Genomic DNA, 56255 nt, shown 5'->3' with positions numbered 1-56255 from the left:
GCACGCAAAGCACTGATCATCGGCTCTATCTGCCTGAGCTACGCCGCCGCTGCTGCTGGCGTTTTCGCTATCGTGCGAGTTGCCCTGTAAATCGGGCCCTATAAGACTGGACATTTCCCATGGCTGAATACGAATACGAAACCCACGAATATGATGTTGTTGTGGTTGGGGCTGGCGGCGCTGGTTTACGCGCCACGCTCGGCATGGCCGAACAGGGCCTGCGCACAGCTTGTATTTCCAAAGTTTTCCCGACACGCTCGCACACTGTGGCGGCACAAGGCGGTATCGCGGCATCCCTGTCCAATATGGGGCCGGACCACTGGCAGTGGCACATGTATGACACCGTTAAAGGGTCTGACTGGTTGGGCGATACGGATGCGATGGAATACCTCGCTCGTGAAGCTCCCAAAGCGGTCTACGAACTTGAACACTATGGCGTGCCGTTCTCCCGTACGGAAGAAGGTAAGATCTACCAGCGTCCGTTCGGTGGTCACACTACAGAATTCGGCGAGGGCCCTGCGGTTCAGCGGACTTGCGCCGCGGCTGACCGGACAGGTCACGCAATCCTTCACACGCTTTATGGTCAGTCTCTGAAACAGCAGGCTGAGTTCTACATTGAATACTTTGCGATCGATCTGATCATGTCCGACGATGGCGTTTGCACGGGCGTTGTCTGCTGGAAGCTCGACGATGGCACGATGCATGTCTTTAATGCCAAGATGGTTGTTTTGGCGACTGGTGGCTATGGCCGTGCATACTTCTCTGCCACATCCGCGCACACCTGCACAGGTGATGGTGGTGGCATGGTGGCCCGTGCGGGGCTGCCGTTGCAGGATATGGAATTCGTTCAGTTCCACCCAACAGGTATCTACGGCTCCGGCTGTCTGATCACCGAGGGTGCACGGGGTGAGGGCGGTTACCTGACCAACTCCGAAGGCGAACGTTTCATGGAACGCTATGCGCCAAACTACAAAGACCTCGCGCCGCGTGACTACGTGTCTCGTTGTATGACGATGGAGATCCGCGAAGGTCGCGGTGTTGGCTCCAACGGCGACCACATCCACCTGAACCTCAACCACCTCCCGAAAGAAGCTTTGGCCGAACGTCTGCCAGGTATTTCTGAATCTGCGAAAATCTTTGCAGGTGTGGACGTGAACAAAGAACCGATCCCAGTATTGCCAACTGTGCACTACAACATGGGCGGTATTCCAACGAACTACTTCGGGGAAGTGCTGAACCCGACCGCAAAAGACCCCAACGCCGTTGTGCCGGGCCTGATGGCCGTTGGCGAAGCTGGCTGCGCGTCCGTTCACGGTGCGAACCGACTTGGGTCTAACAGCCTCATCGACCTTGTGGTCTTTGGTCGTGCTGCTGCGATCCGCGCTGGCGAAGTTGTGGACCGTTCTTCTGCGATCCCATCCACGAACACTGCATCAGTCGACAAAGCGTTTGATCGCTTTGATGGTCTGCGCAACGCGGACGGTGGTACAACAACCGCGGATCTTCGCCTTGAAATGCAAAAGGCGATGCAAGAAGACGCAGCTGTGTTCCGCACGGACAAAACCCTGAAAGAGGGCGTCGAGAAAATGACAGCAATCGCGGGCAAAATGGGCGACCTCAAAGTTACCGACCGTTCGCTCGTTTGGAACTCGGACCTGATGGAAACGCTGGAACTCGACAACTTGATGCCAAACGCACTGGCCACAATCGTCGGTGCCGAAGCGCGTAAAGAATCCCGTGGTGCCCACGCACACGAAGATTACGCCACTCGGGACGACGAGAACTGGCGCGTTCACACCATCAGCCGGATTGAGGGTGCAAAGGTCGAACTGTCTCACCGTCCTGTCATCACAGAACCGCTGAGCACGGAAAAAGAGGGCGGCATCAGCCTCAAGAAGATCGCGCCGAAGGAACGGACGTTCTAATGCGCTTGGCTGGTTTCCTCGCAATCTTGACTGTAATGGGGTGCGGCACGGCAAGTGCCGCCGACCGCAGCGCTGCGCGTGGGAAACTGGCCGTCTATTTGGGCGTGTCGACCTCCGAGCGGACCGATCCGTCCGCCGTAGATTGCATTCTGGATCGCATGGCGGATGATCAGGTTCAGGCCTTTCTCGCCGCGCAAACCGGGGCCGAGCAGTCTGATATTTTGGGCGGCATCCAAGACCTGAACGGGATGGCAACCTGCATGCAGGAGGCTTCATTGTGATCCGCATTGTTTCACTCGTGTCTATGCTGATCCCGTTGACCGCCTGTGCGGCAGTTCCAATAACGCCTGAACGGGCGGCGGAAATTTGCGAAGAGAAAGCAAGAGCCGCGCAAGGGCCGACGGGATCTGCTAGCGTTGGTGCTAATAGCGAAACAGGGGCCTATAGCGGTTTGGAAATTAGCTTGTCGTCAGATTTCTTGGCGGGGCGCGATCCCAACGACGTCTACGCCGAATGCATCTATGATCGAACGGGCGCTGCCCCGATCCGACCCCTCGTATTGCGTTAACTTAAGTAAGGAGAGACTTATGAAACCGATTATTGCTCTTGTTGCCGCCGCATCTCTAACTGCCTGTGCTGTGGTTGAAACCGCCGCCGTTGATACGGGCCGCGCTGCTGCTAAGGCTGCAGTCACACCGATTGTCGCGGATACTGTTCCGGGCCCGGCTGGTGTAGCGATCACAGATTGCATCATCGATAACGCATCCGGGCAAGAACTGCTTACGCTGGCTGCGGGCGGGACATCCGCCGAAAACGTTGCGCTGGTCGGTGAAATTCTTGCTCGCACTGAAACAGTGGCCTGCGCGACTTCTGCACTCACTTAATTTCTGGCCCATACCTGATAGGAGCCTTCCAAAATGGTTCAACTGACCCTGCCCAAGAATTCCCGCATGACGACGGGCAAAACATGGCCCAAGCCTGAAGGCGCCAGCAACCTGCGCAAGGTGCAGATTTACCGCTGGAATCCTGACGACGGTAAGAATCCGAGCCTGGACACTTATTTCGTGGACATGGATACCTGCGGGCCAATGGTTCTGGATGTCCTGATCAAGATTAAGAACGAGATTGATCCAACTCTTACCTTCCGCCGGTCCTGCCGCGAGGGTATCTGCGGCTCCTGCGCGATGAACATCGATGGGATCAACACGTTGGCTTGTATCTACGGCATGGATGAAATTGCGGGCGATATCAAAATCTATCCTCTGCCGCACATGCCAGTCGTCAAAGATTTGATCCCTGATCTGACACACTTCTACGCGCAACATGCGTCTGTCATGCCGTGGCTGGAAACCAAGACGAACCGTCCCGCCAAGGAATGGAAGCAGTCCATTGAAGATCGTAAGAAACTCGATGGCCTTTATGAATGCGTGATGTGTGCGTCCTGTTCTACATCCTGCCCATCCTATTGGTGGAACGGCGATCGCTACCTCGGGCCTGCAGCGCTGCTGCATGCCTACCGTTGGATCATCGACAGCCGTGATGAGGCGACGGGCGAGCGTTTGGACGACCTTGAAGACCCGTTCAAACTCTACCGCTGCCACACGATCATGAACTGCGCAAAGACGTGTCCAAAGGGGCTAAACCCAGCGGCTGCAATTGCGCACATCAAGAAAATGATGGTCGAACGTACGGTCTAGTTTCCGAGAGGCTGTTACAGTCTTATTAACTATATGAAAAATTTACGGTGCTCTCGTAAGAGAGCGCCGTTTTTCTTTGGTCTCTTGAGCTATGAGGATGCCGACAATGGAGGGAGCTAGCTCAGTCTCTAAATACTGTCGAAGATGGTTGTCTGGGGTCAGATTTGACTGAGCCCTACTAATATGATATTTTTTACCTATTATTAATACTTTTTCTACCGACGAGACGTTTTTTTGTCTCAATTTTTCCACCTGATGAGACGCTTTTTGTCTCAGTTTTTCTAAATGTATTGGAGAGTAAAATGACTAAATATACGGTGCTTGCTGCTGCGCTAGTTGCCATGTCCGCTACGGTCGGTTCAGCTGCTACAATTGACACAATTGATGCTTCTAATGGCGGTGCGGGTACATACTTCGTTCCAACCTTGGGGCAGGAGACTACTGGCCCATACTATCGGAGCGCTTCTCAAGACTGGGGTTGGTCCCACAACGCGATCGCTTCCGGTTTTACGTCGGCTGTTTTGAACATCAGCGCCTATGATGTTGACGAAACACCGTGCGGATTGACGACCTGTGAGGTCGACAACATCAGCGCTTATGATGCCGATTCGAATACCTGGATGCTGCTTGGCTCACTGACAGGTGATAATAACGCGTTCTCATTCACTGAGTTTGACATCTATAACTTCAGCGGCGGTGTATTGATTGATGACATCGAAGCCGGTCTTCAGTTGAGCATGGATATCGACGCCTTGAACGCTGGTTGGCTGGTTAGCCTTGGCAAGTCTGTGATTTCAACAGACGGCGCTGGGCCAGGTAATCCGAACCCTGGCGTTGTACCGCTTCCGGCCGGTGGTGTTCTTCTGCTGAGTGGGTTGGCTGGAATGGCTGCATTGCGTCGTCGTCGTAAAAGCTAAGGCACACACTTAGATTTGATATTGGGGGCTGCACAGAAATGTGCGGCCCCTTTAGCTTCTGGTTTGAGGAATGTTCGCACCTAGTCGGAGCACCCTTAACAAACGTGACCTAAGCGCCAATTCATTTTTGGGCTTCAGGTGTTGTCTGCGAACGCAGCGCCCAAGGCGATCTCGACCATGTCTGCGAAACTGCTTTCACGTTGGTCGGATGGCAGCGCCTCTCCGGTTAGTAGATGGTCCGATACGGTCATGACACCAAGCGCTCGACGCCCATAGCGCGCAGCAAGGGTGTAAAGTTCTGCAGCCTCCATCTCGACACCGAGAATACCATGACGCTGCATTTCTTTGTTCAGGTCAGGGCGCTCGTCGTAGAATGTGTCGCTAGAATAGATTCCACCAACGTGCACGTCGACATCGATCTTTTCAGCCGCGTGATAGGCTTTGTGCAGCAGGCCGAAATCAGCGCTCGGTGCAAAATTCAGCTCGCGAAAAATCGTGCTGGATGGTGTAGATACAGTCGTTGCCGTTTGTGCAAGGATCACATCGCGGACTTTCACGTGCTCTTGCATACCCCCACATGAGCCAATGCGAATAAGCGTCGAAACGTCAAAATCTCGAATAAGTTCGTTTGCATAGATCGACATGGATGGCATTCCCATCCCGGACCCTTGGATCGTCACTCGATTGCCGTTCCACTCGCCCGTGAAACCGAACATACCGCGCACTTCATGCACCAGTTTGGCCCCCGTCAGGAACGTTTCGGCCGCCCATTTTGCGCGATATGGATCGCCGGGCATCAGCACGACGTCAGCGATATCGTCTTTTTCAGCTCCGATATGGATGGTCATAACGTCGGTCCTTTTGTTGTGATCGGTAGATGCTAGGCCGTGTCGCGAAGGGGTTCAAGCCGGAACCACAGGTCAGGGATTCCAGACTCGCACAGTCGTGAACGATGTTCAATATTTGACGGAGGAACCAAGAAAGGACCTAACATGTTTTACAAAACTCTCGGTATTTTTGCCCTCGTCGGTGGATTGGCGGCCTGCGATGTCGTGACCCACCCAGTTGCCGTCGTCGGCCCCAGCAACACCGTTTATCGTGGCACTGCCACAGCCACATTATTTGAAGGCGGCTGGTTTCAAGTCACCAATGGTGGCAACACATGTCGCGGCCAGTACCTGCCGGGCACGTCCAATTCGACGGTGACCTTCCCAGTTTCCTGCACCAATGGGCTAACCGGTATCGGTACAGCAACGTATCACACAGCCGTCCAAGGTGGCGGTGAAATTGTGATGCAAGACGGCACGCGCTGGCAGTTCATCTTCGGGCGCAGCGCATTAAATATCTAAGAACTTGGCGGCGGCGATATGTCTGGAACATCGGAGATGTCAGCCATGGAAGTTGAGGGCCTCGAAAGGATCCATGATGCCTCGACTTTCTCTGATCGCCGCTGCCGTGTTGCCAATGTAAGCCAATGCCCAGAGCGCCGAATTCGGCGGTTTCCTTCGCGCGATAGCAGGTGGTGAATTGGCGATCACCGCACCCGCACGGGATGATTAAAGTAGCAGTCTTTTGGATGATCCAGTCGAGTTGGAACTCGTTCTCGCGTCCTAGCACTCCCATGGTGGCAAGCGTCAGACAACAGGAGTGAACTCCCGAGCGGGACTGGCGATGAGGAAGACGTTGTCGATGGTTGGATGGACGCCACTGGTATTTTGACTCCAGAGACATGATCACGCGGCAAGTCTGTGGGATCGGATGTATTCTAACCGATCCCTATTTTGTCGCAGCTGAAACTCGGTTCATTTCGTTCAAATTAGATCGCCATGCTGGCTGGGTCAGCGCCGCCGGCAACAGCAGACTTAAACCATTCGGGCTGGCGTCCTTTACCAGTCCAAGTTTGGGACGCATCAGTAGGGTTCGCGTATTTAGGAGCCGATTTGGTTTTCGGGCCGGACTTACGTGCAGCTTTGCCGCCCAACACTTCTTCCAAGGTAAGATTATTGGCAGCAGCCAGTTTTTCCATTTCTGCTCGAACTTTTTTAACATCCTGCTTATGCAGGTTCTCAAGAGCGATGTTCACGTCGCGGCCTAGATTTTCGAGATCTTTTCGTGTCATTGATTCAAGATCGAATTTCATATGTTTGTCCCCTTATTATGCCATCGGCAGTAAGAAACGCGCAGGCGTTAAAAAAGGACGCATGCGCCCAAATTAGACAAAAAGATATGAAATTTCTCGCGATTTGCGGAAATTTGCCGATTTGGCGTTCCAATTGGTTTACGCTGGTTGGGTAATAGAACCGTCGTTATTGCGCAGCAATTGTTGCCGGATCAGCCAAGGTCACAATATCATTCATGATGACATTCAACTCGAAATCTTTGGGTGTATAGACCCGCGCGACACCGATAGCTTCCAAATGCGCGGCGTCTTCATCTGGGATAATTCCGCCGACAACGACCGGAATATGATCAAGCCCTTGGGCGCGCAATTTTTCCATCAACTCAGTAATCAATGGAATATGTGACCCTGATAGAATTGACAGGCCAATGACATGTGCTTCATCCCGAACGGCGGCCTCGAGGATCTCATCGGGCGTTAATCTGATGCCTTCGTAGGTGATGTCCATGCCGCAATCACGCGCACGGGCAGCGATCTGTTCGGCTCCGTTTGAGTGACCATCAAGGCCAGGTTTGCCCATCAGGAACTTCAACTTACGCCCCAGCTTTGAGCTTACCGCCGAAACGCGCTCGCGAATATCGTCTAGGCCTTCGGTACGGTTGGATGGGTTGTGGCTCACACCGGTCGGACCTCGGTATTGACCGAACGCCTGACGGATCACTTCCGCCCATTCGCCCGTTGTAACCCCTGCTTTTGCGGCCGCGATGGATGGGATCATGATGTTGCTGCCATCCAGCGCAGCGGCCTTCAGGTCCGCAAGTGCTTTGGCGACCGCGTCACCGTCTCTGTCGGTTTTCCACGCATCAAGGCGCGTAAGCTGATCTGCTTCGGCTTCCGGGTCGCTCACCATAATCGCGTCTTCACCAGACGTTAGTGGGGACGGTTCACCATTTTGGAACTTGTTCACGCCAATAACGGTGGTTTCGCCTGTTTCAATTCCGGCAATGCGTGCGGCATTTGATTCAACCAAACGCCCTTTCATATATTCGATCTTTTCTTGCGCATCGCCCATAGCGTTGATTTGTGCTAATTCTGCACGCGCTCCGTCCTTCAACGCATTCACTTTGCGCTCCACGGCGGGGTTGCCTTCAAACAGATCGTCGTATTCCAGCAGATCGGTTTCAAACGCCAGAATCTGTTGCATTCGCAATGACCACTGCTGGTCCCAAGGGCGTGGCAAACCCAAGGCTTCGTTCCATGCCGGTAATTGCACTGCGCGGGCGCGGGCATCTTTGGACAATGTCACTGCTAACATTTCGATCAAAATGCGGTAAACGTTATTCTCAGGCTGCTGCTCTGTAAGGCCCAATGAATTGACCTGAACCCCATAGCGGAAACGGCGGAATTTCGGATCTTCAACACCATAACGTTCAGCGCAAATCTCATCCCAAAGTTCAACAAAAGCGCGCATTTTGCACATCTCGGTTACGAACCGAATTCCCGCATTCACAAAGAATGAAATGCGCCCCACCATGGCTGGGAAATTCTCGGCAGGAACTTTTCCTTTCAGATCGTCCAGAACTGCAATTGCAGTCGCCAAAGCAAAGGCCAGTTCTTCTTCCGGCGTCGCACCTGCCTCTTGTAGGTGGTAGGAACAGACGTTCATCGGGTTCCATTTGGGTAGGTGCTCGCGGGTAAACGCGGCCACATCTGTAATCATCCGCAAGGACGGGGCAGGGGGGCAGATATATGTTCCGCGGCTTAGGTATTCTTTGATGATGTCGTTCTGCACGGTGCCCTGCAGGGCGGACACATCCGCACCCTGCTCTTCGGCTACAGCGATATACAGCGCCAACAACCAAGGGGCCGTTGCGTTGATCGTCATCGAGGTGTTCATCTTTTCCAAAGGAATATCATTAAACAGCGCACGCATGTCGCCCAAATGGCAGACTGGAACCCCAACTTTGCCGACTTCGCCCCGTGCCAGCACGTGATCGCTGTCATAACCCGTCTGCGTTGGCAGATCGAACGCAACCGAAAGCCCCGTCTGCCCCTTTGCCAGATTGCCCCGATACAGCGCATTCGATGCTTTTGCCGTTGAGTGGCCGGCATAGGTGCGAAACAGCCAAGGGCGGTCTTTTGTCGGTGTTTTCTGCGTCTGCGACATAGCGGGGCCTCGTGAATCAGTTCGCGCAATTATATTGCTTTCATGCGTTGCTAACCGACATATTATGCTTTTGTCAACGCGCTGCACTGCGGCATGACCCCATTTACGTTAGGGGCTAAGCCTGACAGTTTCCCCCCATGACAACCCCAATCGCGATACCCCTTTGGCTGTTGGTCTTGATGGTGCTGTTTGCCGCCGTGACCTTTGCTTCACATTTTCTGTTTCCGTCCGTGCGCTGGTTCTTTCGCCGACGTGCCGAAAAGGTCGTCGCACGATTAAACAAGCGACTGGCCAAACCGATTGAGCCGTTCAAGCTTGCGCGGCGTTACGATACCATCGAACGTTTGGTGTTTGATCCCGAAGTCATCAAAGCCGTTAATGAATACGCCAATGCTGAAGACGTCCGCGAAGACGTGGCCTTTGAGAAGGCTCGCCACTACGCTCGTGAGATTGTGCCATCCTTTTCAGCCACGGCTTATTTTTCGTTCGGGATGCGTTTGGCGAAATGGATGTCGCGTTTCTTGTACCGTTTGCGCGTCGGACAATTTGACCGTGCCGAGTACGAAGCGATCGACAAAGACGCGACCGTGATCTTTGTAATGAACCACCGCTCCAACATGGATTACGTACTGGTAACCCATTTGGTCAGCCGCGCAGGCGCACTGTCGTATGCGGTAGGCGAATGGGCGCGGGTTTGGCCGCTGTCGGCCGTTATCAAGATGATGGGCGGTTACTTTATCCGTCGTAAATCCCGCAGTACGCCCCGAGCACGCGCCTTATATCGTAAGGTTCTAGCACGTTACGTCCAGATGGCGACGACGGGTGGTGTTACCCAAGCGGTCTTTCCCGAAGGCGGCCTATCCATTACTGGGGCGCTGAGTGATCCGCGTTTGGGAATCCTAAGTTACATCGTAGACGGCTATGACGCAGATGGCCGCGATGTGATCTTTGTTCCTGTGGCATTGAACTATGACCGCGTCCTCGAAGACCGGTTCTTGATACAGGCCCATATCTCTGGGAAGCGCCGCTTCCGCCCGCCATTGTTTACGGTCTTGGGCGGTGTTTTTGGTTATCTTTGGGCGCGACTTCGGGGCAAAATGACAACCTTCGGCACGGCAAACGTCAGTTTCGGGCAACCTCTCTCTCTTAAGGAATTTGTCCAAAGCCATTCAGGTAAGACCGAGGCCGTCGGCAGCGCACTGATGTCGCGGATTGCCGGCGCGGTGCCGCTCCTGCCAGTGCCGCTCGTGGCGCATGCCGTGTTAGCTGGTGCCAAATCAGCAGCCGAAGTGACCACTTATATCACTGAAGCCCTCGAAACGCTCCCCGTCTCCGTTCCCAAACCCCGCCGCAACGCAAGCGACATCGCCAAGGATGGTATCGCCAATTTGCGTCGTCGTGACATCCTGACAGGCACCGAGTCGTTCACCTACACAGAAGATGATGGGGCTGTTCTGCAATACTACGCCAACTCGATTGGCCACCATTTCCCATAACGCTGCGCTGCGGCGGACATAAAATTACAAAAAAACGCCCTACAGAGTTGCAATCTTTCTTCATCGGTTCTAATCCTTGCTCAAAGCCGCAGTGATTCCGCGCTGCAGCAATCAAGTTTATGGACCCGATGGAGACGCACATGGCCCTCGATGACAACGCAGCCTTCACTTACGAAGCAGAGAAAAAAGACCTCTATGAGATGGGGGAAATCCCGCCGATGGGTCACGTTCCTGCACAGATGTATGCATGGACGATCCGCCGCGAACGCCACGGCGAACCTGACAAGGCGTTCGAACTCGAAGTCGTGGACACACCAAAGCTCGACAGCCACGAAGTTCTCGTGCTCGTTATGGCTGCAGGCGTTAACTATAACGGTGTTTGGGCTGGTCTCGGTCAACCTATCAGCCCGTTTGATGGGCATGGCGCAGATTACCACATTGCAGGCTCTGACGCGTCTGGCATCGTCTGGGCAGTTGGCGACAAAGTGAAACGCTGGAAGATCGGCGATGAAGTTGTAGTGCACTGCAACCAAGACGACGGTGATGACGAGGAATGCAACGGCGGCGATCCGATGTTCTCTACCTCTCAGCGGATCTGGGGTTACGAAACACCAGACGGTTCATTCGCGCAGTTCACCAACGTGCAAGCGCAGCAATTGATGCCGCGCCCGCAGCATCTGACGTGGGAAGAAGCGGCTTGCTATACACTGACACTCGCGACGGCCTACCGCATGTTGTTCGGTCACGAACCACATGACCTCAAGCCAGGTCAGAACGTTCTCGTTTGGGGCGCATCTGGTGGTCTTGGCTCTTACGCGATCCAGCTGATTAACACGGCAGGAGCCAACGCGATCGGCGTGATCTCGGACGAAGATAAACGTGACTTCGTGATGGGCCTTGGTGCCAAAGGCGTTATCAACCGCAAGGACTTTAACTGCTGGGGTCAGCTGCCGACGGTAAACACACCAGAGTATGCAGCTTGGTTCAAAGAAGCACGTAAGTTTGGCAAGGCAATTTGGGACATTACTGGTAAAGGCAATAACGTCGACATGGTGTTTGAACACCCTGGCGAAGCAACATTCCCTGTCTCCACGCTTGTTTGCAAAAAGGGCGGCATGGTCGTGATTTGTGCGGGCACCACGGGGTTCAACTGTACGTTTGACGTGCGCTACCTCTGGATGCACCAAAAGCGCGTTCAGGGTAGCCACTTTGCGCACCTGAAACAGGCGTCCTCGGCTAACAACCTAATGGTTGAGCGCCGCCTTGATCCGTGCATGTCCGAAGTTTTCCCATGGGATGAGCTGCCAGCGGCGCACACCAAGATGCTGCGCAACGAACATAAGCCGGGCAACATGTCAGTTCTGGTTCAGGCCCCTAAAACGGGTCTGCGTACCCTCGAAGAGGTTCTCGACGCCTAGGGCTAAACCGCACCGCGACGCGACAAATAAAAGATGGGGCCGCCAGCAAGAGCTGTGCGGCCCCAATTCGTTTTCAATCGCTTGCGAAAATCATCCCTCCCCATTTCCGGCGGGGTCGTTTCAGTAGGGTGATTTGTTAATCACTCCGATTCTATACTCGTGACTTAACCATTCTTTAACGGAACACGCAGAGGGTAAAAATGGGACAGAAATGGATCATCGACGTAATTTCCGACCTGCGTGCCTTCGCCGATCAGAATGGGCTGCCTCTTTTGGCTGCCCAACTGGACGTCACGTCTAGCATTGCCGAGTCTGAGATCACCTCGATGCTAGAAGGGGCGCCCCAAGCGGCGAATGTAAATGAAAGCCAACCTGCAGCCGTTCTTGCTGAAATTGGATCAGGCCACAGGCCTTAACGATCTCCAAGATTGCATTACCGCGCTGCGCGATCATTTCGATATCGCGCATCTGGTCTATCACTGGGTTTCTGCGGACGGCGAACAATACGGTTGTGGTACCTATGCCGCCTCATGGGTGCAGCATTATCTTGACCAAGGGTATCTGCGTATTGATCCCGTTGTGATTGGCTGTTTCCAACGGTTTCACCCTGTCGATTGGAAAGCCCTTGATTGGACCAGCAAGTCCGCCATCACGTTTCGATCAGAAGCGCTTAGCGCCGGTGTCGGTAATCAGGGCTATTCGATCCCGATACGCGGCCCCTCAGGCCAGTTCGCAATGTTTTCGATTTCGGGAAATGCCGACGATGTCACTTGGGCCAACCTGATCGAAAAACACCGTCGCGATTGGCTGCTTTGTGCACATTCCTTCAACCAAAAAGCGTTGGAGCTGGAAACAAGACGCCTGCCCAATCCCGTGAAACCGCTTTCGGGGAGAGAAGTCGATGTTCTGACTCTTTTGGCAATGGGATATTCGCGTGGTCAGGTGGCGCAAACGCTGTCAATTTCTGAACATACCTTGAGGGCTTACGTCGAAGGCGCACGTTTCAAACTCGGTGCATCAAACACCATGCATGCAGTCGCCCGTGCGGTTTCCGAAGGGTTGATTGTTATGGGCGGTGCTGCCCGCAATGCCAGCGGTGATTGGCCCGGAAGAACGGGTGCTGCTGCAGAATAAACTACGCGTGCAACACCTAACGCGCGCCATCCAAACCTAGCATTAATTCCTGTGAGTTAGCGTTCCATCCCAACGGATGGAGGCCCGAAAATGCTACGATATCTTTATGGATCGCAACTTAAGCTACACCCAGTCTTGGCGGACTCGATGTTTCGCCATCGTGCCGCACAGTTTCACGATCGCCTTGGATGGGACGTTACCGTTGATAGAAATGGGCACGAACGAGACAGTTATGATGACCATGACCCTCTGTATGTGATCTGGCAAATCCCAAATGGGCGTCACGGTGGGTCCATGCGATTTTTGCCGACCACAGGGCCAACGATGGTGAACGATCACTTCAGCGACCTAATGGGTGGAGGCAAAATCTGTAGTAAGTATATCTGGGAATCTACGCGATTTTGTTTGGCGCCAGATGCCAATGCCCGAGTGGCCGCCGCCCTAATGCTGGGCGGGGGGGAATTGATGCGTGGCTTTGGTGTCCGCCAATTCGTCGGCGTTTTTGATGCGCGCATGGTTCGCATTTACCGCCGCACCGGATCAAGCCCGACTGTCTTAGGCAGCAGCGGGCAAGGGCGCGATAAGATCAGCGTTGGTCTTTGGGACTACCACCCGACGGATCGCTTAAATGTTTTGGCGCGCGCTGGGCTCTCATCAACGGTATCCGAACACTGGTATGCGCGGGCCTTTGGGCAAAAGCCCGAAAATTCCCGCCCCGTCGCAGCCTAACCGCTGGCCCCGCCTGCGCCCCGCCGTTAGGGTCGCGCCATGACTGATATTGCCTTAACCCTCTCTGACGACCAAGCCGAAGCATGGGACGCCGTGTCCGACCTTTTGGGCGCGGCTGGGGTGGACATCCTTAGCGGCGAAACGCGCCCGCCCACAGAAGCCTCCGACAGTTCTGTCGTCGCGGTCTTGGGCAAAGCGGGTAGTGGTAAGACCCTGCTTTTGGCTGAACTTTTCAAGTCCTTGAAAGAGGCCGGCGTTGATATTGTCTCGGGCGATTACGAGGGCAAAAAGCGCCGTGATCGGCGGACCCTCGCGATCCTCGCGCCGACAAACAAGGCGGCCAGTGTATTGCGTAACCGTGGGGTGCCCGCCACGACGATCCACCGTATTCTTTATACGCCGATGTATGATCCCGAGTACGAAAAGATCGCCGAATGGTTGGCCGGTCAGGGCGAAAAGCCCGAGATCGAGGGCCTCACCGAAGTCGCGCTGGATCGCGCCTTTGCATCGTATCAAATTAACTCGTCGGTACCTGCGGCGCTCGCGGCGGCAGGGTTGCGCGGCAGCGATTTCATCACCGGATGGAAGCGCCGTGAAGACCCTCTGGACATCGGTTTCGTTGATGAGTCTTCCATGCTTGATGCAAAGCAGTTTGGAGACCTAAAAGATATCTTTCCTACGCTTGTATTGTTTGGTGACCCCGCCCAGCTACCGCCCGTAAAGGCCGAAGGCGGGCAAATGGTGTTTCACAAATTGCCAGAGTCGCGCCAACTTGTGCTGTCCCGCGTTCACCGCCAGACAGCTGACAACCCGATCCTTGATTTGGCCCATGCGCTGGCTGACCCGCAGGTGGACTTCTACGCCTTCGAACAACTCGTTGCCGAAGCTGCTGCAAAAGATGATCGCGTCGTTATGGCTCAACGGGTCGAAAGCGATCTTATGGCGCGCAGCCCCTGCCTTGTGTGGCGCAACGCGACCCGCATCAAACTGATCCACGCCTTTCGCAATGCATTTGGTGCCCCGCCGGATGAACTCCTCGAAGGGGAACCGCTGATCTGTGACGGCATCGAACTGCCGGTGAAGCACCGTAAAAAACGTCTAGACCTTGAGGCCCGCGGCCTCATTAAAGGGGCGCAAGTGATCTACCTCGGACCAGGCCGCAAACCGGGGTTTTCGCGCCTTCATGTGATGGGGGCAGAAGACCCGCAAGTGAGCGCCGCCAGCATCGTGAAAATCGAACTAGAAGGCGACGAGGAACCTTTCATTCCTTTTGCCGCAAGGATGGGGGCGACTTTCCTTCATGGGGCCGCCGTCACGATCCACAAAGCCCAAGGCAGCCAGTGGGATACGGTGCAGGTGTTTGCACCGGACATCTACGCGGCCTCTCGCATGGGGCGGGTCGAGGCGGGACAGCCTTTGTGGAAACGTCTTGCCTATGTTGCCATCACCCGTGCTGAAAATCGCCTGTGCTGGGTGGTTCGAAACCGCCTCGCGCGGCCTTCTGGAACCCTGCGAACAGACGATTTGGTCGTCGCACCGGCCCCGTTGGAACTCCAAACGCAGATCGACGGAGACATACAATGAAAAGCATCATCATCACCGGTGCCAGCAGTGGCATTGGCCGAACTGTCGCTGAAAAGTTTCTGGCTGAAGGTTGGACTGTTGGCCTTATCGCGCGACGCGAACAGGCCCTGCACGATGTGGCAGGCGATCATGCCAATGCCCATGTGCTGCCTTGTGACGTTACCAATGCTGATGCTGTTGAACAGGCTTTCGCCAGTTTCGCTAGAGTTTCCCCGCAACTTGACGTTTTGTTTAACAATGCAGGCATTTTCACCGACCCTGCACCGATTGATGAAATTCCGGTTCAGGATTGGTTGGACGCGGTAAATGTGAATTTGACCGGCATGTTCTTGTGCGCTCGTGCCGCCTTTGGCGCGATGCGGCACCAATCCTCGCAAGGCGGGCGGATCATCAACAATGGGTCTGTTTCGGCCCATACTCCCCGTGAGGGATCGGTGACATATACAACCACCAAACATGGCGTCAGCGGGTTGACCAAAACCTTAGCGCTGGATGGTCGCCCCTTTGGCATCGCATGTGGTCAGATCGATATCGGCAATGCGGAAAGCCCAATGATCAATGCCATCGCCCAAAGAAACGCAGATGCGGGGCTTCCTCCTCCTCCTATGATCGAAGCGAGCCTCGTTGCGGATGCGATCTGGACCATGGCGAACTTGCCCCTGACAGCCAACACGCTGTTTCAGACATTGATGGCGACACAAATGCCCTTTGTCGGGCGTGGCTAGTTAGCGCTGGAAAACCCGGAACGCAGCAGATGCGAGCCAACCCGCCGCAATCGCAATCGCCAACGACATCAATCCGTAGAGCAGCGGTTGATTTCGCGATGTGTCATATAACCAACGTTCCAAACCGGCTTTATAGACGGCGATCTTGGTTTCATAACTGTCGACAACCAAACCATCTCGCGTGATGAAGATCCGCGCAACGTAGTCGCCTTCCGTCAACGCAGCGGGCAAAGAAATCTGGCCGCGAAAAAGAGTTTCCTCTTCAACATCAATGCCCCCTTCAAGGACCTGATATAATCCGGCTCCAGCCCGAATACGAATGAGGGCTTCTGTAAACGTTTCGGCGTTGGCGACCGTGTCAGGTGCGCCAACGGATCGGATCACACGAGGAATGCTAATTGCATGGCGTAAATCTTCGATGTCACGAAGCACAGCTGGCATAGGCGCCGAGGTCGCGACCGCATAAAATGAGGGTGCTTCGTCCACTTCGACAGCATCCGTGTTGGCCCAGATGCCGACGACACGTTCCTTGCGCCGAACCGTTACGGGTTCGCTTGGTCCCGCCAGTGTAATGATCACTTCCAAAGGGCCGCCGTCAGGCAACGGCGCGTCGCGCTTTACTGCTCCAAAGATCAAGACATCTGAACCGTTGAATGTTGCGGTAATCGCGACTTCATCGCGGCTAAGCCCAAGCACGATTTCTTCGGATTGAGCGGCGGCCATTGCCGGTAATAGGAACGCAATAAGAATGGCAAACAGACGGATCATCAGTGCCCCCCGCTTGCGCCAAGGGAATAAAGCTCGCTCGGAGTGAGCAACAGATCAAGCGCCAGCTTGCCGCACACCGCAAGAACCATCATGGCCAACAGAATGCGCAGCGATTCCGCTTTCATCTTCACTCCGATCCGAGTGCCAATCTGCGCCCCGATCACACCACCAACCAGCAACAATACGGCAAGGACGATATCAACAGTGAAGTTGGTCGTCGCGTGTAGCAGGGTGGTGAACGCGGTTACGAAAATGATCTGAAAAAGTGATGTGCCGATCACCACTTTGGTCGGCATGCCCAGAAGATAGATCATCGCGGGCACCATGATGAATCCGCCACCAACACCCATGATTGCCGCCAGAATGCCTACGGACAACCCCACCAAAAGCGGCGGAATAACCGAGATATAAAGTCCAGATACACGGAACTTCATCTTGAACGGCAGGGCATGTACCAGCCCGTGTTTACGCCGCACGGGAACGCCGCCACCCGGCTTTCGCGACCTGCGAATAGCGCGAAGGCTCTCAATAAACATCAGCCCGCCGACCACGCCCAAAAATACGACGTAGCAAAGTTTGACCAACAAATCGACTTGGCCCTGTGCCTTGAGGTAGTTGAACAAGACCACACCAATGGCAGCCCCAATCAACCCCCCAATAAGCAGTACCGTGCCCATTTTAAGATCAACGGTCTTACGTTTGAGATGTGCGAGAACACCCGAAAAAGAAGACGCCACAATCTGGTTGGCCTCTGTCGCAACCGCGACGGCTGGTGGAATTCCGATGAAAAACAAAAGCGGCGTCATCAAGAACCCGCCGCCCACACCGAACATGCCTGATAAAATGCCAACAATGCCGCCCAGTCCGAGCAACAAAAAGGCATTCACCGACACTTCCGCGATGGGCAGGTAAATTTGCATACGGTCTCTTACGCCTCTCTTGGCGGGTGGCGCTACGGCCAAATACAAGCCAGTCTTATGGCCAGATGTTATACTTAAATATGGGGTAACGCGGCTCGTAAGACCAGTTCAAGTTTCGCAGCACCTAACGGCGCCATTGCTTTGGTGTGTTCATGGCTGATGGATTCATTGGACATACCCGCCGCCATGTTGGTGATCGTAGAAATCGCAGCGCACCGCAGCCCAAGGAACCGACCAAGGATCACCTCAGGCACCGTGGACATACCGACGGCATCGGCGCCCAGCGTGCGGATCGCCTTGATCTCGGCAACGGTCTCAAAAGAAGGACCCGAGTACCATGCGTAAACACCGCTGTGCATATCGACCTTTGCCCCGTTGGCGGCGGTGTCCAACAGGTTGCGCAATTCTGGATCGTAGCAATCTTTCATTGGAACGAAACGCGCATCGGATTGTTCGCCAATCAAAGGGTTCAATCCGCTGAAATTGATGTGATCGCTTAGGTTCATAATCGAACCGGTCGGCATTTCGGGCACCATCGATCCTGCCGCATTGGTTGCGATCATCACTTCGCCGCCAAGCGCCTTTAGTACCTCAAGCGGTAAACGCATCGCGTCGCCACGTCCGCTCTCGTAATAATGCGCACGGCCACCAAACACGGCGACCCGCACCCCTTCAAGTTGACCAATCACGAGGTTTGGATTGTGACCGCTGACACCAGCATGAGGAAAGCCCTCAAGCTCGTCATAAGGTATGGCGACGCCTTCAACAGCACCTGCCAGATGGCCAAGCCCCGATCCGAGGATCAAGCCAACCTTGACCGGTGCATCGCCTGCAATTTCGCGGATCTTGTCCGCGAGCTCTTCAGCGTTCCTTGACATAAGGCTGCCCCCCAGCACGTGGTGGAATGGCCTTGCCGACAAAGCCTGCTAACACGATCACCACAAAGAGATAGGGTAGGGACTGGATCAACTGGCTTGGGACCTTAACGGTTTCGAACAATGCTGCCATCGCACCGATTTCATCGGTAACCGCGCCACGCCACGCCAACAATGCAATGAGCGTCAACACAGCCGACAAACCACCCAAGACCCAAAGGTCGATCTTTTCCTTGCGGGCCGCCCACGACGTCATAAGAACCGAAACGCCGATCAATAGCACCATGATCCAGATTACTTGCAATTGGATGTTCTGGAACCGGTTATCGATTGCAAAGAACAAGCCGAACAACAAACACGCGCCAAGCGCATACCACGGCCGCCATTTGGCAAAGATCAACGCCGCAAGCGCGATAAAGCCTCGGTTGGCCGTCATGTCTTTGGTGAAACCAGCCTGAACTGCGGTTGACAGATACGCCCCTGCAATGCCGCACAGAATACCGGCGATGATCACGGCACTAAACCGCAATCGCACCACGGAAATACCAGCCGTATCCACGGCTTCGGGTGCTTCGCCGACGGCACGCAGGCGTAGGCCAAACCGTGTCCGATACAAAATCCACCATGACAAAGGCACAGTCAGTAGGCCCAGATATACAAGGATCGAGTGACCAGAGATGAATTCGGAGTAAAACTGCATGCCGGGGCTGGCTTGCATCTTGTCGCGTACCCGTGTCAACGCACCTGGGAAGTCAACGCTGCCAAACCGTGCTTCACGTGGCAAGGACGGTGTGCGCCCGCCTTGTGCGAACCAGCCTTGTGCGATGACGACCGTCAAACCGGCGGCGAAAAAGTTGATCGCAACGCCCGAAATCAATTGGTTTCCGCGGAACGTGATCGATGCGATCCCGTGGATTAACGACAAAGTCACAGAGATTGCGATGCCGGCCAATAGACCAACCCAAACCGACCCCGTGGTGAATGACACAGCCGCGGCCAGAAACGCCGCCGCAAGCATCTTACCCTCAAGGCCGATGTCAAAAATACCGGCGCGTTCTGAAAACAGACCTGCCAAACAGGCGAGCAACAATGGGATCGCCATGCGTACGGATGCATCGCCAAGCTGAACGAATGTAAAGAAATCCATGTCTTATTCCCCCGCCACTGAACTGCGATCCATGCGCAGGAAAATCTTACGGATCGGGCTGCGCACCATTTCATCCAACGCGCCTGTGAACATGATCACCAAGGCCTGAATGACGACAACAATCTGCACCTGTACCGACGTTGCCGCCGACAGTTCAGCACCCCCTTGATAGAGCGCACCAAACAACAGCGCTGCAATGACAATGCCGACAGGGTGGTTTCGCCCCATCAACGCCACGGCAATCCCGATGAAACCAGCGCCGCCTGCGGCGTTGTCCACCAATTGCGGTGAATTGATACCCATCGTGTTGTTAACGGCCATCATCCCAGCGAGCCCGCCAGAAATGAGCAGCGCAATCATGGTGATGTTAACAGCGGAAATTCCCGAATATTTTGCGGCACTTTCTGAGCGACCTAATGCGCGGATCTCAAAACCCAACCGCGTGTGCCAGATCAACGCCCAAACACCGACGCAGGCTGCTAAGGCAAGGAAGATTGAGATGTTCACAGGGGAGCGACCGAACAGATCAAGCCCGAAGACACCTGCCAGATCATGAAGTGATGGCAAATGCGTCGCTTCAGGGAAAATCCCCGTAGCTACCTGCATGGTTCCCGCAGGTTTTAGCGGCCCAGCGAGCATGAAAATCAACAAACCCGATGCCATGAAATTAAACATGATCGTCGTGATTACGATGTGCGATCCGCGCCGCGCCTGTAGATATGCAGGGATCACGACCCATAGTGCGCCGAACAACGCGGCCGCTGCCGAGCCTGCGACCAAAGCCAATGTCCAATGGGGCCACGGAATGAAAATACAGACGATCGCCGCACCAAGGCCGCCCAATAACACCTGACCTTCACCACCAATGTTAAACAAAGACGCATGAAACGCGACCGCGACGCAAAGGCCTGTGAAGATAAAGTTGGTGGCATAAAATAGCGTATACCCAAGGAAATCGGACGTTCCGACCGCGCCGTACGCCATCAGTTTAATCGCCTCCCACGGGTTCTGGCCGATCGCCATAAATACAATCACCGAAATGATCGCCGCCAGTATCAGCGAGATCACCGGAACGAGCACCACATCGGCCCACTTTGGCATGCCATCCATTACGCTGCCTCCCCGTCAGTCATGCCTGCCATCAGCAGGCCTAGTTCTTTTTCATCCGTCTCATTGGGCAGTCGCTCGCCCATGATCTGCCCGTCAAACATGACGGCGATCCGGTCGCTTAGGCCCATGATCTCTTCCAGTTCTACAGAGACCAACAAAATCGCCTTGCCTGCATCCCGCAGGGCCACAATCTGTTGGTGAATAAATTCAATCGCACCGATATCCACGCCGCGCGTCGGCTGCCCGACAAGCAACACATCGGGATTGCGCTCAATTTCCCGAGCGACGACGATTTTCTGTTGGTTACCGCCGGAAAAATTCTTAGCCGCAAGCATTGGATTTGGCGGTCGTACATCGAAACGATCCATCTTTTCCTGCGTGTCTTTCAAGATGGCAGCATTGTCCATCAAGAGGCGGTTGCGCTGATAGCGAGGGTCATGATGATAGCCGAACGCGGTGTTTTCCCATGCGGCAAAATCCATGATCAGCCCTTCTTGCTGACGATCTTCCGGAACATGGGCAATGCCACGAGCCCGTCGGCTTTGGCCGTCGGATTTGTCACCCGTCAGATCCAATTGATCGCCGTTAAGATAGATCTCGCCAGTTGCTTTCTCATAACCGCCCAGCACTTCTAATAGCTCTGATTGTCCGTTGCCGGACACGCCCGCGATGCCCAAAATCTCTCCGGCGCGAATGTTGAATGACACGTCTTTGACGCGGTGTACGCCCTTGTCGTCGGTGACGTTTAGATTGCGAACATCCAACACAACGTCTTTGGGCTGTGCTGGCACCTTGTCTACCCGCAACAAGACTTTGCGCCCCACCATGCGTTCCGCAAGGTCGGCGGGATTTGTTTCGGACGTTTTAACGGTTGAGGTCATCTCACCACGGCGCATCACGCTCACCGTGTCGGTGATGTCCATAATTTCACGCAGCTTGTGCGTAATCAGGATGATGGTTTTGCCTTCTTCTTTGAGGCGCCCCAAAATGCGGAACAACTGGTCGGCCTCTGCGGGGGTCAGCACGCCAGTTGGCTCGTCCAAAATCAAAATATCGGCTTGGCGATAAAGTGCCTTCAGGATTTCAACGCGCTGCTGCATGCCGACGCCGATGTCTTCAATGATCGCATCGGGGTCGACATTAAGTTCATATTCTTCGGACAAGGCTGTCAGCTGTTTGCGGGCCTTGCGCAGGCTCGGTTTCAAGAGTGCGCCGTCTTCGGCCCCAAGCACCACGTTCTCCAAAACACTGAAGTTCTTCACCAGTTTGAAGTGCTGGAACACCATGCCAATACCAGCAGAAATCGCGGCCTGACTGTCTGGAATTTCGGTTTTGACACCGGATATAAAAACCTCACCTGCGTCGGCCTTATAAAACCCATACAGGATCGACATCAGGGTGGATTTACCCGCGCCGTTTTCACCAATAATGCCGTGGATCGTGCCGGGCATTACACGGATCGAAATATCCTTATTGGCTTGCACAGGGCCAAAGGCCTTGGAAATACCTTTGAGTTCGATGGCTGGTGCTATGTCATTCATATCAATACATCTTTCGGCAGAATACGGCGGCAATGTCGGCGGCGGTGATGCCATCAACCACGATTATCCCGCGATCGCCGATTGAGTTGGCCGTCGCAATCGCAGTGTTGAGTTGGTTCCGGATAACGCAGTGATACATTGTGCCACGTTGCCCGCTAAATTCAACAACAGCTCTGTCGTTTTGGCTGTATATGCGGTCAATGGTGATGTCAGGGTCGATCCCGGAATGCATCGGGTGTGCAGCGAGTGGGCCAGTTGTCCCAATGGTCACCAGCAGAAACGTGAAAATGCTTCGGTAGCCAGTCTTCACTCGACGGCTCCCACGCCGACAAACCCCGCCAACATTGTCAGTTTTCCACCTGCGTCGGAATCGCAGAAATAGGTGCCGTGTTGTACCATTTCTGATCCATCTGGTCCCATGCCGCCAAAGGCTACAATCGCGCGGGAGTATCCGTTCACTTCGTCACAAGAGGTCACTTTCGCGGTCCATCCCGGCGCGTTGGCGCTGAACATGCCGACATAGTCCGCAACTGCTTGGATTCCCGAAAGGCGCTCCTCGCTTCGAGGGTCGGAATATGTAACCGTTGAAGAACAGGCGTCTTTTAACATCGCCACCCGAGCATCCGCATCGGCCGTTCCCCAAGCGTCAAAGAATGTGGTCAGTGCATCGCTCATCTTACCGTCCCTCTTTGGATTATCGAAAAGGGCCGCACCGATCTGATCAGCGCGGCCCCCTTAACTGTCTGTCAGACCAGCTTAGAATTCAAGCACTGGGCAAGTTTCATCTGACATATAATCGTGGACCATCAGTTCGCCGGATGTGATCGAAGCAGCTGCTTCATCAACCATCGCCTGCATTTCAGCAGTCACCAGATCAGAGTTGAATTCGTCCAGGGCGTAACCTACGCCTTCGTTCGCAACGCCCATGACGTTGAAACCAACTTCAACTCCGTCACCAGCTGCGAATGCTTCGTAAACAGCGTTATCAACGCGCTTAAGCATCGATGTCAGAACCTGACCCGGGTACAGATAGTTCTGGTTCGCATCAACGCCGATGGACAAGATGCCCTCGTCAGCGGCTGTGCCCAAAACGCCGATACCTGTGCCGCCAGCAGCCGCAAATACAACGTCAGATCCTTGGCCAATCTGGCTCAATGTCAGCTCGGAGCCCTTTACCGGGTCATTCCAAGCGGCCGGCGTTGTGCCTGTCATGTTGGAAATAACTGTCGCGTCAGGGTTCACAGCCAGAACTCCTTGCGCGTAGCCACAAGCGAACTTGCGGATCAGCGGGATGTCCATGCCGCCGACGAATGATACTGTGTCTGTCTCGGATGCTTCGGCTGCCAACATACCAACAAGGTAAGAGCCTTCGTGCTCGTTAAAGACAACAGAACGCACGTTTGGCGCATCTACGACCATGTCGATGATCACGAATTTCGTGTCAGGGTAGTCGCCTGCTGCTTCGGACAATGGAGTCGCCCAAGAAAAACCAGCCATCACGATCGGGTTGTTGCCCGCTTCGGCAAAACGACGGATCGCTTGTTCGCGCTGGGCGTCGGATGTGATTTCGAACTCAGCGAACTCTTCGCCGGATTCTTCAGCCCAGCGAGTCGCGCCTCCGAATGCGGATTCGTTGAAGGATTTATCGAATTTACCACCCAGATCGTAAATGATTGCCGGGCCGTCAGCCAAAGCTGAACCAGCTGTCAGCGCCAAGGCCGCAGTGGCGCTCAGGAATGTTTTTGTAAGGCTCATGATGAGAACTCCCATGTTCTGTTGTCGTATTCTTATTGCTGGCCACAAAGGTCTGCGACCATCCAACAACGGCTCCCCGAAACGGGCAGGGCTGTCGTGCATGGCGCAAAGTAGGCAATGGCACGGGAGAAAGTTCAACCGATTCTTGAAAAAACGTGAACGGAACCCGATATTTACCCGCGAGACGTTGGGTAAAGTGCGACTTTCATACAGATCGCGGCAGCTCCGCTCGCATAATAGGCATCCCGTCGCGCAAAAGACGAAAAGCCCGCGTGGTCGTACAATGCGCAGGCAGCTTGGTTGTCCTCTGCGACGTCCAAAAACACATCTTCGATCTGCATATCCGCCAGCGTTACTAAGGCTTTTTGCAGCATATCATCCGCGCGCCCCTTACCTTGTTCGTCTGGGTGAGTAGCGAGCGTCAACACCTCGGCTTCGGGGCCGGCAAGCCTAAAAACAGCGAAACAGGTGTCATCGCCGCTGATCAAGATCTTAGGATCATTCAGATAAGTGGCAAAGTCCGTGACGGGCCAACCTTTGCCAAAAAAAGCGGCATCATGGGTTTGCGCTAGTCCTTCGGGCGTCACGGCAGGATCACGGGCGGTTCTTCGCGCGACGGGGCCGCATCTGCTGGGCGCACATAAAGAGGAGCAGGGCGATTGGTCGGCGCGTGGGCTTGTGCCGCGCCGATCCGAACGATCGCTTCGATGGAAGGTACAGGCTGCGGCGCGATGTCATGTTCTGAAGCGATGGGGCCCAAATAGGCATTGGCAACATCGTTTGCTGCTGGACCGCAAAACCGTGCTTCGGCCCGCGCAGGTACATCGGGGAATGCCTTTAGGTCGTTTAAGTCAACCAAGGCTGGCGACGGGTCGGCGCCCGAAACCAACGCTTGCACGTAAGCTTGGTCGCGTGGGGCGGGGATACAGGCGATTACATTATCCATCCCGTAAGCCGCTGACTGAAATCCACTGACCCCAATGGCTGGGACATCCAATCCCAACGCCAGCCCGCGTGCTGCACTGACGGCGATACGGATGCCCGTAAAATTACCCGGGCCTGTACCGACGGCAATCGCATCCAGATCAACCCATGCCGTACCTTCTTCCTCGAGCAATTCTTCCAACAACACCATCAGGCGTTCACCTTGACCGCGTGTCATATCTTCTTGGCGGGTCACAAGATGCCCATCCGCCTTAAGCAAGGCAGCGGCGCAAAACGGACCAGATGTATCAAACGCGAGCGTTACAGGATCAGTCATCAAAGGCCTCATTCAAGGTATCGCGCCCCGATGCTGTTACTCGGGCCAAATCATCCTCGATATGGAGCCATTTGGGTTTGGATGCCACATGACAATGTAACTGTGGTGGATAGTGATCTGGATTATTCAGCACCCCCACAGGCACATAGATCTGATCCGGCAAATAAGGGAATGCTGCCGTAAGAGGCGATCCACAATCAGGACAGTTTTGGCGCACGGCACCGCTTTCATAACGTGCACTGTTTACATTTGGGGTTACGGCTACATCATCTGTCGCGAAAGCTACAAATGCTGGCAGTGCTGCTCCAGTCCACCGCCTGCAGTCTGAGCAATGGCAGTACAGGACCGTGGAGGGATCGGCCGAGGTAGAAATGGAACAGGCGCCGCAATAGCAGCGCCCGATATTCCGTTGTTCGGTCATGCGATTACGCCGCGACGGGCCGAACTTCGACCACTTCTGGGATATAGTGGCGCAGCAGGTTTTCGATACCCATTTTCAACGTCAATGTAGAACTCGGGCAGCCAGCACAAGCGCCCTGCATATGCAGGTAGACTACACCGCGATCAAAGCCGTGGAACGTGATGTCACCGCCATCTTGTGCAACTGCTGGGCGAACGCGCGTATCCAGCAATTCCTTAATCTGGTTGACGATCTCACCATCTTCACCAGTGTGCTCTGCGTGGCCGGACGCCTCTTGTTCGCCTTCAATCACCGCGGCACCGGACTGATAGTGCTCCATGATAGCGCCAAGAATTGCAGGCTTGATGTGATCCCATTCCACAGTTTCCGCTTTCGTGACGGTCACGAAATCCGTGCCGAAGAACACGCCCGTCACGCCTTCAACCGCAAACACACGCGCGGCCAGCGGGCTCTTGCCTGCTGCGTCGGCGCTTGGAAAATCAGCGGTCCCCATTTCAAGCACAGTTTGTCCGGGCAAGAATTTCAATGTTGCTGGGTTCGGTGTGGTTTCTGTCTGGATAAACATCGGAATAAACCTTTTTTGTCAGGATTTATATATGCGCCTGTGTCCACATAGTGTCAAGGTTTGGAATGGTTCTAAAACGCGAACGGGCCGCCCTTAGTGGACGGCCCGCAGCGGGGAGAGACAGGGAGGAAGGTCGTCTTAGTTGAAGTCGATTTCTTGGCTGTCGACGACTTGGCCGTTCACTTTCAGAAGGGCGATAGCGTCGGTGCGAGTGCTTGTGATGTTGACGTCAACGTTAGCGTTTGCACCTTCGTGTACCGCTTGTGTACCCAACAGGTCGCCGATTTGGCCAGCGTTGTAGGAGTAGATTTCGACAACACCGTCACCGGCAGAGCGCACTGTGCCGAGCTCAACGATTTTGTCGTTTGTCTGCTCTTCAGCAAAGTTGGACAGGTAAGAGACGTCAGCGGAAGCGATAGTTGCGGAAGCTGCGATTGCTGCGAGAGCGAGGGGTACGGATTTGAACATGGTGTTTCCTTTCGAGTGCCCAGTTAGGGCGGATTTGGGTTTATGGGTTTGGTCGATATGAGGTTAGGGTGGTCGGCCCCGTTCAAGGGGGGCAGAGCTAGGGCCGACCGAGGGACGTCTTAGTTGAAGTCGATTTCTTGGCTGTCGACGACTTGGCCGTTCACTTTCAGAAGGGCGATAGCGTCGGTGCGAGTGCTTGTGATGTTGACGTCAACGTTAGCGTTTGCACCTTCGTGTACCGCTTGTGTACCCAACAGGTCGCCGATTTGGCCAGCGTTGTAGGAGTAGATTTCGACAACACCGTCACCGGCAGAGCGCACTGTGCCGAGCTCAACGATTTTGTCGTTTGTCTGCTCTTCAGCAAAGTTGGACAGGTAAGAGACGTCAGCGGAAGCGATAGTTGCGGAAGCTGCGATTGCTGCGAGAGCGAGGGGTACGGATTTGAACATGGTGTTTCCTTTCTGTGCCCGTTTGGGCTGAGTGATTTGCCGTTCGTATATGTTGTACGTTCGGCGGTTTGATTTCTGTCGTTGCAGTGTTGTTCTGCGTTTCGATGAGATGAAACTGGGGCCAAAAACGGCGCTCGAAAACCCCGCTGCCGTTCACGAAAAACTGAGCATTTCGTGTGGTGTCACACCCCTTGTAATCCCGAAAATGACCGCAATAGGGGCCAAAAGGCCGTAGGCGCACAGAGCGCCTGAGGCGACTGTGCGGGAATGCACAGTTGTTTCTTTCAAACGTTCACGGTGACTGGGGTAACGCAAAAACGTGAGGTGAAAATATTTCACACATCTCGCGCTGCGGTGAGAAATCTAACCGAAATTTAGGTGAATAGGCCCCGAGAAACGGGCCGAAAACGGCTTCGAGATGTTAGGTTGATCTGTAAACAAGGCCGAGTCGCGGACTAGGTGATCGCCTGAAGCCGCTCTTTTGACATCTCGCCGGGGACGATTGTCATCGGGATCGGTAATTCGCCCGCCTGTTTCGTCAAAGCAGAGATCAAGGGTCCAGGACCTTTCTTGCCAGTTGCAGCCCCAAGCACCAAAACGCCGACATCGGGGTCTTCGGCGATCTGCGCCATGATCTCTTTTACGGGAACGCCTTCGCGGATGACCAATTCAGGGTCGACGCCTTGTTTGTCACGCATCCATTTGGCGAAGACTTCGAAATGAACCTCAATGCGTTCGCGTGTTTCTGCACGCATTACTTCGCCGACGCCAATCCAGTGGTTGAACTCATCTGGTGGAATGATCGACAACACTTCCACACCGCCGCCGGTATTGGCTGCACGCATCGCGGCAAACCGCATCGCGTTCAAACATTCACGGCTGTCATCTAAGATCACGAGGAACTTGCGCATGTGAGTCTCCCTAAAGTCAGCTAACTTTGCAGGACGATGGGTCTTGGCGCAATCTCTATGTGACTTAGGCGCGCCGTCCGCCAGCCGCCCTTCCGATACCTCGCAGGCAAATATTGCCACATTGTTGCGCGCCAAATACCAAGATCTGCATCACCAAAGCATAGATTGCCACTCCTGCGCCGATCGCCAGATCGCTAAGCCGGGCAGTTGCCCGTAGGACGCGGGTTTTGCCCAAAACCTCGAACGCGCCGCGTGTCTTGGGCCCTAATGCGTCCGTGACGCGTGCCAGCTGCGCCGCCTCTTGTGCGTTATCGACGTGCCGGACCAGTGAAACGGTCTCAGCGACGGACGTATAATCGGCGACACGGCGCAGTGATCCACCGATTTCGGTCAACTCACCTAGTTTGACGTTATTCACCATATCCGCAGGGCTCATGCGTAACGCTGCCAAATCACCCATCCGGTCCCAATATACTGCATCGCCGATTAATCCGGTCAGCCGCGTGGTTAATTCGGGGCTCAATGTGCCCAACCGCCGCGCCATGCGTAAAACTGATGTGCCAGCCTTAACGGTATAACTGGTACCACCAGTAGCAATCACCGCCCCTGTCGCGCCAAGGCCCACAACTGCCAACCCGACATCGAGCCGATCAATGGCATCACCGGCCACGTAGTCCAGTCCCGCGCGGCGCAAAGCATTCACATCTCCTGCTGGGGTCAGTTCAAACGGCAAGGCACAGGCCCCGATTTGCGCCAAGCTATCACAGTTCGCCACATTAACCGCGCATGACCCGCAACGCACACTGCGTGCGAATAGGCCGTGAGTTTCGGCGTCAATCTCGATCATGTCCTCGACCATTGTTCGCGGCAGAACGACGCCGTGGTCGTTGGCCAACCCGACCAGCATATCCATTTGGATAAGATCTTTTTGGATTATTGCATCCTGCACCCGAGGCAAAAGCCACGCTAGGTCCACATCACGTGCCATCGCGCGGGTCAGGCGGGCCTCAATCTGTTCTGAAGTGCGATCCATCAGCGGAGCGGCAAAAGGAGATTGCTTAACCAGCCAAACAACACAGGCCAGCGTCAGACCAAATGGCAAAAGAAGTAGCCCAAGGTGTAAAAGGGCCAACGCGCGGAGGATCACACATCACCTCGTGTCTTTGCGAAACGAACCGTTGATCCAAGATGTATGATCGTCGCCATTTTGCCCTCACATTGATGGCATTACCTACCACTGCGCCAAGCGTGGTCCAACACTTCTCAACGAAAACGCCCGAACCGCTGGGGACGGATCGGGCGAAGACATAGATGTCGGCAGGGACGTGCCGCCATGGGAACCCTGAGGGGCAGGGCGGCAGTGAAGTTAGGTCAGGTGGACCAAGCTGCACCGCACAGATCAATCTTTGGGGCGATTCTGAAACAGTTTCATGACAGCACGCTTGCGGTCTTTCCCTCGGCGATCAACGCCGCCACATCCAAACGGCTGTTTTTCATGGCGAGTGTGCCGTCTTCACCGCGGGGGTAATCGGCGGCGTCACGATCTACATAAAGTTCAACACCATTTCCATCGGGATCACGGAGATAGACAGCTTCGCTTACTCCGTGGTCAGCAGCACCTTCTAAAGGAACGCCGGCGTCCATGATGCGGGCAATGGCTTGGCCAAGGCGCGCGCGGGACGGGTAAAGAAATGCGCTGTGGTACAGGCCGGTATGCCCAGCGGGCGGAGGCATAGCCCCCGCACTTTCCCATGTGTTCAGCCCGATATGGTGGTGATAGCCGCCCGCGCCAAGAAACGCAGCCCCGTCGCCATAGCGCTGCGTAACCTCAAACCCCAACAACCCCGCATAGAACGCGATCGAACGTTCAAGGTCAGCAACCTTCAAGTGGATGTGTCCGACAAGCGGGGTTTGGTCTGGTACAGGAATGGTCATGGTGAAGTCCTTTCACCATCCAAGCTAGTTGCGTGTGCAGGTTAACAGTAGTCCCGTTTCCGCGCAGAAACTCTGCAGATATGCACAGCTACTTTGAAGCAGGGCTAAGTCGTATCAATCCTTTAGCGGAGCAGGCCAACAATATCATAGGTCTTTTCTAGAATAGGTGTCGCGATCTCGCGCGCACGTTCTGCTCCGCGCGCTAGCTTGCGATCAATCTCGGCTGGATCATCCATCAGGCGTTTCATTTCGTCCGAAATCGGGGCCAGCTTTGCGACAGCCAGCTCCGCCAATGCTGGTTTGAACTTACCCCAACCCGCGCCAGCGTATTCGGCAACAACGGCCTCGGCTGTCATGTCCGCCAGACCTGAATAGATATCGACAAGGTTCTTCGCCTCAGGGCGTCCGTTCAACCCGTCCAGCGTTTCAGGAATACCGTCAGGGTCCGTCTTTGCCTTTTTGAACTTTTTGGCGATGGTGTCGGCATCGTCCAGCATGTTGATGCGTTCCATATCGCTTTCGCCGGACTTGGACATCTTCTTGGTACCATCACGCAGGTTCATCACGCGTGTTCCGGGACCTTCAATCACGGGTTCAGTGACCGGAAAGAAATCAACGCCGAAATCGTTGTTGAACTTGTTGGCGATGTCGCGCGTCAACTCAACATGCTGCTTTTGGTCTTCACCAACAGGCACATGGGTCGCATGATACAAAAGAATGTCGGCCGCCATGAGTGATGGGTACGCATACAAGCCAAGCGATGCTTTCTCAGCGTTCTTACCGGCCTTGTCCTTGAACTGGGTCATCCGGTTCATCCAGCCCAGACGGGCGACGCAGTTGAATATCCACGCAAGCTGCGTGTGTTCTGGCACTTGGGATTGATTGAACAGAATAGACTTTTCAGGGTCGATGCCACTGGCCAACATACCGGCCGCGATTTCGCGCGTGCCTGCCTTTAGGCCAGTAGGGTCCTGCCAAACAGTGATCGCATGCAGATCAACGGCGCAATAAATCGTCTCGGTCTCGCCGTCCTGCATATCGACCCAACGTTTGATCGCGCCCAAATAGTTGCCAAGCGTCAAACCGCCAGACGGTTTGATGCCGGAAAAGACGCGCGGGGTGAATGTGCTATCGGTCATGGATCGATCCTAAGCCTAGATTTATCAGTCCCCCTCGCTTACCCATGCCCCAGAACATCGTCAACCGGAGTGAGCGACCAGATGCACGACACAGACCACTCAGAAACCGGGTACCGCGAAGAAAACCCGTTCAACTCGGTGCCGTGGGTTCCATTGCTGTTGGTCTTGGTAATCGCGGGTGTCGAACTGACACTGACCGCTGCTGCAAACGGTCTGGTCGGCGGCGCCCAAGGTGTGGGTTGGCGCGCTGCCGTCTTTGGTGAGTTGCAATTCTATCCGGACTTGATGACGCAAATCTTTGAACGTGGACGCGGGTCGTTTGATTATTTCAAGCGGTTCGTGACCTACCCGTTTGTGCATGGCGGCTTTACCCACGCGCTGTGGGCTTGCGTTTTGCTTTTGGCGCTGGGCAAATTTGTGGGTGAAATTTTCCGCCCCATCGCTTTCCTGATCCTGTTTTTTGTCAGCACCATCTTTGGCGCGGCGGCCTACGGGGTCTTGGCTTGGGAAAACACACAACTTATCGGTGCCTATCCGGGCGCCTATGGCCTGATCGGTGCCTATACCTACTTGATGTGGCTGACCCTTGGGCAGATGGGCGAAAACCAACTAAAGGCCTTCCAGCTGATCGCCGTTCTTCTAGGACTCTTGCTGGTCTATTCCATGATCTTCGGATCATCACCAACATGGATCGCTGAAGTCGCAGGCTTTATCGTGGGGCTTTTCGTGGCCCCGGTTCTTGCTCCGGGTGGCTGGCGGGCCTTCGTTAATCGTATGCGAAAAAGGTAACTGAGATGGCATTCACGACCGGACTAAATCACCTCGGCCTGACCGTGCGCGACCTTAACGCGACCACGGACTTTTTTGCGGATGTTCTAGGGTGGGATGTAACCGCCCGCGATGAAAGCTATCCGCGCACTACCGTGACGGATGGCAACTTACGATTGACCCTTTGGCAGGTGCAAATTGATGATCCGGTTCCGTTTGATCGAAAGTCCGCACTTGGGCTGCATCACCTCGCCTTAGAAGTGGCGGACCAAAATACGCTGACGACGCTTGCCGCGACTTTGGCGGCCCACCCTGATGTCGTTGTGGAATTCATGCCTGAACCCATGGGCGCAGGCCCGCGCAAACATATGATGTTCGCCGAACCTGGTGGATTGCGGATTGAACTGCTGTGGGCGGGCGTCTAGCCCCGCCGCATCGCGGCTTTGAACTCTGCCAAGCGGAACGCCCCTAGAAGTTGGCCGAACCCAAAATAGCTTACGATGCCAAGCACCACCACAAACGCGAGAGCCGCATAGCGCACACCTGGCATACCCAATGCGGGTCCGACAATGAGAACGGCCAGGAGCAACACACCGCCCATCAAAGCAGACGCAAGGACGATCCGCCAAATGCGAGTCTTGAAACGACGATCAAACCGCGCCGCGTCACCCATATTGCGGCTGCCACGCCATAACAGCCACACCATGACCCAACCGGCCAAAGTGGTGGCGACCGCTGCCGCGATAAACCCGATATAAAACGACAGCCCGATCGCTACGACTGCATTCACAACCATCGCAACCGCAGCGAAATAGAACGGGCGCTTGGTGTCTTCGCGTGCGAAGAACAAAGGCTGCAAAGATTTCTGAAGGACAAAAGCAGGCAAACCGACGCCATAGACTGAAACCGCAAGGGCAGTGGCGGCCGCATCGTCACTGTCAAAAGCGCCCCGTTCAAACAGCACGCTTACCAGCGGCAGCGGGATGGCGATCAATGCGACGGCAGCAGGGATCGTTAAGGCTAGCGCCAATTCTGATGCACGGTTAAAGGCATCGCGCCCTCCGGCCTCGTCGCCAGCGGCAAGGCGACGGCTGAGGTCCGGCAATAGCACAACGCCCAGCGCAATCGCCACCACGCCCAGAGGCAGTTGATACAGACGGTCCGCATAGGACAGCCACGCGATTGCGCCGTCATAAAAACTCGCCACTTGGCGGCCGACCAGCAAGTTGATCTGCACCACGCCGCCCGCAAGCATCGCAGGGGCCGCGATGATCGCCAGCTGTTTGATTTCGGGTGTCAGGCGGGGCAAGCGCGGTGTTAGCGTAAACCCAGCGCGATGCGCTGACCACCAGACCAGCGCCAATTGCGCGACACCAGCAATCGCGACACCCCACGCAAGGTGAACCCCGATCCAGAATTGTTCTTGGTTGGGAAGGCATTTGCAGCCCGCACTGCCGATCCAGACCGCAATGATGAGGATAATGTTCAGCAAAACAGGGGCCGCTGCGGCCGCTGCAAAACGACCCGATGCGTTCAGAACACCCGATGTGAGAGCCGCAAGGGAGATGAACAAGATGTAAACAAAAGTAATCCGGCCCAGATAAACAGCGACTTCAAGACGTTCATCGGCCGCAAACCCGCTGGCCATCATCAAAACCAGATAAGGCATGAAAATATGGGCCAATACCGTCAATACGATCAGGATCGTTGCAAGTCCCGCAAAAGCGTCTCGTGCAAAACTGGCAGCATCTTCACCCTTTTCCAGCTTCTTTGAAAACATAGGCACAAAGGCCATGTTGAACGCGCCTTCGGCAAAGAAACGGCGGAACATATTGGGCAGCGCAAAGGCGATCAGGAATGCTTCTGCGACGGGACCAGCGCCCAAGAACCCCGCAATCAGGATGTCACGTACAAAGCCTAAAACACGGCTAAGCAACGTCCAGACGCCAACAGTCAAAAAGCCGGATATCAATCGAATAGGTTTCACGGGGTCACTGCTCGGTTCATTCTTGTTGCCGTCCTTCTAATGAAAAGGCCCCCTGAACTCTATGGAGAACTTGTGCAGTTAGGCACGTGCCCGTTTCGTCCCCTGATCAATGGCCTCACGGAGGCGGCGCTCCAAGGCCTGTTGTTTGTGCTCGGCGTTGAATTTTAGTCCGAACATGTCCTTAACATAGAAGGTATCCACCACCTGTTCGCCATAGGTCGCGATAACCGCGCTTGCGATATAAATGTTTGCCGATGCGAGCGTGCGGGTCAGATCAAACAACAGACCGGGGCGATCACGAGTGTCGACTTCGATGATGGTGTAAATCTCGGACCCGTCGTTGTCGAAGGTGATCGAGGTTTGCACGCGGAACGCTTTCTCGCGCTTCTTGAACTTGTCTTTGTCCGCCAAGGCCGTGCCGGCGATGACATCCCCGTGCAGAGTTTTTTCGATCATGGTGCGCAGCCGCGGCAGACGGGATTCCTCATAAGGGTGGCCATCGCTGTCCTGAACCCAGAACGCAGCGGTCGCAAAGCCGTCTTTGGACGTGAATGTCCGTGCATCCACCACGTTCGCCCCAACAAGAGACAACGCGCCACACATACGGCTAAAGATACCCGGGTGATCGGCCATTGCGAAACATACACGCGTCGCATCTCGGTCGTCATCCGGCGTGAGGTCGATACGAACCTCGTCGTTGCCAATCCCGCGCAGCAGTTCCGCGAAATCGATATGGGCTGTTACGTGCAAACCCTGCCAATAGGGCGGGTAGTGGCGTGCAATCTCTTTGCGGATGGATTTGTCATCCCAATCGGATCCGTCTTGTTCAAGCAAGGCGGCGCGCAGGTTTTTGCGGGCCTCGGTGCCACGCTCTTCGCGATTTAGCGCTTCCATGCCGTTTTCCAACGCATAACGGGTCTGGCGATAAAGCGCCCGTATCAGAACGGCTTTCCAGTTGTTCCATGTGTTCGGGCCAACGCCACGAATGTCACACACCGTCAGAACGCATAGCAGATCAAGCCGCTCAACAGTCTTAACCGCCTTAGCAAAATCACGCACTGTGCGCGGATCAGCGATGTCGCGTTTCTGTGCCATGTCTGACATCAGCAAGTGATACCGCACCAACCATTCAACGGTTTCGCATTCCTTCTTGGACAGCCCAAGTCGTGGGGCAACCTTGCGGACAATCTTTGCTCCAAGGATCGAGTGATCCTCATCACGGCCTTTGCCGATGTCATGCAGCAGTAACGCTACATAAAGAACTTTGCGGTTGATGCCGTCTTTGATGATGGACGCCGATACCGGCAGTTCGTCGTCGAGCTCAGCGCGTTCGATCTGCGCTAAATGGCTGATGACCTGAATCGTATGCTCGTCCACTGTGTAGTGGTGATACATGTTGAACTGCATCATCGCGACGATGGCTTCGAACTCTGGGATAAACGCCCCGAGTACGCCAAGTTCGTTCATGCGACGCAGCGCCCGTTCGGGGTTGCCGTGTTTCAACATCAAATCAAGAAAAATGCGCCGCGCTTCTTTGTTGTTGCGCATTGTGTCGTCAATCAAATGCAGGTTTGATTTGATCAGACGCATGGCATCCGGATGAATCAACGTCCCCGTGCGCAAAGCTTCTTCAAAGATCCGCAACAGGTTGAGGGGATCTTCCAGAAAGACGTCGGGTTTCTCGACAGTCAGACGGTTCTGTTTGATCGCATATGGCGCCTTGGCTTTTTTGCTGCGACCAAACAGGCGCTGCAGCATCGGCTCGGCCTTTAAGTGGGCGGCTTCTTGTGCGGTTAGGAAGATGCGGGTCAAATCGCCAACGTTGGTCGCGTGTCGAAAGAAGTCTTGCATGAAATGTTCCACCGCGCGGCGTCCACCTTTGTCGGTGTATCCCATGCGTTCGGCCACCTCGACTTGCATGTCAAACGTCAGCTGGTCGGCGGCGCGACCCGTGATCAAATGCAAATGGCAGCGAACGGCCCACAAAAATTCATGGGCGGCTTTAAATTCTTCATACTCGTCTTGAGTAAAGACCTTGTGCTCAACCAGTTCGGAGGCGTTCTTGACGCCGTAGATGTATTTGCCGATCCAATACAGCGACTGCAGGTCGCGCAACCCGCCTTTGCCTTCTTTGACATTGGGTTCGACCATGTAACGCTGGCCGCCTTGCTTGCGGTGCCGTTCTTCGCGTTCTTCGAGTTTTGCTTCGATGAAATCAGGGATGGTTTGAGAGAACAGCTCGTTGCGCAGTCTCTCGGTCAATTCTTGGGCCAAGTCCTCATCGCCGGTCAAATACCGTTCTTCGACGAGGCTGGTGCGGATGGTGTAATCCTCACGTGCGAGGCGGAGGCAGTCCTTGACTGTGCGGCTTGCGTGGCCAACTTTCAGGCGCAAATCCCAAAGCACGTAGAGCATGCTTTCGATTAAGCTTTCGGCCCATGGTGTCAGTTTGTAGGGGGCAAGAAACAGCAGGTCGACGTCAGAATGCGGGGCCATTTCGCCACGGCCGGACCCACCAACTGCAATCAACGCCAAGCGTTCGCCGTCGGTTGGGATGGGGTTGGGGTGCAGGTGTGATTTGGCGAGGGTGAACACTTCGATGACGATGCAATCTGTCAACCACGCGTAGGCCCGCGTCGTAGGGCCCGCGGCAAAGGGTGACTTAGCGAACGCATCCGCGATGGTTTTTTGGCCGGTCGCGAGGGCGTCTTTCAGGATCGGAACAATGGCGGCCCGTTTCTGCGCGCCTTCGGAACCTGCCGCATCAAGTGCAGCGACAAGGTCGCGATGCAGGGTCGCACGGTCAAGAATTTCGATAGCAGGGCAAATAAGGTCGTCAGGCGCCGCAGTGTCGTGTCCAACGGCGACTGTTAAATCAAGATCCACCACGGCCGAATGCCAATGGGGCGGGATCAACGATAGACACTTGATTGTTCAGGATGCGCGCCACAGCCAACGCACGCTGGTTGCTGCCATCAGGACGCAGGCGGAATGCGCCAGTCGCACCCGCAAAACCGGACGAACGTGTGAGGGAGCCAACAGTCAAAGCATCGCGGTCACCAGTCGCAGCCAGCGCACCGATGGCTGCAATGCCATCATATGCGATGCTCGCCAGTGGGTGCGGGGCTGCGCCGTATGTGCTCTCATAGCGGTTGCGGAAGGCAGCTTCGCGGCCCGCGTCTGCCATTGCAAAAAGACCACCCTGCAAGCCCGGAAGCGTTGCGCTCTGTGGTGCCGCGTCCCAGCGTGTGATGCCGACCAACGGCGTGGATGTTGGTGTCAGACCTTGATCGTCAAGTGACGTCGCAAGGATTGGCAAGCCACCCGCAACGTTGTCGGTGACGAAAATAGCTTGTGTGCCGTTGCTGTTGGCCGCAGCCGCAATGGATGGCGCACGGGCAAAGATGCCTTCTTGGCTGAATGGGTAGGATTCGACAGCGACCAAGTTGGCCCCAGCGCTATTGATTGAAGTGGCAATCGCGTCGCGGCCAACGGCACCGGCCAGATCATCCTGATGGACGATCATGAAACGGTTCATGCCTTGGCTTCCGGCGTAGCTGACCAAACGGTCAGAGATGTTGCCGAATGTGTTGCCCAAGACAAAGACGTTGCCGCCCGCGATTGCCGGGTTGTTAGAAAATGCCAAAACATTCACGTTGGCAGGGCTTACGGTGACGCCAACAGCGTTGGCGCTGGTTGCATCAAGCGGGCCGAGGATGATTTTCGCACCATCCGCGACAGCAGCAGCGGCCATTTGACTGGCTTGGCCCGGGTCGCGTGCGGTGTTGTAGACGCGCAGGTCAATCTCCACACCGTTGAGGTCAGCAATCGCCATGCGGGCTGCATTCTCGAGGCTGGCCGCAATTGCGCTGGCCTCAGCGGAGCCAGTGCCTCCGGGCACCAGAAGTGCGACCTGAACAGGGGCGCTTGGATCGATTTGCTGACCGGAGTTGCCGCCAGCACCCGGGAGTGCCAGATCACACGCCGCCAAAAACGCCAGTGAGGTCAGCGCAAAGATTCGAGCAGCAATTTTGCGGGGATCCATGAGGCGCAAAGGTGTGGGTAGGCTGGGCAAACGGGCAAACATGGATTATCTCACTTCTTTCTGGTTGCAGGTGTGTCCTGCGACATCTTGGGGCGCATCATAAAGCCCTCTCGCGGAGGGTCTAGGTATGAATCATCGCATTATTCCCCTGTCGGCAGGTCTTTACCTGTGTGCAGTTCCGATCGGCAATGCGCGGGACGTCACTTTGCGCACTTTGGATATCCTCGCCAGCGCTGACGTTATCGCCGCAGAGGACACGCGGACAGCGCGTAAGTTGATGGAAATTCACGGGATTAGCATCGGTGATCGGCCAATGGTGGCCTATCATGATCACTCTGATCAAAAGGTCCGTGACCGGATCATGGGGGCCGTGAAGGACGGTAAATCGGTTGCTTATGTTTCAGAGGCCGGTACGCCATTGGTTGCCGATCCAGGTTATAAACTGACGGCTGCATTCCGCGAAGCCGAGCTACCGCTGACTGCTGCACCAGGTGCATCTGCTGTTTTGACGGCGCTTACTGTATCGGGCCTCCCAAGCGATGCCTTCTATTTTGTAGGATTTTTACCAAGCACGACCACAGCCCGTTGCACCGCATTGGAAGGCCTGCGCGATGTGCAGGCAACGCTAGTGCTTTATGAATCACCGCGCCGCGTTAGTGGTTTATTAGGTGATTTGGTTCAAACACTAGGGGGCGATCGGCAGGTGGTGATCTGTCGGGAGTTGACGAAAAAGTTTGAGGAAGTGTTGCGCGGGTCAGCGGAAGAACTGATCGGCGAACTTGAAGGCCGCAATCTGAAGGGTGAAGTTGTCGTCTTGATTGAACGCGGTGGTGCTACGCAACTGAGCGAAGATGACGTGGCAGAGGCCCTAAAGACAGCACTGAAGACGATGAGAATCAAAGATGCGGCCACAGCTGTCGCTGGGGCAACTGGCATGGCGCGGCGCGATGTCTATCAGTTGGCATTGTCAATGAAGGATGACGAAAGATAATGCGGGCAAACCAAGAACGCGGCGCGACATCCTATCATGCTGGCCTCGCTGCCGAAGATATTGTTGCAAAACGATATACGCGTGCAGGATATTCAGTCTTGGCAAGACGTTGGCGTGGATCTGCTGGCGAAATTGATTTGGTCGCGCAGGACGGTGACGGCATTATCTTTATCGAAGTTAAGAAAAGCCGCAGTCACGCACAGGCCGCGGCACGTTTAACACGGCGCCAAATGGACCGGATTTTTGGAGCGGGGTCCGAATTTCTTGCAACGCAACCGCGCGGGCAATTGACCGAAGTACGCTTTGATGTGGCGTTGGTTGATGGGCAGGGTCAGGTAGATGTGATCGAAAATGCGTTCATGGATGCATGATCCCATTGCGATTCCGAAAGGCGACGTTCATGTGTTAGGGTAACTTTACGGAGAACGCCTTATGCACCCCCTCAAAATTGCCTTCCAGATGGATCCGATCGATGCGATCGATATCAATGCGGACAGCTCGTTTCGTTTGGCAGAAGAAGCCCAAGCTCGTGGGCATTCCTTATTTTACTACACGCCTGATCAGCTAAGTTATCAAGAAGGCCGCGTCATGGCGCGTGGGCAAGACTTGGTCGTACGCCGTGAGGTAGGCAATCATTTTGACGTCGGTGAGATGCGCGAACAGGACTTGTCCGAACTTGATGTAGTATGGCTGCGCCAAGACCCACCATTTGACATGGGCTATATTACCACCACGCATATCCTTGATCGTGTTCACCCTGATACTTTGGTGGTGAATGATCCGTTTTGGGTCCGCAACTATCCGGAAAAACTACTTGTGTTGGATTTTCCTGATTTGACCCCGCCAACAGCGATTGCGCGCGACCTTGATACGCTCAAAGCCTTTCGTTCACGCCACGAAGAGGTGATCCTAAAGCCGCTATACGGGAATGGCGGCGCGGGTGTTTTCAAGTTGACTGCACAGGACAGCAACCTCGCGTCCCTCCATGAGCTATTTAGCGGTATCAACCGCGAACCTTTGATCATGCAGAAGTTCTTGCCTGACGTAAGTGCGGGCGACAAGCGTGTGATCCTTGTTGATGGGGAACCGGTTGGTGCGATCAATCGTGTTCCTGCCAAAGGTGAGACGCGATCCAACATGCATGTTGGTGGACGCCCCGAAAAAGTCGGACTGACAGAGCGTGATCTTGAAATCTGCGCGCGGATCGGGCCGTTGTTGCGCGAAAAGGGTCAAGTTTTTGTGGGGATCGACGTAATCGGTGACTACCTGACCGAGATCAACGTTACCTCGCCAACTGGCATTCAAGAACTTGAACGGTTTGACGGCGTGAATATCGCTGAAAAGATCTGGGAGGCGATTGAGGCTAAACTCCCATGACCCCGTCATGGCGGCTGCGCGTACTGAAGTTCGGGATGCGGTGGCTGGTTAAACCGAAGCTGCGCCGAACTGGAACGCCGGAACGGGCGAACCGCGATTTTGAACGCGCTGCGCCTTTTTTGTTTAGTAAGCCTAAGGGGTTGGTTTCTCAGGACATCGGTCCGTGCTTGCGGGTAACAGTCGGCGAACCCGCACCAGATCGCGCCATTCTTTACCTCCATGGCGGTGCTTTTATGACCGGATCGCGGCGCAGTTACGTCGCGCTTGCTGGGCGTTTGGCGAAGCGGACGGGGGTGGTGGTGTATTTGGCGGACTACCCAAAGCTACAGGAAGCGACTTTCCCAGCAGCACCAGATGCGGTTCTGGCGGCGTGGGATCATTTGATAAAGCAAGGGTGGCGCCCGCATCAGATCGTCATCGCGGGGGATAGTGCGGGTGGCAATCTGTTATTTGGTTTGTTGGCACGACTTTTAACGCGCGAGCAACGGCCAGCTGGAGTCGTCGCGTTCTCGCCTTGGGGCGATCTGACGCTGTCGGGCGATACGATCACCACGAATGCCAAAGCAGACCCATTGGTGCCAGTGAGCCGCATGCGTGAAGTGGTCGAACTTTATCTAAACGGCTCAGACGCCCGTGATGTCCGAGCAAGTCCAGTGTTTGCCGATTACACAAACCCGCCCCCCGTTCTTATTCAAGTGGGTGCAGATGAAGTTTTATTGAGCGATTCCGAGAGGCTCGCCGAACTGACAGGGGCCACATTGGATGTCTTGCCGGATGTGCCTCATGTCTGGCAGATATTTGGTGGACGACTCCCCGAAGCCAATGCCGCAATGCGTAAGGCGGCGGCGTTCATTCAGACTTCTTTTGAAAGCGCCAAGCGATAGCCCACGGCTTCGGCAACATGATGTTTTCGCACGTCCGCCGCGCCATCCAGATCAGCAATTGTTCGGGCCACGCGTAGCACGCGATGATAGCCGCGTGCGCTAAGGCCAAACCGGTCGGCGACTTTCAACAGCAGCTCTTTACCTTCGGCGTCAGGTGTTGCGACCTCCTCTAATGCGCTGCCTTCAAGGTCGGCATTCACCCGCATGGAAGTCCCTTCAAATCGTCTGGTTTGCACAGCGCGGCCGGCGGACACGCGGGCGGCTATCACCTCAGACCGGTCGCCTGTTTGAGCGAGGTCGAGGTCGGACAAGGCGACAGGCGGTACTTCAATTCGAAGGTCAAAACGGTCCATCAGCGGGCCGGAAATGCGCGACATGTATTCTTCACCGCAAACCGGAACACGGGCGCAGGCGCGGTTAGGGTCCGGCAAATACCCGCATTTACAAGGGTTTGCGGCAGCGATCAGCATAAAGCGGCAAGGGTATCTAACGTGGGCATTCGCGCGCGCGACGACGACTTCTCCGGACTCGATGGGTTGGCGCAGGGTCTCAAGAACAGCGCGTGGGTATTCGGGGAACTCATCCATAAACAACACGCCGTTGTGCGCCAACGAGATTTCCCCCGGCTTAGCGCCGCGCCCACCGCCGACGATCGCCGCCATCGAGGCCGTATGATGAGGTTCGCGAAAGGGACGCGCGCGGTTGATGCCGCCTTCGCTTAACAACCCAGCCAATGAATGCACCATTGAGGTTTCCAATGCCTCGGCAGGGCTTAGGGGCGGCAGAATGCTGGACAGCCGTGCAGCCAGCATGGATTTCCCTGACCCCGGTGTGCCGACCATCAAAACATGATGGCGTCCTGTCGCCGCGATTTCCAAGGCGCGTTTGGCTTTTTCTTGCCCCTTAACATCTGCGAAATTTCGCGGGCCTGTGTCGGGCAAGACTTCCCCCGGTTCGGCTGGGGGGAGGGGGGATTGTCCTGTGAAGTGTCGCAATGCTTCGGCCAAGGAACGCGGGGCGTAGACGGCTGCGGCATCAACCCATGCGGCTTCCGGACCACAAATGCGGGGGCAAAACAGAGCTTTGCCTTCGGTTGCGGCGGTCATTGCGGCGGGCAACGCCCCTAATACAGGGACCAATGTTCCGTCGAGCGATAGCTCACCCAAGGCGACAGTTTCGGATACTTTATCGTGGGGAATGACGTCTAAAGCGGCCAGCAATGCCAGAGCGATCGGTAGATCGAAATGAGACCCTTCTTTGGGCAGGTCGGCAGGCGACAGATTGATTGTGATTTTCTTGCTCGGCAGGGCGATGGAGAGGGCCGAAAGGGCTGCTCGCACACGGTCGCGGGCCTCGCTTACGGCTTTGTCGGGCAGGCCGACAATCGAAAATGCCGGCATTCCTGGAGAGGTGGCGCATTGCACTTCGACCAGCCGCGCATCCACGCCTTCGAACGCGACCGTATACGCACGTGCCACCATGTTTGCCGTCTCCTTAACCTTGGTTAACGGTTTGACAGGTGAGGCGTTTAAGAATGGTTAACGTCGCGAATTAGGGCATCGGAAAAGGGCAGCGTTCCAGTGCCATATCGTATTGAGACAGCTCGGTATCCAACATAAGGCCATCCTTGCGCCATTGCTGCATAGCAGGGTGGTACAGTTGGGCCGTAACGTAGGTCTTGGCAGTTTCCGAGACAGGGAGATCATAGCCGGCGATGCGGATCGCAACAGGGGCAAAAAAGGCATCCACGAGTCCGTACTCGCCAAATAGAAATGGACCGTTGGATGCGTCGAGTGCCGAACTCCAGACCGCATCGATCCGCGAAAGGTCCGTTTTAACAGCCTCGCTGGGTACGAAACCAAGCCACCCCGTGGCAAGGTTCATCGGGCAATCTCCGCGTAGGGCCGTAAACCCGCTGTGCATTTCTGCGATCAAACTTTGCGCTTGCGCGCGTGCAATTGGATCAGTTGGCAAAAGACCGCGGTCAGGGAAAGCATCTGCCAAACCCCAACAGATGGATAGACTATCTGCCCAGATGCCACCTTCCGGGGTCTTGACCGTTGGAACGGTCCGGTTGCCGCCGAATTTTGCGACATCATCATAGAAGGCATCACCGTAAAGTAACGTGTCGTGCACGGTGACAGGAATATCGTGGACCGCAAATGGAAGCCAACCGCGCAGCGACCAGCTTGAATATAAACGTTGTCCGATCAAAAGGTTATAGGTCATGGTGGCAGTCTGTCAGGTTTGAAATGGCCGATCAAATTGCTATTTGTGTGCTTTGGCGTCACGGAACGTGATTGATGCGGGCAACGCCAGCGGTCGGGCGCATCTGTATTTCGGTTATCGAATAGTTGTCGATCCGGTGGGACAGAGCGCGAAAGGGTGAGATGCCGGCAGCGCGTTGTACTTGGGACAAAATTGCCCCGAAATGGGCGACCGCTATGATGTCGCGGCGCGGGTGCTCGGCAATAACGGAGTGTATGTCTTGGGTGACACGGTCTGCCGCAGCGTTCCAGCTTTCACCATTCGGCGGAGCGACGTCACCGGGGGTTTCCCAATAGGCCCGCGATAGGTCAGGCCAGTTTTCGGCAACTTCGCTAAAGTGCATTCCGTCCCAATCGCCGAAATCGAATTCGCGCAGCCCGGCGCGATGGGGAAGTCGAGTGCGACCGTTTTCGATTGCTGTTGCCGTATCGATTGAACGGCTAAGGTCCGAAGACACAAGCAAAGCATTACTTGGTAGGGCGGCAGACAGGCGCGCAACTTGGGCGGTATCGCTCAGGTCGGCAGGGATATCGCGGTGCCCAACAAAACTGCGGGCATGGGTTGGCGCGTGACGGACCCAATAGATGACTGTCACGGCAATGTTCCCTTAAGAACCTGTGGCAATCCGACAATCACCTGCACGACCAGACCAGCCTGTGCAGCAAGTTGTTGGTTAAGCCGTCCTTGAGCGTTTCGAAACTTTCGTGCGAGCGCATTGTCAGGCACGATGCCGGAGCCGACTTCGTTTGAGACTACGACAATTTGTGCGGGGCAAGCAGTGAGGGCCTCCATCAACGCGGTCATAGCAGCATCGAGGTCTTGATCCGCCAAGAGAACGTTCGACAGCCAGAGGGTAGCACAGTCAAGAAGCACGATTTCATCTGCCGCGCGTTTGGATAACGCTGCCACGAGATCGAGGGGCGCCTCGACTGTTAACCAGTTTTCGCCCCGTTGGACACGGTGGGTCTCGATTTTATCCCGCATCTCATCATCAAAGGCCTGTGCCGTCGCGATGTAGGTTTTCGGCTTACTCGACTGAAAACAAAGGCTTTCAGCAAAGGATGACTTGCCGGACGCGGCTCCTCCTAAGACAAATGTGATATCGGGTAAGGGCACGGGCAAGGCTTTCATTCGGTCGCGGCTTTGATCACAGCTAACCAGAATGCGCGAAAAAGCAAAGTGTCGTCCGGTTGGGCAACTGTCGAAAGTCGCACTGCTAACCCTTCGTTTCTGCTGGTTCTTTTGAGACCCAGAGCCTAATCTTTGACCGTTAATTGAAGGGCAGGCATATGGCTGACACTCACAGCAAGAAAATTTTGCTTATCATTGGCGGTGGTATCGCGGCGTTTAAGTCGTTGGATTTGATCCGCCGTCTTCGAGAACGCGGTCACACGGTGACGCCTGTTTTGACAAAGGCTGCGACAGAATTTGTTACGCCACTCAGCGTGTCGGCATTGGCCGGTGAGAAGGTCTATCAGCATTTGTTTGACCTTAATGATGAGGCCGAGATGGGCCATATCGAATTGAGCCGCGCCGCCGATCTGGTGGTTGTGGCGCCCGCGACGGCGGACTTGATGGGCAAGATGGCTGCTGGATTGGCCAATGATCTTGCATCGACGCTACTGATGGCGACGGATAAGCGTGTTCTGATTGCACCGTCAATGAATGTTCGGATGTGGGATCATCCTGCGACGCAGCGCAATTTGGCGACATTGCTGGAAGATGGTATTTTGACGTCCGGCCCTAATGAGGGCGATATGGCCTGTGGTGAATTTGGTTTCGGTCGCATGGCTGAGCCTATGGAGATCGTGGGTGCGATTGAGGCGGCGGTGAATGATGGCCCACTTAAGGGCAAGCACATTTTGGTGACGTCTGGCCCGACCCATGAACCGATTGACCCTGTTCGCTACATCGCAAACCGCTCGTCCGGGGCGCAAGGTGCCGCGATTGCACAGGCCCTTTTGGGGCTTGGTGCGCGGGTGACGTTTGTGAGCGGGCCTGCGGATGTACCTGCGCCGATGGGCGTTGATTTGGTTGCGGTTGAAACGGCGGCTGAGATGCTGGCCGCCGTAGAAAGCGCGAAAGACGTTGATGCGGGAATATTTGCCGCTGCTGTTGCGGATTGGCGTGTGGCCAGCGCGTCGGACGAGAAAATCAAGAAAGACGGCAACGGGTTGCCGGTGCTGGAGTTTGCGGAAAATCCTGACATTCTGGCAAAGGTTTGTGCTTCCTCGACGCGTCCGAAATTGGTCGTCGGTTTTGCCGCCGAGACACAGAATGTGATCGAGAACGCGACCGCCAAGCGTAAGCGGAAGGGGTGCGATTGGATCGTAGCCAATGACGTGTCCCCTGCGACGGGTATCATGGGAGGGTCCGAAAACGACGTGACATTGATCACCGCAGACGGAGCCGAAGATTGGCCACGTATGGGGAAGGATCAAGTGTCCCAAAAGCTGGCGGAAAAGATTGCCGAGGCTTTGAGCTGATGGTCGCAATCCGGTTTGAATGGCTACAGGGCGCGGATCAGAGCCTAGGCCTGCCTGCTTATGCGACCGCGGGCGCGGCAGGGGCCGACGTACGGGCGAATTTTGATAATAGTCAAGCTGTTAGGTTGGGCGCGGGTGAGCGGACCCTGATCCCGACTGGGCTGCGTGTTGCAATACCAGACGGGTTTGAAATGCAGGTTCGGCCTCGATCTGGGCTTGCGTTAAAGCACGGGATTACTTTGCCGAACAGCCCCGGTACGATTGACAGTGATTACCGTGGTCCTCTGGGGGTCATCGTGCAAAATGGCGGATCGGAACCGTTTGAGATCACTCATGGTATGAGGATTGCACAACTGGTTATTGCGCCGGTGGTGCAGGCCAGTTTTGTGATTGCGGATTTAGACGAAACAGATCGCGGGGCCAGCGGGTTCGGGTCGACAGGGACGGGCTAACGCGATGATGTTGGTGCTGGCATTGGCTGCATTGATCTGGGGCGGCGGTTGGGCATTGGGTGCGCCACGCTCTGTGCGGGCTGTTTTGGTTGGTTTGTTATTGCTGGCAGTGATCGTGATGCAGCTAACATTGCCGGACGGTCATCCAATCAGAGACGCAACAGGCGGTGGCGCAGCGCTGTGGGTATCGCTCATTATTGGCAGTTTTTGTGTATATGGATATGGTTTTTTGCTGTCACGGCTGCGCCGCAGGGCGCGGGTGTCTGAAGGTGAAACAGTAGAGGCCGAGCCTCAAGTCGGGCCATTTAGTGACGGTGAACTTCAGCGGTATGCGCGGCATATCGTGTTGCGAGAAATTGGCGGCGCTGGGCAGAAGGCGCTAAAAGACGCGCGGGTTCTGGTGATCGGCGCAGGGGGTTTGGGCGCGCCTGCTTTGCAGTATTTGGCTGCGGCTGGCGTTGGTACCATCGGCGTGATTGATGACGATGAGGTCGACAATTCAAACCTGCAGCGCCAAGTGATCCATACATTTGAGCGCATCGGGATGCCCAAGGTGCAGTCAGCGCAGCGTGCGCTTGAGGCGCTTAATCCAGATATCACTGTGCAGCCGTACCAACGTCGTTTGACGCCTGAAATTGCTACCGATTTGGTGGCCGATTATGATCTGGTGCTGGATGGCACGGACAACTTTGACACGCGTTATTTGGTGAATGAGGTCTGCACAAAGGTAGGTGTTCCGTTGATCGCGGCGGCGCTGACCCAGTGGGAAGGCCAGATTAGCGTCTATGATCCAAAACACGGAACGCCATGTTATCAATGTGTTTTCCCAGAACGACCTGACCCTTCTTTGGTGCCAAGCTGTGCCGAGGGTGGCGTCTTGGGGCCGTTGCCTGGTGTTGTCGGGTCGATGATGGCGGTTGAAGCCGTGAAGGCGATCACGGGAGCAGGCGAAGGATTGCGCGGGCGGTTGCTGATTTATGATGCGCTCTACGCCGAGACCCGCATCATTACGGTGAAGCCACGAGAAGGTTGCCCGATTTGCGCTGGCTAGGACGCGGATTTGTCTTCGTGCTTTTGACGGTCCTGACGCAAGTTGGTGGGCTGGCTTATTTGGCTGCGCTTGCGACGCGGCGAAAGGTCTTGGCGTTCGTTCTGGCCTACGCCGCGGTCTGGGGCGGCGTTCAGATTGCGGCTCCATTGGTCGGGCGGGTCGCGCTGCCTTGCTTTGGGGAGCCATTGCGGATGCAATCGCCACTTTATTGCGGATTGATGCGTAATTTCGTAACGGCGGAGCTTGCCGATGTGGCGCAGGATGCGGCGCAAAACATGGCAGAGAGTTATTCGGGAACAGTGACCTTGGCTCTGGATGGAAGTTTTCCCTTTTTTGATGGATTTCCTCTGCTGCCACATCTGTCCCATGACGACGGAGAGAAACTGGATCGGGCGTTCTATTATCAGGATGAAACAGGGTACTTGCCCGCCGCGGCCAGAAGCCCGCTGGGGTATTTCGCGTTTGAGGCATTGCGCGATGGGGCTGTGGACGAAACTTGCCCCGCAACGTGGGCCACCATGCGCTGGGATTTACGTTGGTTGCAGGGGATCTGGGCGGATCATGAACTGGACAACGCGCGCACGGCGGCGTTGATCCGTTTTCTTGCGGCGGATCAGCGTGTAGCGAAGATATTTGTTGAGCCACCCCTGGCGCAGTCAATGGGGTTGGCTGATCCAAAGCTGCGGTTTCAGGGTTGCCGCGCGGCGCGCCATGATGATCACATACATCTGCAACTATAAACCGCTGTGATAAATTTCGCGAATTATCAACTTGTCGGTGGAAGGTCTGGCTTTGGCTACATAGGTTAAGTTCAAAGGAGAACTTCCATGACAAACCCGTTGCGTGCCCCCTGGGACACCCCGTTCGAACTGCCCCCGTTTGCCCTGATTGAGGATGCGCATTTTGCGCCCGCCTTAGAAGAAGCATTGATTGAGGCGCGCGCCTCGATTGCAGCGATTTGTGATGGCTCTGAGCCTACGTTTGAAAACACGGTTGAGGCTTTGGCATTGGCGGACGCGCCGCTGGAAAAGGCGCTCGCTCCGTTTTTCGCTATGGCTGGCGCTGACAGTAATGACGCGCGAGAAGCCTTGATGCGGGATTTCTCGCCGCTTTTGTCCGCTTATTCGAGCGAGATTACCGCCAACGCGGACTTGTTTGCGCGGATTGAGGCCGTCTGGGAGGCGCGGGATACACTGGACCTTACGGATGAACAGCAGCGGGTGTTGATGTTGTTGCACCGCGGCTTTGTGCGTTCTGGCGCGCAGTTAAAAGGTGCTGAAGCGGATCGTTTGGCTGAAGTGAAACAACGGCTTAGCGTGCTGGGTACCGAGTTTACCCAAAACTTATTGGCCGATGAACGCAGTTGGTTCATGCCGCTTGAGGACACGTCCGGTCTGCCAGATTTCGTAATTGCAGCGGCCAAGTCTGCTGGCGAAGAAAAGGACGCGGGCGGGCCTGTGGTGACACTTTCGCGGTCGTTGATTGTGCCATTCTTGCAGTTTTCGGACCGTCGTGATCTTCGCGAAAAGGCTTACGAGGCGTGGACAGCGCGCGGTGCAAATGGTGGTGACACAGATAACCGCGCAATTGCCGCAGAAATTTTGGCCCTTCGTCATGAGCGGGCACAATTGCTCGGCTATGAGAATTTCGCGAACTACAAACTGGAAACTGAAATGGCGGGCACGCCAGATGCAGTACGCGATCTGTTGATGCAGGTTTGGACGCCTGCGAAAGCAAGTGCTGAGGCCGACGCGAAAGTATTGGAAGACATGCTGGTAGCTGATGGTCAGATTGCACCTTTGCAGCCTTGGGACTGGCGCTACTACAGTGAAAAACGCCGCGCCGCGGAGCATGATTTGAATGAAGCAGAGCTGAAACCCTATTTGCAGTTGGACCGCATGATCGAAGCGGCGTTCGCATGTTCGAACCGATTGTTCGGGCTAGAGTTCTCGCCCATCGATGCGCCGCTTTACCATGAGGATTGCCGCGCGTGGGAGGTAACCCGCGATGGCAAACATATGGCCGTCTTTATTGGCGATTACTTTGCCCGTGGGTCCAAACGATCGGGCGCGTGGTGTTCTGCCATGCGTAGCCAACAGAAACTGGCGGGGGATATCCGTCCGCATGTGATCAACGTCTGCAATTTCGCAAAGCCACCAGCGGGTGAGCCTGCGTTGTTGTCATACGATGATGCGCGCACGTTGTTCCATGAGTTTGGTCATGCGCTGCATCAGATGTTGTCTGACGTAAGCTATGAAAGCATTTCGGGTACATCCGTGGCGCGTGATTTTGTGGAACTTCCCAGCCAGCTTTACGAACACTGGCTTGAAGTGCCCGAAGTGTTAGAAGAATTCGCAACCCACGCTGATACTGGAGAGGCGATGCCGCGTGACCTGCTGGATCGGATGCTAGGTGCTGCGACCTATGACATGGGCTTTAGCACGGTTGAATATGTCGCATCTGCCATGGTTGATCTGGCGTTCCACGACGGCCCGCCCCCTGCCGATCCGATGCAGAAACAAGCCGAGGTCCTTGAGGAGATGGGCATGCCAAGCGCGATCCGCATGCGCCACGCCACCCCGCATTTTGCCCATGTGTTTGCTGGCGACGGGTATTCGTCAGGCTATTACAGCTACATGTGGTCCGAAGTGATGGATGCGGATGCGTTCCAAGCATTTGAGGACAATGGCGGCCCGTTTGACCCTGACATGGCGGAAAAGCTGGAGACCTTCATTCTGTCCGCTGGCGGATCAGAAGACGCGGCGGTGCTGTACAAAAAGTTCCGTGGTTCAATGCCGGATGCAACGGCTTTGCTGAAAGGACGCGGGCTGGCGGCTTAGTCGCGCAGCTCGTCTGCACCGACACCAAACAAGGCGGTTTTCGGAGCCCAGCCCCGATAACCGCCCGCGCTGAGGCGGCACCATTCGGCGCCGCATTCACCAAGGTCGGCAATCACGCCAAGCTCAAGCATCGCGACTTCTGTGGCGTTGGGCAAAGGCTGGCTGCGCAGCACCAAAAGGTCACTGTCGATGATCACAGTGCGATTGCCGGAGATCAGGGAGTAGTGAACCCATCCCCCCATGCCTTCGCGGTCAACGACGCGGCGCCAGTGGCCATATTCACCGACGACACGCAGAGGCATGTCACGACGTTGAAAAACCCAATCGATGCGGTGAGAGAGGGATGGGCCACGACGAATATTCGCTTCGTTGGCTTTCAATGAAACATAGCGCGGCATTGGCAAGTTCGTTACGGGCCCACGTTCCGCTTGAACGGCGGTGATCGGCGTGACGACGGCTTCTTGAGTTTGTTGCGCGGCGATAGGTGCGGCGATTACCACGGCCATAGCGACCCACAAGATGCGTGCTAACTTCATTTTACTGCCCTCGGTCGGTCTGAATTATTATGGTGGTTCTTGTGCCACCGGACCTTTGCAGGCAATTTGTCAGGAGTGGCCCGCTCGGGCAAGCAAGGAGAACAATTCATGCCAAGCAAACGCCTAAGTGTTACCGTCACGCGACGGTTGCCCGACGCTGTCGAGACTCGGATGCGGGAATTGTTCGATGTCACCCTGCGTGAGGATGATACTTCGATGACGCCGGCCGAATTGGTTGCGGCCATGCAGACCTGTGATGTGTTGGTTCCGACCGTAACAGACGAGATCAACGCAAAAGTAATCGGCCAAGCCGGTGAGCGGTTGAAACTAATCGCAAATTACGGCGCTGGGGTTGATCATATTGACGTTCAGACGGCACGCCAGCGTGGCGTTTTGGTGTCCAATACGCCGGGTGTTGTGACTGACGATACAGCGGATATGACCATGGCCCTGATTTTGGCCGTGACGCGGCGTATCCCAGAAGGGCTGGCGTTGATGCAATCGGGCGACTGGGATGGATGGGCGCCCACCGCGCTTATGGGTGGCCGTATTGCGGGGCGCCGCTTGGGTATTTTGGGGATGGGCCGCATTGGTCAGGCCGTCGCCAAACGCGCCAGCGCGTTCGGGATGCAAATTCACTATAACAATCGTCGTCGCCTGCGCCCCGAAGTGGAAGACCAGCTTGACGCGACATGGTGGGACAGTCTGGATCAGATGGTGGCGCGGATGGATATCATCTCGATCAATTGCCCTCACACGCCTGCGACGTTCCATTTGATGAATGCGCGGCGGCTGAAACTGATGAAGCCCGATGCGGTGATCGTGAATACCGCCCGCGGTGAAGTGATCGACGAAAACGCGCTGACGCGCATGTTGCGAGCTGGCGAAATCGCAGGTGCGGGACTGGATGTTTATGAGCACGGCAACGACATTAATCCACGCATGCGCGAGCTAAAGAACGTCGTGTTGCTGCCCCATATGGGGTCGGCAACCGTCGAAGGTCGCGTTGAAATGGGCGAGAAGGTTTTGTTGAATATCAAGACCTTCGATGACGGCCATCGCCCACCGGATTTGGTCGTTCCGGCAATGCTATAGTCACTGACTCAGGTGCGCGCGACTGTTATCAGCGCGGCCAGCTTTTGACAATTTTGCCCTGACGGCGTTCGATGTCCATCAAGCTGATGTACTGCTTCATGGAATGGTCCTCGCCAGGGTTATTGGCGATTGGGTGCATGACTTCGGTGTTGCCCACGCGGCGGAACCCGAAGTGTTTGGGCGGCATGCGGCACACGGTGTCGTCGTTGCGCACAACATTCAGAACAAGACCTTCGTGGGTCAGGCGCGCGCGACCGCGGCGTGGCATAGGGGATGCAAACCCAATGGCAGGAACGCCGTAGATGCAGCCCAAGATCTGGGCTGCAGCAGCGCCGAGGCTATGCCCGATGATGAAAGACGGTTTGCCCGATCCGACCTTATTGGCGATGACCGATGCGTGATTGGCAAATCCTTTGTGCCAAATAGCATTGCCCGCAGCCTTGCCCATCTTGTCCCAACCGATTTTGGCTTTCCCAGTCACTAAGTTGGACTTGGTGTAATCAACCAGCTCATTGCTGCCCGGAATGACCAGCGTGTTGTCGGCCAAAAGGTAGGCTTGGACGTGGCCTTCATTCACGGTGAGCCGAATAGGGGGCAAGTGCGAACGCCCCGAATAGCTGTTGTCCACCAAACGTGCGGCAGTCATCAAATCCATATTTCGCATGTCTTTGCTCCCCAATCGATTGCCCTAGGGTCAATCGAAAGGAAGGATAAGTCGAGTGGGGTTTCCCGCACCCAATGCAATGAGAGGTGTTGATTTAGATGCCGTCGAGCTGACAGGCGGGATCATACAGCCAAATCCCGCGTGAATGGGGCATTTTGGATATGCTTAGTGCGGCATCGACATAGTTGAGAACCGCATGAAATCATTCTCAGCACGTGCGCCTACAGGGGCGGGTGTGTAGCTGTTCGCCGGCTCAAAGCCAGAATACAGCGTGTCGCTTGTATCCAGACGGGATGTGATCTCAGGCGGTGTACATGCGCCCAACAACAACGCAGCGCTAAGCGCTGTTAAACAATTACGTGTCATACCTGCTCTCCTCGCGGGGCCGCTTATATACGGCTCTCTCACGTTACTCTGGCGTCAACTTAGTGAGTTTCGGGCCATTTTGCCAATTAAATTTGCGTAGGTGGGTCGGCATGTATCAATTGTGCATCATAGCTAATCCTTTGGTAAAAAATGACTTTCACGCATTGGTTGTTTTTGGGTGACGTAAGGACATCTTTGGGTTTTGAGCCTGATTGAGTGGGCGGACAAACCGGATCAGGCGACACAAATATAATTTATTGGAAGCGCGGGTCGGTTTTGATGCGTTTCGCGTCGGGTCGGTTTCGCGGGGCGCGTATGATTAGGGCAAATTACGCAGGAACACGTCAGGGAATCAGGTCAATGAAAACAACTGTCAAAGCTTTGGTCGTAGGCGGCGGTGCCGTCGGAACATCAATTGCATACCATCTCGCGAAGGCTGGATGGGATGATGTCATGTTGTTGGAACGTGATGAATTGACGTCTGGGTCCACTTGGCATGCTGCTGGGCTACTCCCTTTGTTTAACATGTCCTATGCGACAACCCACATTCACAAGTACTCGGTCGATTTCTACAAAACGCTGGAGGAAGAGACAGGGTTGAACGCAGGCTTTGCGGTGGTGGGTAATCTGCGCATGGCCCAGACCAAGGAACGCATGGAAGAATACATGCTTTATGCGTCCACAGCTGAAACTTGCGATGTGCCTTTTGAATGGCTCACAGCGGATGAGATCAAGAAACGCTGGCCACTGATCAATTGCGAGGACCTCGAGGGCGCGATTTACCATACCGAGGACGGTTACATTAACCCTGCCGATGTCACTATGGCGATGGCCAAGGGCGCGCGCCAACGTGGCGTGATGATTGAACGTAAGTGGCAGGCGGATGCGTTTAACTGGAATGGCGACGCATGGGAAGTGACCTGCACCAAGATGGTCGAAAAGGGCGGCAATCTGGTGCCCAGCGACGAGCAGATCGTCATTACCGCGGAACATGTCGTCACGGCGTCGGGCAACCACGCCCAGCGCACCGCCAAGATGCTGGGCATCAAGATGCCCGCGATCCCTGTTGAGCACCAGTTCATTGTGATGGATCAGGATGCGGATCTGGTGAAATACCGTGCTGAGGGCAATTCAGAACACCCTGTCGTGCGCGATGCCGATGCGCAGTCTTATGTACGTGAAGAACGTGGCGGCTGGATCTTGGGTGTCTATGAAAAAGGCGCGCCTGCGGTGTTTGAACATGGCGTTCCAGACAGTTTCCGTGCTGATCTGTTCCAGCTTGATCTGGAACGGATCGAAGAACAATACATGGCGATGATCCACCGTGTTCCATCCTGCGAAGAAAGCGGGTTGAAGGACGACTTCAACGGTCCGATTTGTTACACCCCTGACGGCAACCCGCTCGTCGGACCTGCACCGGGGCTGCGCAATATGTGGCTGGCCGAAGGGTTCTCATTCGGTATTACGGCTGCTGGTGGCACAGGTTACTACCTCGCGCAGATGATGGTGGATGGTGAGGCCGAGATCGACATGGCGTCGCTTGATCCCAAGCGCTACGGCGATTGGATGACGACCGAATTTGCCGCCCGCAAGAACGAGGAATGCTACGACCACGTCTATATTCTTCACCACCCTGACGAAGAACGCCCTGCTTGCCGTCCTTTGCGCACATCGCCTGCCTATGATCGCCAAGCGGCCCGTGGTGCGCAGTTCGGGTTTGTGAACGGTTGGGAACGTCCGAACTATTTCGGGCCGCTAGATGCGCCGGACAATTTCGACCACGACAGCCGCAGTTTCCGCCGTGGCGCGTGGTGGCAACACGCCGTGGATGAGGCAAAGGCGATCCGCGAAGGGGTCGGCCTGATCGACGCTACGGCCTTTACCAAACATATCGTCAAAGGGGCGGGTGCTGCTGCGTTTCTGGATTGGTTCACGACCAATAAACTGCCCCGCGTTGGCCGCATCAACCTGACCTATGCGCTGACGTCACACGGGACGACCCGTACGGAATACACGATCGTGCGTTTGTCTGAAGACGAGTTCTATCTCGTCAGCGCGGGTGCGTGGACAGACTATGATGCCGATTTCCTGCGCAAGGCAATTGAAGACAAAGAACCTGAGTTTGGCCGTATCGAGTGCCAGAACGTGACGACCCAGTGGGGTGTGTTCGCGATTGCTGGGCCGAAGTCTCGTGATGTTTTGAACGCGGTTATCAATGACCCCAATCCAGAGACGGCACTGACCAACAAACGGTTCCCGTGGTTGTCAGCAAAACAAATCGAGCTTGGCATGTGCCCCGTGAATGCGATCCGTGTTGCCTATACCGGTGAACTAGGCTGGGAATTGCACCACCCGATGGAGATGCAAAATTACTTGTTTGATTTGTTAGAAAAAGCAGGCGAACCGCACGGTATGAAACTGGTCGGCGCGCGAGCGCAGAACTGGCTGCGGCAGGAAAAATCCTACCGCGCTTTCGGCACTGAGCTGGGCCGCGATGCGACACCTCTTGAGGCTGATTTGCCGCGCTTTGTGGACTTGGAAAAGGAATTCCATGGCAAAGAAGCGATGGAAAAAATCGGCATCCGCTCTAAATGTGTGACCCTGCTAATCGATGGCCCATCAGACGCGGACCCATGGGGTCGTGAGGCGCTGATCCATGACGGTCAAAAGGTTGGGCGTTTGACGTCGGGTGGCTATTCGGTGGCCTTCGGGAAATCTATCGGTATGGGGTATCTGCCGCCCGAATTGTGCGAAGTAGGGACCCGCGTTAAAGTGCGCATGTTCCGTGAGTTGTGGGACGCAACCGTTGTTGAGGACAGTCCCTATGACCCGAAAAACGAAACTATTCGCAAGAACGCTGACAACGCTTAAGACGTTCGTCGCGAGCCTCGTTTTCGCCTGTGCCGGTTCAACGGTGCAGGCAAACGGTTTTGGCAGCCCTAGCGGCAATATACGCTGTTACGTTAATCTCTACACTGGGCAGCCGATTTCTGATGCGCCGCTTGTGTGCCTGATCTTTGAGGCAGACTGGGACCTACCTGCCAACGAAAACTTCCCTGAATGTGATCTCGACCAAACGCGCCAGATCATCCTGCCGGCTGTCGGCACCTCACGGGCGCAATGGATTTGCCATGGCGATGTGTTTTGGCCGGAACCCCTTGGCACGATCAGCTATGGATCGCAGTGGTTCCTGTTCAACTTCGAATGTGAAATGCAACGCAATGGCGTGCGGTGTTCGAACAGCGGCGATGGCGGGTTTGTTCTGAACC

The 56255-nt window shown here is 55.3% G+C and carries 61 protein-coding genes (2 of these 61 running past the window's edge); 29 read left to right on the top strand and 32 right to left on the bottom strand.

Annotated features, from left to right (window positions below):
• The 7 genes from sdhD to L0666_RS16495 form a co-directional block, all read left to right on the top strand.
• Positions 1-90 carry the end of a succinate dehydrogenase, hydrophobic membrane anchor protein gene (gene sdhD / locus L0666_RS16525; RefSeq protein WP_216035367.1) on the top strand. It extends 282 nt beyond the left edge of the window, so only the last 90 of its 372 coding nucleotides appear in the window; the start codon falls outside the window, past its left edge; the stop codon is at positions 88-90.
• 29 nt (positions 91-119) lie between these two features.
• Positions 120-1925 carry a succinate dehydrogenase flavoprotein subunit gene (gene sdhA / locus L0666_RS16520; RefSeq protein WP_235262491.1) on the top strand — a complete coding sequence of 602 codons (1806 nt, stop codon included), beginning with the start codon at positions 120-122 and terminating at the stop codon, positions 1923-1925.
• Complete coding sequence (locus L0666_RS16515; RefSeq protein WP_235262490.1) at positions 1925-2206, top strand: hypothetical protein; 282 nt, start codon at positions 1925-1927, stop codon at positions 2204-2206. The genes sdhA and L0666_RS16515 overlap by 1 nt, the downstream gene beginning before the upstream one ends.
• Positions 2203-2493: a hypothetical protein gene (locus L0666_RS16510; protein ID WP_336246283.1), complete on the top strand. Its 291-nt coding sequence runs from the start codon at positions 2203-2205 to the stop codon at positions 2491-2493. Before L0666_RS16515 ends, L0666_RS16510 begins: the two co-directional genes overlap by 4 nt.
• Positions 2494-2512: 19 nt before the next feature.
• The gene (locus L0666_RS16505) at positions 2513-2809 is read left to right on the top strand and encodes a succinate dehydrogenase (RefSeq protein ID WP_235262489.1); all 297 of its coding nucleotides are present in this window, start codon (positions 2513-2515) and stop codon (positions 2807-2809) included.
• Positions 2810-2842: 33 nt separating this feature from the next.
• Positions 2843-3622 (top strand): succinate dehydrogenase iron-sulfur subunit, encoded by a 780-nt coding sequence (locus tag L0666_RS16500; protein WP_235262488.1) that lies wholly within the window; start codon positions 2843-2845, stop codon positions 3620-3622.
• 302 nt (positions 3623-3924) lie between these two features.
• The gene (locus L0666_RS16495; protein ID WP_235262487.1) at positions 3925-4539 is read left to right on the top strand and encodes a VPLPA-CTERM sorting domain-containing protein; all 615 of its coding nucleotides are present in this window, start codon (positions 3925-3927) and stop codon (positions 4537-4539) included.
• 134 nt (positions 4540-4673) lie between these two features.
• Here L0666_RS16495 and deoD read toward each other — a convergent pair whose 3' ends face one another.
• Complete coding sequence (gene deoD, locus L0666_RS16490) at positions 4674-5387, bottom strand: purine-nucleoside phosphorylase (protein ID WP_235262486.1); 714 nt, start codon at positions 5385-5387, stop codon at positions 4674-4676.
• A gap of 144 nt (positions 5388-5531) precedes the next feature.
• Between deoD and L0666_RS16485 the strand changes: the two genes are divergently transcribed.
• Positions 5532-5888, top strand: a complete 357-nt coding sequence (locus tag L0666_RS16485) for a hypothetical protein (protein ID WP_235262485.1) — start codon at positions 5532-5534, stop codon at positions 5886-5888.
• A gap of 467 nt (positions 5889-6355) precedes the next feature.
• On the opposite strand, the gene L0666_RS16480 is transcribed toward L0666_RS16485, so the two are convergent.
• Positions 6356-6679 carry an H-NS histone family protein gene (locus L0666_RS16480; protein ID WP_235262484.1) on the bottom strand — a complete coding sequence of 108 codons (324 nt, stop codon included), beginning with the start codon at positions 6677-6679 and terminating at the stop codon, positions 6356-6358.
• 166 nt (positions 6680-6845) lie between these two features.
• Positions 6846-8825, bottom strand: a complete 1980-nt coding sequence (locus tag L0666_RS16475) for a protein meaA (protein ID WP_235262483.1) — start codon at positions 8823-8825, stop codon at positions 6846-6848.
• 137 nt (positions 8826-8962) lie between these two features.
• Here L0666_RS16475 and L0666_RS16470 point away from each other — a divergent pair, with 137 nt between their 5' ends.
• The 7 genes from L0666_RS16470 (at position 8963) to L0666_RS16440 (ending at position 15911) form a co-directional block, all read left to right on the top strand.
• Positions 8963-10321, top strand: coding sequence for a 1-acyl-sn-glycerol-3-phosphate acyltransferase (locus L0666_RS16470; protein WP_235262482.1), 1359 nt, complete (start codon positions 8963-8965; stop codon positions 10319-10321).
• A 140-nt stretch (positions 10322-10461) separates the two neighbouring features.
• Positions 10462-11739, top strand: coding sequence for a crotonyl-CoA carboxylase/reductase (gene ccrA / locus L0666_RS16465; RefSeq protein WP_235262481.1), 1278 nt, complete (start codon positions 10462-10464; stop codon positions 11737-11739).
• Positions 11740-11939: 200 nt separating this feature from the next.
• Positions 11940-12155 (top strand): hypothetical protein, encoded by a 216-nt coding sequence (locus tag L0666_RS16460; RefSeq protein ID WP_235262480.1) that lies wholly within the window; start codon positions 11940-11942, stop codon positions 12153-12155.
• Positions 12100-12873, top strand: coding sequence for a helix-turn-helix transcriptional regulator (locus L0666_RS16455; RefSeq protein ID WP_235262479.1), 774 nt, complete (start codon positions 12100-12102; stop codon positions 12871-12873). The genes L0666_RS16460 and L0666_RS16455 overlap by 56 nt, the downstream gene beginning before the upstream one ends.
• Positions 12874-12963: 90 nt before the next feature.
• The gene (locus tag L0666_RS16450; RefSeq protein WP_235262478.1) at positions 12964-13602 is read left to right on the top strand and encodes an acyl-homoserine-lactone synthase; all 639 of its coding nucleotides are present in this window, start codon (positions 12964-12966) and stop codon (positions 13600-13602) included.
• 39 nt (positions 13603-13641) lie between these two features.
• Positions 13642-15186 (top strand): ATP-dependent DNA helicase, encoded by a 1545-nt coding sequence (locus L0666_RS16445; protein WP_235262477.1) that lies wholly within the window; start codon positions 13642-13644, stop codon positions 15184-15186.
• Complete coding sequence (locus tag L0666_RS16440; RefSeq protein WP_235262476.1) at positions 15183-15911, top strand: SDR family oxidoreductase; 729 nt, start codon at positions 15183-15185, stop codon at positions 15909-15911. The genes L0666_RS16445 and L0666_RS16440 overlap by 4 nt, the downstream gene beginning before the upstream one ends.
• On the opposite strand, the gene L0666_RS16435 is transcribed toward L0666_RS16440, so the two are convergent.
• The 19 genes from L0666_RS16435 to trpS form a co-directional block, all read right to left on the bottom strand.
• Positions 15912-16679: a TIGR02186 family protein gene (locus L0666_RS16435; RefSeq protein WP_235262475.1), complete on the bottom strand. Its 768-nt coding sequence runs from the start codon at positions 16677-16679 to the stop codon at positions 15912-15914.
• On the bottom strand, positions 16679-17599 hold the full coding sequence (locus L0666_RS16430; RefSeq protein ID WP_235262474.1) for a sulfite exporter TauE/SafE family protein: 921 nt from the start codon (positions 17597-17599) through the stop codon (positions 16679-16681). The genes L0666_RS16435 and L0666_RS16430 overlap by 1 nt, the downstream gene beginning before the upstream one ends.
• Before the next feature lie 74 nt (positions 17600-17673).
• Entirely contained in the window at positions 17674-18477 is an 804-nt protein-coding gene (locus L0666_RS16425; RefSeq protein ID WP_235262473.1) for a purine-nucleoside phosphorylase, read from the bottom strand.
• A complete protein-coding gene (locus L0666_RS16420; protein WP_235262472.1) occupies positions 18461-19621 on the bottom strand; it encodes an ABC transporter permease in 1161 nt (386 codons plus the stop codon). The genes L0666_RS16425 and L0666_RS16420 overlap by 17 nt, the downstream gene beginning before the upstream one ends.
• A 3-nt stretch (positions 19622-19624) precedes the next feature.
• The gene (locus L0666_RS16415; protein ID WP_235262471.1) at positions 19625-20731 is read right to left on the bottom strand and encodes an ABC transporter permease; all 1107 of its coding nucleotides are present in this window, start codon (positions 20729-20731) and stop codon (positions 19625-19627) included.
• Positions 20731-22272 carry an ABC transporter ATP-binding protein gene (locus tag L0666_RS16410; RefSeq protein WP_235262470.1) on the bottom strand — a complete coding sequence of 514 codons (1542 nt, stop codon included), beginning with the start codon at positions 22270-22272 and terminating at the stop codon, positions 20731-20733. Before L0666_RS16410 ends, L0666_RS16415 begins: the two co-directional genes overlap by 1 nt.
• A 1-nt stretch (position 22273) precedes the next feature.
• Positions 22274-22582 (bottom strand): hypothetical protein, encoded by a 309-nt coding sequence (locus L0666_RS16405; protein WP_235262469.1) that lies wholly within the window; start codon positions 22580-22582, stop codon positions 22274-22276.
• On the bottom strand, positions 22579-22947 hold the full coding sequence (locus tag L0666_RS16400; protein ID WP_235262468.1) for a molecular chaperone GroEL: 369 nt from the start codon (positions 22945-22947) through the stop codon (positions 22579-22581). The genes L0666_RS16405 and L0666_RS16400 overlap by 4 nt, the downstream gene beginning before the upstream one ends.
• Before the next feature lie 81 nt (positions 22948-23028).
• Positions 23029-24027, bottom strand: a complete 999-nt coding sequence (locus tag L0666_RS16395; RefSeq protein WP_235262467.1) for a BMP family lipoprotein — start codon at positions 24025-24027, stop codon at positions 23029-23031.
• Positions 24028-24200: 173 nt separating this feature from the next.
• A complete protein-coding gene (locus L0666_RS17215; RefSeq protein ID WP_235262466.1) occupies positions 24201-24614 on the bottom strand; it encodes a GNAT family N-acetyltransferase in 414 nt (137 codons plus the stop codon).
• The gene (tsaB, locus tag L0666_RS16385) at positions 24611-25288 is read right to left on the bottom strand and encodes a tRNA (adenosine(37)-N6)-threonylcarbamoyltransferase complex dimerization subunit type 1 TsaB (protein WP_336246282.1); all 678 of its coding nucleotides are present in this window, start codon (positions 25286-25288) and stop codon (positions 24611-24613) included. Before tsaB ends, L0666_RS17215 begins: the two co-directional genes overlap by 4 nt.
• On the bottom strand, positions 25281-25709 hold the full coding sequence (locus L0666_RS16380) for a GFA family protein (RefSeq protein WP_235262465.1): 429 nt from the start codon (positions 25707-25709) through the stop codon (positions 25281-25283). Before L0666_RS16380 ends, tsaB begins: the two co-directional genes overlap by 8 nt.
• Before the next feature lie 4 nt (positions 25710-25713).
• Positions 25714-26274, bottom strand: coding sequence for a NifU family protein (locus L0666_RS16375; RefSeq protein WP_235262464.1), 561 nt, complete (start codon positions 26272-26274; stop codon positions 25714-25716).
• Between the two features lie 138 nt (positions 26275-26412).
• Entirely contained in the window at positions 26413-26742 is a 330-nt protein-coding gene (locus tag L0666_RS16370; protein WP_235262463.1) for a hypothetical protein, read from the bottom strand.
• A 119-nt stretch (positions 26743-26861) separates the two neighbouring features.
• Positions 26862-27191, bottom strand: a complete 330-nt coding sequence (locus L0666_RS16365) for a hypothetical protein (protein WP_235262463.1) — start codon at positions 27189-27191, stop codon at positions 26862-26864.
• 455 nt (positions 27192-27646) lie between these two features.
• Entirely contained in the window at positions 27647-28102 is a 456-nt protein-coding gene (locus L0666_RS16360; protein ID WP_235262462.1) for a universal stress protein, read from the bottom strand.
• Between the two features lie 64 nt (positions 28103-28166).
• On the bottom strand, positions 28167-29249 hold the full coding sequence (locus tag L0666_RS16355; protein WP_235262461.1) for a hypothetical protein: 1083 nt from the start codon (positions 29247-29249) through the stop codon (positions 28167-28169).
• 281 nt (positions 29250-29530) lie between these two features.
• On the bottom strand, positions 29531-30037 hold the full coding sequence (locus L0666_RS16350) for a VOC family protein (protein ID WP_235262460.1): 507 nt from the start codon (positions 30035-30037) through the stop codon (positions 29531-29533).
• A gap of 122 nt (positions 30038-30159) precedes the next feature.
• Positions 30160-31176 (bottom strand): tryptophan--tRNA ligase, encoded by a 1017-nt coding sequence (gene trpS, locus L0666_RS16345; protein ID WP_235262459.1) that lies wholly within the window; start codon positions 31174-31176, stop codon positions 30160-30162.
• Positions 31177-31257: 81 nt separating this feature from the next.
• On the opposite strand from trpS, the gene L0666_RS16340 reads away from it, so the two are divergent.
• Both L0666_RS16340 and L0666_RS16335 read left to right on the top strand, forming a co-directional pair.
• Entirely contained in the window at positions 31258-31965 is a 708-nt protein-coding gene (locus tag L0666_RS16340) for a rhomboid family intramembrane serine protease (RefSeq protein WP_235262458.1), read from the top strand.
• Positions 31966-31970: 5 nt separating this feature from the next.
• Entirely contained in the window at positions 31971-32369 is a 399-nt protein-coding gene (locus L0666_RS16335; RefSeq protein ID WP_235262457.1) for a VOC family protein, read from the top strand.
• On the opposite strand, the gene murJ is transcribed toward L0666_RS16335, so the two are convergent.
• From murJ to L0666_RS16320, 3 genes are all read right to left on the bottom strand, one after another.
• Positions 32366-33931, bottom strand: coding sequence for a murein biosynthesis integral membrane protein MurJ (gene murJ, locus L0666_RS16330; protein ID WP_235262456.1), 1566 nt, complete (start codon positions 33929-33931; stop codon positions 32366-32368). The genes L0666_RS16335 and murJ overlap by 4 nt on opposite strands.
• Positions 33932-34009: 78 nt before the next feature.
• Entirely contained in the window at positions 34010-36817 is a 2808-nt protein-coding gene (locus tag L0666_RS16325) for a [protein-PII] uridylyltransferase (RefSeq protein ID WP_235262455.1), read from the bottom strand.
• Positions 36807-38018, bottom strand: a complete 1212-nt coding sequence (locus tag L0666_RS16320) for a penicillin-binding protein activator (protein ID WP_418888000.1) — start codon at positions 38016-38018, stop codon at positions 36807-36809. Before L0666_RS16320 ends, L0666_RS16325 begins: the two co-directional genes overlap by 11 nt.
• An 85-nt stretch (positions 38019-38103) precedes the next feature.
• Here L0666_RS16320 and rsmI point away from each other — a divergent pair, with 85 nt between their 5' ends.
• The 4 genes from rsmI to L0666_RS16300 all read left to right on the top strand — a co-directional run bounded on the left by rsmI (position 38104) and on the right by L0666_RS16300 (position 41228).
• Entirely contained in the window at positions 38104-38967 is an 864-nt protein-coding gene (rsmI, locus tag L0666_RS16315; protein ID WP_235262453.1) for a 16S rRNA (cytidine(1402)-2'-O)-methyltransferase, read from the top strand.
• The gene (locus tag L0666_RS16310; protein ID WP_235262452.1) at positions 38967-39338 is read left to right on the top strand and encodes a YraN family protein; all 372 of its coding nucleotides are present in this window, start codon (positions 38967-38969) and stop codon (positions 39336-39338) included. Before rsmI ends, L0666_RS16310 begins: the two co-directional genes overlap by 1 nt.
• A gap of 61 nt (positions 39339-39399) precedes the next feature.
• Positions 39400-40344 (top strand): glutathione synthase, encoded by a 945-nt coding sequence (gshB, locus tag L0666_RS16305; protein ID WP_235262451.1) that lies wholly within the window; start codon positions 39400-39402, stop codon positions 40342-40344.
• On the top strand, positions 40341-41228 hold the full coding sequence (locus L0666_RS16300; RefSeq protein WP_235262450.1) for an alpha/beta hydrolase fold domain-containing protein: 888 nt from the start codon (positions 40341-40343) through the stop codon (positions 41226-41228). Before gshB ends, L0666_RS16300 begins: the two co-directional genes overlap by 4 nt.
• On the opposite strand, the gene L0666_RS16295 is transcribed toward L0666_RS16300, so the two are convergent.
• From L0666_RS16295 to cobU, 4 genes are all read right to left on the bottom strand, one after another.
• Positions 41198-42709: a YifB family Mg chelatase-like AAA ATPase gene (locus tag L0666_RS16295; RefSeq protein WP_235262449.1), complete on the bottom strand. Its 1512-nt coding sequence runs from the start codon at positions 42707-42709 to the stop codon at positions 41198-41200. The genes L0666_RS16300 and L0666_RS16295 overlap by 31 nt on opposite strands.
• 70 nt (positions 42710-42779) lie before the next feature.
• Positions 42780-43457: a glutathione S-transferase gene (locus tag L0666_RS16290; protein WP_235262448.1), complete on the bottom strand. Its 678-nt coding sequence runs from the start codon at positions 43455-43457 to the stop codon at positions 42780-42782.
• Positions 43458-43515: 58 nt separating this feature from the next.
• A complete protein-coding gene (locus tag L0666_RS16285; RefSeq protein WP_235262447.1) occupies positions 43516-44091 on the bottom strand; it encodes a histidine phosphatase family protein in 576 nt (191 codons plus the stop codon).
• Positions 44088-44627: a bifunctional adenosylcobinamide kinase/adenosylcobinamide-phosphate guanylyltransferase gene (cobU, locus tag L0666_RS16280; protein WP_235262446.1), complete on the bottom strand. Its 540-nt coding sequence runs from the start codon at positions 44625-44627 to the stop codon at positions 44088-44090. The genes L0666_RS16285 and cobU overlap by 4 nt, the downstream gene beginning before the upstream one ends.
• A gap of 158 nt (positions 44628-44785) precedes the next feature.
• Here cobU and coaBC point away from each other — a divergent pair, with 158 nt between their 5' ends.
• From coaBC to L0666_RS16255, 5 genes are all read left to right on the top strand, one after another.
• Positions 44786-45982: a bifunctional phosphopantothenoylcysteine decarboxylase/phosphopantothenate--cysteine ligase CoaBC gene (coaBC, locus tag L0666_RS16275; RefSeq protein ID WP_235262445.1), complete on the top strand. Its 1197-nt coding sequence runs from the start codon at positions 44786-44788 to the stop codon at positions 45980-45982.
• Positions 45982-46434, top strand: a complete 453-nt coding sequence (gene dut / locus L0666_RS16270; RefSeq protein ID WP_235262444.1) for a dUTP diphosphatase — start codon at positions 45982-45984, stop codon at positions 46432-46434. Before coaBC ends, dut begins: the two co-directional genes overlap by 1 nt.
• A gap of 4 nt (positions 46435-46438) precedes the next feature.
• Positions 46439-47485: a HesA/MoeB/ThiF family protein gene (locus L0666_RS16265; protein WP_235262443.1), complete on the top strand. Its 1047-nt coding sequence runs from the start codon at positions 46439-46441 to the stop codon at positions 47483-47485.
• On the top strand, positions 47473-48225 hold the full coding sequence (locus L0666_RS16260) for a hypothetical protein (RefSeq protein WP_235262442.1): 753 nt from the start codon (positions 47473-47475) through the stop codon (positions 48223-48225). The genes L0666_RS16265 and L0666_RS16260 overlap by 13 nt, the downstream gene beginning before the upstream one ends.
• Positions 48226-48312: 87 nt before the next feature.
• Entirely contained in the window at positions 48313-50325 is a 2013-nt protein-coding gene (locus L0666_RS16255) for a M3 family metallopeptidase (RefSeq protein WP_235262441.1), read from the top strand.
• Here the strand turns inward: L0666_RS16255 and L0666_RS16250 are convergent.
• Positions 50322-50861, bottom strand: coding sequence for an SH3 domain-containing protein (locus L0666_RS16250; RefSeq protein WP_235262440.1), 540 nt, complete (start codon positions 50859-50861; stop codon positions 50322-50324). The genes L0666_RS16255 and L0666_RS16250 overlap by 4 nt on opposite strands.
• A 108-nt stretch (positions 50862-50969) precedes the next feature.
• Between L0666_RS16250 and L0666_RS16245 the strand changes: the two genes are divergently transcribed.
• On the top strand, positions 50970-51956 hold the full coding sequence (locus tag L0666_RS16245) for a 2-hydroxyacid dehydrogenase (protein WP_235262439.1): 987 nt from the start codon (positions 50970-50972) through the stop codon (positions 51954-51956).
• 28 nt (positions 51957-51984) lie between these two features.
• On the opposite strand, the gene L0666_RS16240 is transcribed toward L0666_RS16245, so the two are convergent.
• The gene (locus tag L0666_RS16240) at positions 51985-52620 is read right to left on the bottom strand and encodes an alpha/beta hydrolase family protein (protein ID WP_235262438.1); all 636 of its coding nucleotides are present in this window, start codon (positions 52618-52620) and stop codon (positions 51985-51987) included.
• A gap of 165 nt (positions 52621-52785) precedes the next feature.
• Positions 52786-52986: a hypothetical protein gene (locus L0666_RS16235; protein WP_235262437.1), complete on the bottom strand. Its 201-nt coding sequence runs from the start codon at positions 52984-52986 to the stop codon at positions 52786-52788.
• A gap of 360 nt (positions 52987-53346) precedes the next feature.
• Here L0666_RS16235 and L0666_RS16230 point away from each other — a divergent pair, with 360 nt between their 5' ends.
• Positions 53347-55857, top strand: a complete 2511-nt coding sequence (locus L0666_RS16230) for a GcvT family protein (protein ID WP_235262436.1) — start codon at positions 53347-53349, stop codon at positions 55855-55857.
• Positions 55811-56255, top strand: partial view of a hypothetical protein gene (locus L0666_RS16225; protein ID WP_235262435.1) — the 5' portion only. 23 nt of this gene lie beyond the right edge of the window; 445 of the gene's 468 nt are visible here — the first part of the coding sequence; its start codon is at positions 55811-55813; its stop codon lies off the right edge, out of view. The genes L0666_RS16230 and L0666_RS16225 overlap by 47 nt, the downstream gene beginning before the upstream one ends.

The sequence above is a fragment of the Octadecabacter algicola genome (assembly GCF_021532625.1).
GTDB classification, from domain to species: Bacteria; Pseudomonadota; Alphaproteobacteria; order Rhodobacterales; family Rhodobacteraceae; genus Octadecabacter; species Octadecabacter algicola.
The sequence above is the reverse complement of the archived record's forward strand: the minus strand, read 5'-3'. Positions and strand labels throughout refer to the sequence as shown.

Excerpts from the sequence above, each read along its gene's own strand:
- L0666_RS16455 (WP_235262479.1), top strand. The coding sequence starts at position 12,100 with ATGAAAGCCAACCTGCAGCCGTTCTTGCTGAAATTGGATCAGGCCACA.
- sdhA (WP_235262491.1), top strand. The coding sequence starts at position 120 with ATGGCTGAATACGAATACGAAACCCACGAATATGATGTTGTTGTGGTT.
- L0666_RS16515 (WP_235262490.1), top strand. The coding sequence starts at position 1,925 with ATGCGCTTGGCTGGTTTCCTCGCAATCTTGACTGTAATGGGGTGCGGC.
- gshB (WP_235262451.1), top strand. The coding sequence starts at position 39,400 with ATGCACCCCCTCAAAATTGCCTTCCAGATGGATCCGATCGATGCGATC.
- L0666_RS16415 (WP_235262471.1), bottom strand. The coding sequence starts at position 20,731 with ATGGATGGCATGCCAAAGTGGGCCGATGTGGTGCTCGTTCCGGTGATC.
- L0666_RS16495 (WP_235262487.1), top strand. The coding sequence starts at position 3,925 with ATGACTAAATATACGGTGCTTGCTGCTGCGCTAGTTGCCATGTCCGCT.
- L0666_RS16410 (WP_235262470.1), bottom strand. The coding sequence starts at position 22,272 with ATGAATGACATAGCACCAGCCATCGAACTCAAAGGTATTTCCAAGGCC.
- L0666_RS16505 (WP_235262489.1), top strand. The coding sequence starts at position 2,513 with ATGAAACCGATTATTGCTCTTGTTGCCGCCGCATCTCTAACTGCCTGT.
- ccrA (WP_235262481.1), top strand. The coding sequence starts at position 10,462 with ATGGCCCTCGATGACAACGCAGCCTTCACTTACGAAGCAGAGAAAAAA.
- L0666_RS16240 (WP_235262438.1), bottom strand. The coding sequence starts at position 52,620 with ATGCGAAATATGGATTTGATGACTGCCGCACGTTTGGTGGACAACAGC.
- coaBC (WP_235262445.1), top strand. The coding sequence starts at position 44,786 with ATGGCTGACACTCACAGCAAGAAAATTTTGCTTATCATTGGCGGTGGT.
- L0666_RS16440 (WP_235262476.1), top strand. The coding sequence starts at position 15,183 with ATGAAAAGCATCATCATCACCGGTGCCAGCAGTGGCATTGGCCGAACT.
- L0666_RS16485 (WP_235262485.1), top strand. The coding sequence starts at position 5,532 with ATGTTTTACAAAACTCTCGGTATTTTTGCCCTCGTCGGTGGATTGGCG.
- L0666_RS16360 (WP_235262462.1), bottom strand. The coding sequence starts at position 28,102 with ATGCGCAAGTTCCTCGTGATCTTAGATGACAGCCGTGAATGTTTGAAC.
- deoD (WP_235262486.1), bottom strand. The coding sequence starts at position 5,387 with ATGACCATCCATATCGGAGCTGAAAAAGACGATATCGCTGACGTCGTG.
- L0666_RS16320 (WP_418888000.1), bottom strand. The coding sequence starts at position 38,018 with ATGTTTGCCCGTTTGCCCAGCCTACCCACACCTTTGCGCCTCATGGAT.
- trpS (WP_235262459.1), bottom strand. The coding sequence starts at position 31,176 with ATGACCGATAGCACATTCACCCCGCGCGTCTTTTCCGGCATCAAACCG.
- L0666_RS16475 (WP_235262483.1), bottom strand. The coding sequence starts at position 8,825 with ATGTCGCAGACGCAGAAAACACCGACAAAAGACCGCCCTTGGCTGTTT.
- rsmI (WP_235262453.1), top strand. The coding sequence starts at position 38,104 with ATGAATCATCGCATTATTCCCCTGTCGGCAGGTCTTTACCTGTGTGCA.
- L0666_RS16300 (WP_235262450.1), top strand. The coding sequence starts at position 40,341 with ATGACCCCGTCATGGCGGCTGCGCGTACTGAAGTTCGGGATGCGGTGG.
- tsaB (WP_336246282.1), bottom strand. The coding sequence starts at position 25,288 with ATGACTGATCCTGTAACGCTCGCGTTTGATACATCTGGTCCGTTTTGC.
- L0666_RS16380 (WP_235262465.1), bottom strand. The coding sequence starts at position 25,709 with ATGACCGAACAACGGAATATCGGGCGCTGCTATTGCGGCGCCTGTTCC.
- L0666_RS16230 (WP_235262436.1), top strand. The coding sequence starts at position 53,347 with ATGAAAACAACTGTCAAAGCTTTGGTCGTAGGCGGCGGTGCCGTCGGA.
- L0666_RS16365 (WP_235262463.1), bottom strand. The coding sequence starts at position 27,191 with ATGTTCAAATCCGTACCCCTCGCTCTCGCAGCAATCGCAGCTTCCGCA.
- L0666_RS16335 (WP_235262457.1), top strand. The coding sequence starts at position 31,971 with ATGGCATTCACGACCGGACTAAATCACCTCGGCCTGACCGTGCGCGAC.
- L0666_RS16375 (WP_235262464.1), bottom strand. The coding sequence starts at position 26,274 with ATGTTTATCCAGACAGAAACCACACCGAACCCAGCAACATTGAAATTC.
- L0666_RS16250 (WP_235262440.1), bottom strand. The coding sequence starts at position 50,861 with ATGAAGTTAGCACGCATCTTGTGGGTCGCTATGGCCGTGGTAATCGCC.
- L0666_RS16425 (WP_235262473.1), bottom strand. The coding sequence starts at position 18,477 with ATGTCAAGGAACGCTGAAGAGCTCGCGGACAAGATCCGCGAAATTGCA.
- L0666_RS16460 (WP_235262480.1), top strand. The coding sequence starts at position 11,940 with ATGGGACAGAAATGGATCATCGACGTAATTTCCGACCTGCGTGCCTTC.
- L0666_RS16370 (WP_235262463.1), bottom strand. The coding sequence starts at position 26,742 with ATGTTCAAATCCGTACCCCTCGCTCTCGCAGCAATCGCAGCTTCCGCA.
- L0666_RS16500 (WP_235262488.1), top strand. The coding sequence starts at position 2,843 with ATGGTTCAACTGACCCTGCCCAAGAATTCCCGCATGACGACGGGCAAA.
- L0666_RS16340 (WP_235262458.1), top strand. The coding sequence starts at position 31,258 with ATGCACGACACAGACCACTCAGAAACCGGGTACCGCGAAGAAAACCCG.
- L0666_RS16290 (WP_235262448.1), bottom strand. The coding sequence starts at position 43,457 with ATGACCTATAACCTTTTGATCGGACAACGTTTATATTCAAGCTGGTCG.
- L0666_RS16245 (WP_235262439.1), top strand. The coding sequence starts at position 50,970 with ATGCCAAGCAAACGCCTAAGTGTTACCGTCACGCGACGGTTGCCCGAC.
- L0666_RS16420 (WP_235262472.1), bottom strand. The coding sequence starts at position 19,621 with ATGGATTTCTTTACATTCGTTCAGCTTGGCGATGCATCCGTACGCATG.
- L0666_RS16235 (WP_235262437.1), bottom strand. The coding sequence starts at position 52,986 with ATGACACGTAATTGTTTAACAGCGCTTAGCGCTGCGTTGTTGTTGGGC.
- L0666_RS16400 (WP_235262468.1), bottom strand. The coding sequence starts at position 22,947 with ATGAGCGATGCACTGACCACATTCTTTGACGCTTGGGGAACGGCCGAT.
- L0666_RS16310 (WP_235262452.1), top strand. The coding sequence starts at position 38,967 with ATGCGGGCAAACCAAGAACGCGGCGCGACATCCTATCATGCTGGCCTC.
- L0666_RS16255 (WP_235262441.1), top strand. The coding sequence starts at position 48,313 with ATGACAAACCCGTTGCGTGCCCCCTGGGACACCCCGTTCGAACTGCCC.
- L0666_RS16480 (WP_235262484.1), bottom strand. The coding sequence starts at position 6,679 with ATGAAATTCGATCTTGAATCAATGACACGAAAAGATCTCGAAAATCTA.
- L0666_RS16450 (WP_235262478.1), top strand. The coding sequence starts at position 12,964 with ATGCTACGATATCTTTATGGATCGCAACTTAAGCTACACCCAGTCTTG.
- L0666_RS16295 (WP_235262449.1), bottom strand. The coding sequence starts at position 42,709 with ATGGTGGCACGTGCGTATACGGTCGCGTTCGAAGGCGTGGATGCGCGG.
- L0666_RS16430 (WP_235262474.1), bottom strand. The coding sequence starts at position 17,599 with ATGCAAATTTACCTGCCCATCGCGGAAGTGTCGGTGAATGCCTTTTTG.
- L0666_RS16395 (WP_235262467.1), bottom strand. The coding sequence starts at position 24,027 with ATGAGCCTTACAAAAACATTCCTGAGCGCCACTGCGGCCTTGGCGCTG.
- L0666_RS16445 (WP_235262477.1), top strand. The coding sequence starts at position 13,642 with ATGACTGATATTGCCTTAACCCTCTCTGACGACCAAGCCGAAGCATGG.
- L0666_RS16435 (WP_235262475.1), bottom strand. The coding sequence starts at position 16,679 with ATGATCCGTCTGTTTGCCATTCTTATTGCGTTCCTATTACCGGCAATG.
- L0666_RS16470 (WP_235262482.1), top strand. The coding sequence starts at position 8,963 with ATGACAACCCCAATCGCGATACCCCTTTGGCTGTTGGTCTTGATGGTG.
- cobU (WP_235262446.1), bottom strand. The coding sequence starts at position 44,627 with ATGAAAGCCTTGCCCGTGCCCTTACCCGATATCACATTTGTCTTAGGA.
- L0666_RS16350 (WP_235262460.1), bottom strand. The coding sequence starts at position 30,037 with ATGACCATTCCTGTACCAGACCAAACCCCGCTTGTCGGACACATCCAC.
- dut (WP_235262444.1), top strand. The coding sequence starts at position 45,982 with ATGGTCGCAATCCGGTTTGAATGGCTACAGGGCGCGGATCAGAGCCTA.
- L0666_RS16265 (WP_235262443.1), top strand. The coding sequence starts at position 46,439 with ATGATGTTGGTGCTGGCATTGGCTGCATTGATCTGGGGCGGCGGTTGG.